The 57671-nt window shown below is 44.6% G+C and carries 47 protein-coding genes, 3 pseudogenes and 1 riboswitch (1 of these 51 cut by a window edge); of the genes and pseudogenes, 41 read left to right on the top strand and 9 right to left on the bottom strand.

Annotated features, from left to right (window positions below):
• Positions 1 to 21: 21 nt before the first annotated feature.
• The 12 genes from NQ489_RS15010 (at position 22) to larE (ending at position 15645) form a co-directional block, all read left to right on the top strand.
• The gene (locus NQ489_RS15010; protein WP_021650446.1) at positions 22 to 1275 is read left to right on the top strand and encodes an ABC transporter substrate-binding protein; all 1254 of its coding nucleotides are present in this window, start codon (positions 22 to 24) and stop codon (positions 1273 to 1275) included.
• A gap of 99 nt (positions 1276 to 1374) precedes the next feature.
• Positions 1375 to 2277 (top strand): carbohydrate ABC transporter permease, encoded by a 903-nt coding sequence (locus tag NQ489_RS15005; RefSeq protein ID WP_021650445.1) that lies wholly within the window; start codon positions 1375 to 1377, stop codon positions 2275 to 2277.
• Positions 2278 to 2292: 15 nt separating this feature from the next.
• On the top strand, positions 2293 to 3132 hold the full coding sequence (locus NQ489_RS15000; protein WP_021650444.1) for a carbohydrate ABC transporter permease: 840 nt from the start codon (positions 2293 to 2295) through the stop codon (positions 3130 to 3132).
• Positions 3133 to 3248: 116 nt separating this feature from the next.
• Positions 3249 to 5468 (top strand): alpha-galactosidase, encoded by a 2220-nt coding sequence (locus NQ489_RS14995; RefSeq protein WP_044960737.1) that lies wholly within the window; start codon positions 3249 to 3251, stop codon positions 5466 to 5468.
• Between the two features lie 149 nt (positions 5469 to 5617).
• On the top strand, positions 5618 to 6538 hold the full coding sequence (locus NQ489_RS14990; protein ID WP_021650442.1) for an AraC family transcriptional regulator: 921 nt from the start codon (positions 5618 to 5620) through the stop codon (positions 6536 to 6538).
• 423 nt (positions 6539 to 6961) lie between these two features.
• Complete coding sequence (locus tag NQ489_RS14985; protein WP_021650439.1) at positions 6962 to 8287, top strand: alpha-glucosidase/alpha-galactosidase; 1326 nt, start codon at positions 6962 to 6964, stop codon at positions 8285 to 8287.
• A gap of 225 nt (positions 8288 to 8512) precedes the next feature.
• On the top strand, positions 8513 to 9607 hold the full coding sequence (locus NQ489_RS14980; RefSeq protein WP_021650438.1) for a GntR family transcriptional regulator: 1095 nt from the start codon (positions 8513 to 8515) through the stop codon (positions 9605 to 9607).
• Positions 9608 to 9784: 177 nt separating this feature from the next.
• Positions 9785 to 11284 (top strand): L-arabinose isomerase, encoded by a 1500-nt coding sequence (gene araA, locus NQ489_RS14975; protein ID WP_021650437.1) that lies wholly within the window; start codon positions 9785 to 9787, stop codon positions 11282 to 11284.
• A gap of 18 nt (positions 11285 to 11302) precedes the next feature.
• On the top strand, positions 11303 to 12907 hold the full coding sequence (locus NQ489_RS14970; protein WP_021650436.1) for a xylulokinase: 1605 nt from the start codon (positions 11303 to 11305) through the stop codon (positions 12905 to 12907).
• Positions 12908 to 12998: 91 nt separating this feature from the next.
• Positions 12999 to 13361, top strand: coding sequence for a hypothetical protein (locus NQ489_RS14965; protein WP_021650435.1), 363 nt, complete (start codon positions 12999 to 13001; stop codon positions 13359 to 13361).
• 398 nt (positions 13362 to 13759) lie between these two features.
• On the top strand, positions 13760 to 14560 hold the full coding sequence (locus NQ489_RS14960) for an MBL fold metallo-hydrolase (RefSeq protein WP_022426660.1): 801 nt from the start codon (positions 13760 to 13762) through the stop codon (positions 14558 to 14560).
• A 257-nt stretch (positions 14561 to 14817) separates the two neighbouring features.
• Complete coding sequence (larE, locus tag NQ489_RS14955; protein WP_021650432.1) at positions 14818 to 15645, top strand: ATP-dependent sacrificial sulfur transferase LarE; 828 nt, start codon at positions 14818 to 14820, stop codon at positions 15643 to 15645.
• A gap of 145 nt (positions 15646 to 15790) precedes the next feature.
• Here the strand turns inward: larE and NQ489_RS14950 are convergent, their stop codons facing one another.
• Both NQ489_RS14950 and NQ489_RS14945 read right to left on the bottom strand, forming a co-directional pair.
• Positions 15791 to 17755, bottom strand: coding sequence for an oleate hydratase (locus NQ489_RS14950; RefSeq protein ID WP_021650431.1), 1965 nt, complete (start codon positions 17753 to 17755; stop codon positions 15791 to 15793).
• Between the two features lie 157 nt (positions 17756 to 17912).
• Positions 17913 to 18497 carry a TetR/AcrR family transcriptional regulator gene (locus NQ489_RS14945; protein WP_015526040.1) on the bottom strand — a complete coding sequence of 195 codons (585 nt, stop codon included), beginning with the start codon at positions 18495 to 18497 and terminating at the stop codon, positions 17913 to 17915.
• A 141-nt stretch (positions 18498 to 18638) separates the two neighbouring features.
• On the opposite strand from NQ489_RS14945, the gene NQ489_RS14940 reads away from it, so the two are divergent.
• From NQ489_RS14940 to NQ489_RS14905, 8 genes and pseudogenes are all read left to right on the top strand, one after another.
• A complete protein-coding gene (locus tag NQ489_RS14940) occupies positions 18639 to 19667 on the top strand; it encodes a sugar ABC transporter substrate-binding protein (RefSeq protein ID WP_021650430.1) in 1029 nt (342 codons plus the stop codon).
• Positions 19645 to 21153, top strand: coding sequence for a sensor histidine kinase (locus NQ489_RS14935; protein ID WP_021650429.1), 1509 nt, complete (start codon positions 19645 to 19647; stop codon positions 21151 to 21153). The genes NQ489_RS14940 and NQ489_RS14935 overlap by 23 nt, the downstream gene beginning before the upstream one ends.
• Positions 21131 to 22729 carry a response regulator transcription factor gene (locus tag NQ489_RS14930; protein ID WP_015526037.1) on the top strand — a complete coding sequence of 533 codons (1599 nt, stop codon included), beginning with the start codon at positions 21131 to 21133 and terminating at the stop codon, positions 22727 to 22729. Before NQ489_RS14935 ends, NQ489_RS14930 begins: the two co-directional genes overlap by 23 nt.
• Positions 22730 to 22734: 5 nt before the next feature.
• Complete coding sequence (locus tag NQ489_RS14925) at positions 22735 to 23814, top strand: sugar ABC transporter substrate-binding protein (RefSeq protein WP_021650428.1); 1080 nt, start codon at positions 22735 to 22737, stop codon at positions 23812 to 23814.
• A gap of 308 nt (positions 23815 to 24122) precedes the next feature.
• Positions 24123 to 25151: a multiple monosaccharide ABC transporter substrate-binding protein gene (gene chvE / locus NQ489_RS14920; RefSeq protein WP_227588556.1), complete on the top strand. Its 1029-nt coding sequence runs from the start codon at positions 24123 to 24125 to the stop codon at positions 25149 to 25151.
• Positions 25152 to 25236: 85 nt separating this feature from the next.
• Positions 25237 to 26775 carry a multiple monosaccharide ABC transporter ATP-binding protein gene (gene mmsA / locus NQ489_RS14915; protein WP_044960730.1) on the top strand — a complete coding sequence of 513 codons (1539 nt, stop codon included), beginning with the start codon at positions 25237 to 25239 and terminating at the stop codon, positions 26773 to 26775.
• Positions 26776 to 26779: 4 nt separating this feature from the next.
• A complete protein-coding gene (gene mmsB / locus NQ489_RS14910) occupies positions 26780 to 27955 on the top strand; it encodes a multiple monosaccharide ABC transporter permease (RefSeq protein WP_092070224.1) in 1176 nt (391 codons plus the stop codon).
• Positions 27956 to 28344: 389 nt separating this feature from the next.
• A pseudogene (locus NQ489_RS14905) lies at positions 28345 to 29673 on the top strand (IS1182 family transposase); the annotation flags it as partial.
• Between the two features lie 149 nt (positions 29674 to 29822).
• Here NQ489_RS14905 and NQ489_RS18000 read toward each other — a convergent pair.
• Positions 29823 to 30050 (bottom strand): annotated as a pseudogene (locus tag NQ489_RS18000) (IS1634 family transposase); the annotation flags it as partial.
• Between the two features lie 336 nt (positions 30051 to 30386).
• Here NQ489_RS18000 and nhaC point away from each other — a divergent pair.
• The 6 genes and pseudogenes from nhaC (at position 30387) to NQ489_RS14875 (ending at position 35202) form a co-directional block, all read left to right on the top strand.
• Complete coding sequence (nhaC, locus tag NQ489_RS14900) at positions 30387 to 31832, top strand: Na+/H+ antiporter NhaC (protein ID WP_015526033.1); 1446 nt, start codon at positions 30387 to 30389, stop codon at positions 31830 to 31832.
• 5 nt (positions 31833 to 31837) lie between these two features.
• Complete coding sequence (locus NQ489_RS14895; RefSeq protein ID WP_015526032.1) at positions 31838 to 32329, top strand: amidohydrolase family protein; 492 nt, start codon at positions 31838 to 31840, stop codon at positions 32327 to 32329.
• A 53-nt stretch (positions 32330 to 32382) separates the two neighbouring features.
• Entirely contained in the window at positions 32383 to 33543 is a 1161-nt protein-coding gene (gene iadA, locus NQ489_RS14890) for a beta-aspartyl-peptidase (protein WP_015526031.1), read from the top strand.
• 35 nt (positions 33544 to 33578) lie between these two features.
• Positions 33579 to 33779, top strand: a pseudogene (locus tag NQ489_RS14885) (sugar ABC transporter permease); the annotation flags it as partial.
• Between the two features lie 201 nt (positions 33780 to 33980).
• On the top strand, positions 33981 to 34772 hold the full coding sequence (locus NQ489_RS14880) for a ParA family protein (RefSeq protein WP_015526030.1): 792 nt from the start codon (positions 33981 to 33983) through the stop codon (positions 34770 to 34772).
• Complete coding sequence (locus NQ489_RS14875) at positions 34759 to 35202, top strand: hypothetical protein (RefSeq protein ID WP_021650455.1); 444 nt, start codon at positions 34759 to 34761, stop codon at positions 35200 to 35202. The genes NQ489_RS14880 and NQ489_RS14875 overlap by 14 nt, the downstream gene beginning before the upstream one ends.
• A 148-nt stretch (positions 35203 to 35350) precedes the next feature.
• On the opposite strand, the gene NQ489_RS14870 is transcribed toward NQ489_RS14875, so the two are convergent.
• A complete protein-coding gene (locus NQ489_RS14870) occupies positions 35351 to 37072 on the bottom strand; it encodes an ABC transporter ATP-binding protein (protein ID WP_021650454.1) in 1722 nt (573 codons plus the stop codon).
• A gap of 437 nt (positions 37073 to 37509) precedes the next feature.
• Here NQ489_RS14870 and NQ489_RS14865 point away from each other — a divergent pair, with 437 nt between their 5' ends.
• Both NQ489_RS14865 and NQ489_RS14860 read left to right on the top strand, forming a co-directional pair.
• The gene (locus tag NQ489_RS14865; RefSeq protein ID WP_021650452.1) at positions 37510 to 39762 is read left to right on the top strand and encodes a PTS transporter subunit IIABC; all 2253 of its coding nucleotides are present in this window, start codon (positions 37510 to 37512) and stop codon (positions 39760 to 39762) included.
• A 239-nt stretch (positions 39763 to 40001) separates the two neighbouring features.
• On the top strand, positions 40002 to 40829 hold the full coding sequence (locus NQ489_RS14860; protein WP_044960757.1) for a PRD domain-containing protein: 828 nt from the start codon (positions 40002 to 40004) through the stop codon (positions 40827 to 40829).
• Between the two features lie 28 nt (positions 40830 to 40857).
• Here the strand turns inward: NQ489_RS14860 and NQ489_RS14855 are convergent, their stop codons facing one another.
• The gene (locus NQ489_RS14855; protein WP_015526026.1) at positions 40858 to 41736 is read right to left on the bottom strand and encodes a LysR family transcriptional regulator; all 879 of its coding nucleotides are present in this window, start codon (positions 41734 to 41736) and stop codon (positions 40858 to 40860) included.
• 166 nt (positions 41737 to 41902) lie between these two features.
• Here NQ489_RS14855 and NQ489_RS14850 point away from each other — a divergent pair, with 166 nt between their 5' ends.
• Positions 41903 to 42550, top strand: coding sequence for a YoaK family protein (locus tag NQ489_RS14850; protein WP_044960754.1), 648 nt, complete (start codon positions 41903 to 41905; stop codon positions 42548 to 42550).
• 15 nt (positions 42551 to 42565) lie between these two features.
• Positions 42566 to 43321 (top strand): DUF4866 domain-containing protein, encoded by a 756-nt coding sequence (locus NQ489_RS14845; protein ID WP_021650449.1) that lies wholly within the window; start codon positions 42566 to 42568, stop codon positions 43319 to 43321.
• A 95-nt stretch (positions 43322 to 43416) separates the two neighbouring features.
• Here the strand turns inward: NQ489_RS14845 and NQ489_RS14840 are convergent, their stop codons facing one another.
• From NQ489_RS14840 to NQ489_RS14825, 4 genes are all read right to left on the bottom strand, one after another.
• Positions 43417 to 44715 carry a threonine/serine ThrE exporter family protein gene (locus NQ489_RS14840; protein ID WP_021650448.1) on the bottom strand — a complete coding sequence of 433 codons (1299 nt, stop codon included), beginning with the start codon at positions 44713 to 44715 and terminating at the stop codon, positions 43417 to 43419.
• 244 nt (positions 44716 to 44959) lie between these two features.
• Positions 44960 to 46120, bottom strand: a complete 1161-nt coding sequence (locus NQ489_RS14835; RefSeq protein WP_259853121.1) for a site-specific integrase — start codon at positions 46118 to 46120, stop codon at positions 44960 to 44962.
• 109 nt (positions 46121 to 46229) lie between these two features.
• The gene (locus tag NQ489_RS14830; RefSeq protein ID WP_002322216.1) at positions 46230 to 46433 is read right to left on the bottom strand and encodes an excisionase; all 204 of its coding nucleotides are present in this window, start codon (positions 46431 to 46433) and stop codon (positions 46230 to 46232) included.
• Positions 46433 to 47443: a replication initiation factor domain-containing protein gene (locus tag NQ489_RS14825; RefSeq protein WP_021652272.1), complete on the bottom strand. Its 1011-nt coding sequence runs from the start codon at positions 47441 to 47443 to the stop codon at positions 46433 to 46435. Before NQ489_RS14825 ends, NQ489_RS14830 begins: the two co-directional genes overlap by 1 nt.
• Positions 47444 to 48059: 616 nt before the next feature.
• On the opposite strand from NQ489_RS14825, the gene NQ489_RS14820 reads away from it, so the two are divergent.
• From NQ489_RS14820 to NQ489_RS14770, 11 genes are all read left to right on the top strand, one after another.
• Complete coding sequence (locus NQ489_RS14820; protein ID WP_131082433.1) at positions 48060 to 48662, top strand: helix-turn-helix domain-containing protein; 603 nt, start codon at positions 48060 to 48062, stop codon at positions 48660 to 48662.
• A 310-nt stretch (positions 48663 to 48972) separates the two neighbouring features.
• Entirely contained in the window at positions 48973 to 49452 is a 480-nt protein-coding gene (locus tag NQ489_RS14815) for an MGMT family protein (protein ID WP_002322212.1), read from the top strand.
• Positions 49453 to 49759: 307 nt separating this feature from the next.
• Positions 49760 to 50254, top strand: a complete 495-nt coding sequence (gene dfrF, locus NQ489_RS14810; protein ID WP_002322211.1) for a trimethoprim-resistant dihydrofolate reductase DfrF — start codon at positions 49760 to 49762, stop codon at positions 50252 to 50254.
• Between the two features lie 568 nt (positions 50255 to 50822).
• Entirely contained in the window at positions 50823 to 52427 is a 1605-nt protein-coding gene (pckA, locus tag NQ489_RS14805) for a phosphoenolpyruvate carboxykinase (ATP) (RefSeq protein WP_021650283.1), read from the top strand.
• 296 nt (positions 52428 to 52723) lie between these two features.
• Positions 52724 to 52904: riboswitch (NiCo riboswitch) on the top strand.
• A 200-nt stretch (positions 52905 to 53104) separates the two neighbouring features.
• Positions 53105 to 54034: a cation diffusion facilitator family transporter gene (locus tag NQ489_RS14800; protein ID WP_021650285.1), complete on the top strand. Its 930-nt coding sequence runs from the start codon at positions 53105 to 53107 to the stop codon at positions 54032 to 54034.
• Positions 54035 to 54339: 305 nt separating this feature from the next.
• Positions 54340 to 54531: a hypothetical protein gene (locus NQ489_RS14795; protein WP_021650287.1), complete on the top strand. Its 192-nt coding sequence runs from the start codon at positions 54340 to 54342 to the stop codon at positions 54529 to 54531.
• A 112-nt stretch (positions 54532 to 54643) separates the two neighbouring features.
• The gene (locus NQ489_RS14790; RefSeq protein ID WP_021650288.1) at positions 54644 to 54976 is read left to right on the top strand and encodes a rhodanese-like domain-containing protein; all 333 of its coding nucleotides are present in this window, start codon (positions 54644 to 54646) and stop codon (positions 54974 to 54976) included.
• 126 nt (positions 54977 to 55102) lie between these two features.
• Positions 55103 to 55645 (top strand): phosphodiesterase, encoded by a 543-nt coding sequence (gene yfcE / locus NQ489_RS14785; protein ID WP_022426532.1) that lies wholly within the window; start codon positions 55103 to 55105, stop codon positions 55643 to 55645.
• Complete coding sequence (locus NQ489_RS14780) at positions 55642 to 56799, top strand: THUMP domain-containing class I SAM-dependent RNA methyltransferase (RefSeq protein WP_021650290.1); 1158 nt, start codon at positions 55642 to 55644, stop codon at positions 56797 to 56799. Before yfcE ends, NQ489_RS14780 begins: the two co-directional genes overlap by 4 nt.
• Positions 56796 to 57380 carry an XTP/dITP diphosphatase gene (locus NQ489_RS14775; RefSeq protein WP_021650291.1) on the top strand — a complete coding sequence of 195 codons (585 nt, stop codon included), beginning with the start codon at positions 56796 to 56798 and terminating at the stop codon, positions 57378 to 57380. Before NQ489_RS14780 ends, NQ489_RS14775 begins: the two co-directional genes overlap by 4 nt.
• Positions 57377 to 57671: the 5' portion of a metallophosphoesterase family protein gene (locus NQ489_RS14770; RefSeq protein WP_021650292.1), read on the top strand. Its footprint extends 185 nt past the window's final position; the window shows 295 of its 480 coding nt (coding positions 1–295); its start codon is at positions 57377 to 57379; its stop codon lies beyond the right edge, outside the window. Before NQ489_RS14775 ends, NQ489_RS14770 begins: the two co-directional genes overlap by 4 nt.

Here is a 57671-nt window from a genome sequence, read left to right as displayed (position 1 = left end):
ATTTAAAAGGAGGAAGAAGTTATGAATTTCAAAAGAGTAGCAGCATTATTGTTAGCAGGTGCCATGGTAATGACAGCAGTTCCGGTATATGCCAAGGGCGACGATGTTACACTTTCCGTATCCATCTGGGACACCAACCAGGAGCCGGGAATCAAAGAAATTCTCGCAGACTTCACAGAGAAGACAGGAATCAAGACAGAGATCTCCGTTGTTAAATGGGATGAGTACTGGACAATGCTCGAGGCCGGTGCACAGGGTGGTTCCCTTCCGGACGTATTCTGGATGCACTCCAACGAGAGTCAGAGATACATGTCCAACGATATGCTTCTTGATCTGACCGATAAGATCAAAGACAGCGATCTGATCGATCCGGAGAACTATCCGGAGGATATCTGGGGACTGTATACATACGATGATAAATATTATGCAGTACCGAAGGATATAGATACAATCGCTCTCTGGTACAACAAGACATTATTTGACGAGGCAGGACTTGATTATCCGACAGCTGACTGGACATGGGATGATGTTACAGAGGCAGCTAAGAAGCTTACTAAGGATGATGGTTCCCAGTACGGTCTCGGAATGAGAAATGATAACAACCAGGCCGGATACTACAACCTGATCTATGATAACGGCGGATACATCATCAGCGATGACAAGACAAAATCCGGCTGGGATGATGAGAAGACGATCGCAGCTATGCAGACACTGGAAGGATGGATCAAGGATGGCGTGATCCCGTCTCTTGAGACAATGTCCGAGAACAACGAGGACGTACTTTTCGAGGCTGGCAAGATCGCTATGACATGCCAGGGCTCCTGGATGCTTGCAGCATTTAAAGAGAACGAGTACACAGCAGCTAACTGTGATTGTGTAGAGCTTCCTAAAAACGCTGAGACAGGCAGAAGAGCTTCCTCATATAACGGACTTGGATGGGCAGCATCTGCTTCCGGTGAGCACACAGACGAAGCTTGGCAGCTGATCGAGTACCTCGGATCCAAAGAGGCTCAGGAGAAACAGGCTGAGCTTGGTGTTACAATGAGTGCATACAAAGATACATCTGATGCATGGGCTAAATCCGCAGACTTCAACCTTCAGGCTTATCTGAACATGATGGATGACATGGAGATCCGTCCATACTCCAAATCTACTGTAACATGGGAGAACGAGGACAACGAGATCCTTAAAGGCGTATACACAGGCGACATCACAATGGAAGAGGCTTGCAAGCAGATGGCTGATCAGATGAACGAGAAGCTGGCTGAGGAGTAAGCATTAAGAAACACCGATAATTAAGTGCAGTAATGAGAGGGGCCGCCGCACTCAGGTGCAGCGGCCTCATACATAGAAGGAATAGAAGGAGTGATTCTTATGGCTAAAACTACCAAGTCACAGGCACGGACAAAGAGAGAGCGCAGTGAGTTCCTCTGGGGCTGGCTGTTTATTCTCCCAACAACAATCGGACTGATCGTATTGAACATCATTCCGATCTTCCAGACTATTTACCAGAGCTTTTTCAAGACAGGAGATTTTGGTAAAGGAAATATCTTTATCGGTTTACAGAACTACCAGAAGGTTTTTGCAGATAAAGAGATCTGGCAGGCACTGATCAACACATTCAAATATGCGATCGTGGAGGTCCCTTTTTCCATTGTCATCGCACTTGTTCTTGCAGTACTTCTTAACAGAAAGATGAAGGGCCGTTCTATTTACAGAACCATCATCTTCCTTCCGATGGTAGCAGCTCCGGCAGCGGTAGCCATGGTATGGAGATGGCTGTTCAACTCTGATTATGGTCTTATCAATAACGTTTTCCATGTTCATGTAAACTGGGTTTCTAATCCGAAAATTGCAGTATTTGCAGTTGCGATCATCGGTGTATGGTCTATCATCGGTTACAATATGGTTCTTTTCCTGTCAGGACTTCAGGAAATCCCGAGAGATTATTATGAAGCAGCATCCATTGACGGTGCAACAGGCGTGAATGCATTCTTTAACATCACGGTCCCGCTTCTTTCACCAACCATTTTCTTCGTACTTGTTACCCGTGTGATCGGATCCCTTCAGGTATTCGACCTGATCTATATGGTTATTGACAAGTCAAACCCGGCACTTACCAAGACTCAGTCACTGGTTTACCTGTTCTATAAATATGCATTTATCAATAAGAACATGGGATACGGCGCTACGATCGTAGTAGTACTTCTTATTATCACCATGATCCTGACAGTATTCCAGATGATCGGTCAGAAGAAATGGGTATTCTACAACTAAAAAGGGGGATTAACCATGGATAGTATGGAAACAAAAAAGAAATTAACCACTATTTTAATACATGTCATACTGATCATTGTGTCCATAACGATGCTTGTGCCATTTATCTGGATGATCCTGACAGCTTTTAAAACTGTAACGGAAGCAACATCTGTAGATCCTTTCACCATTTTCCCGAAAATATGGAGAAAAGACGCATTTATTTCTGTTATCAATAACATGAACTTCCTGCTTCTGTACAAGAATACACTGCTTCTGATCTTCTTCCGAGTAGTGTGTGCGGTTCTTACAGCAACTATGGCAGGCTATGCATTTGGACGACTGAACTTCAAGGGCCGTGATCTCTGCTTCAGTCTTGTACTGTTCCAGATGATGGTTCCGGTACAGATCTTCATCATCCCGCAGTACCTGATGGTCAGCAAGATGGGTATGCTGAATACGATCTTTGCCCTTGTATTCCCAGGTATTGTTACTGCATTCGGTACTTTCCTTCTGAGACAGGGATATATGGGACTGCCGAAGGATCTGGAGGAGGCTGCCAGACTTGACGGATGTAACATCGGTCAGACCTTCCTTTACATCATGGCACCACTTACAAGATCCAGTATGGTCGCACTTGGAATTTTCACAGCTGTATTCGCATTCAAAGATCTGATGTGGCCGATGATCGTTAATACAGATAAGGATATGCTGGTACTTTCTTCCGCACTTGCAAAGATGCAGGGCCAGTACGTATCCAAATTCCCGGAACTGATGGCTGCATCTCTGATCGCCTGCATTCCGATGATCGTGATCTACATGATCTTCCAGAAACAGTTTATCGAAGGTATTGCTACCAGCGGTGGAAAACTGTAATCAGAAATATTACATAAGGTAATACAAGACCGCTGACAATGTATATAACTGAGGATTTGGTTATTGAGGTTGTCAGCGGTATTTTTATCCGCAGTAAACAAAAAAAGGAGAAAATTATGCCGATCAAATTTCACGAGGGATCAAAGACATTCCACATTTATAACAAACATTTAAGCTACATCACCTGTATCATGGAAAATGGCCAGATGGAGAATCTGTACTATGGAAAAGCTATCCGCGATAAAGAGGATTTCAGTTATCTTCACGAGGAGATCATGCGTTCCCTGATGGCTGTATGCGTTCCGGAACCGGGACTTCTTTCCATGCAGTATACCAAACAGGAGTATCCTGTTTACGGAACCGGTGATTTCAGAAATCCTGCCCTTACTGTTCGTCAGGAGAACGGAAGCGAGATCGTAGATTTCAAATATGTTTCTCATGAGATTTACGGCGGCAAGAAGAAGCTTGCCGGTCTTCCGGCAACCTACACAGAGAACGAGGAAGAGGCAACATCTCTGGACATTACACTTCATGATTCTGTGATGGACACAGACCTTGTTCTTACATATTCCGTATATGAGGATTACCCGGTGGTCACCAGAAGTGCACGCCTTGTTCAGAAAGGGAATCAGAAAATCCGTCTTGAGAACGTGATGAGTGCAGCAGTGGAGTTCCCGGATATGGATTATGAGATGATCCATCTTTCCGGTGCATGGGCACGTGAGCGCTATGTAAAAACACGCAAACTTGAGATGGGTATACAGGCTGTACAGAGTCTTGCAGGAACCGGCTCCAGCTCTGAGCAGAATCCGTTTATCGCGCTGAAGCGTCCTCATACAACAGAAGATACAGGCGAGGTTTTCGGCTTCAGCTTTGTGTACAGCGGCAACTTCCTTGCACAGGTCGAGGTTTCCACCTACGAGATGACACGAGTTATGATGGGAATCAATCCACAGGGATTTTCCTGGGAGCTTTCCAGAGATGAGGAATTCCAGACTCCGGAGGTTGTTATGGTATACAGCGATAAGGGCTTAAACGGAATGAGCCAGGCTTACCACAGACTGTACCGTGACCGCCTGATGCGCGGAAAATGGAGAAATCATGCACGCCCGATCCTTCTTAATAACTGGGAGGCAACCTATTTTGATTTTGATGAGGAAAAAATCCTCAATATTGCAAAAAAAGCCAAAGAGGTTGGGGTAGAGCTTTTCGTTCTGGATGACGGATGGTTCGGAACCAGAAACGATGATTACCAGGGCCTTGGCGACTGGTTCGTAAATAAGAATAAGCTTCCAAACGGAATTTCCGGACTTTCCCGCAAGATCGAGGAGATGGGCCTGAAATTTGGCCTCTGGGTAGAGCTTGAGATGGTAAACAAGAACAGCGACTGCTACAGAGCACATCCGGACTGGCTCATCGGAGCACCGGACCGTTTTGAGTCCCACTCAAGACATCAGCACGTTCTTGATTTTTCCAGATCTGAGGTTGTGGATTTTATTTATGATTCCATCTCCAAGGTTATCGAGGAATCTTCCATTTCCTACATTAAATGGGATATGAACCGCTACATGTCCGAGCCTTTCAGCCGCGGCGCATCTGCAGCAGATCAGGGCAAGACTATGCATAAATATATCCTTGGTGTATATGAGCTGTATACAAGACTGACAGAGAGATTCCCTGACATTCTCTTTGAATCCTGCGCAAGCGGCGGAGCAAGATTTGATCCAGGAATGCTGTACTTTGCACCGCAGACATGGACCAGTGATGATACCGATGCAGCAGAGAGAGAAAAAATCCAGTACGGTACCTCCTTTGTTTATCCGATCGTCAGCATGGGATCTCATGTATCAGCAGTACCGAATCATCAGCTGCACCGTACCACACCGCTTTCCACAAGAGCAAATGTGGCATATTTCGGAACCTTTGGCTATGAGCTGGATCTGAACCTTTTAAGTGCCAAAGAGATCGAAGAGGTAAAGGCACAGGTGGAATTCATGAAGGAACATCGTGACCTGATCCAGGTGGAGGGTGATTTCTACCGTATCTTAAGCCCGTTCGAAGGAAATGATACTGCATGGATGGTTGTTTCCAGAGACAAAAAGCAGGCAGTTGCCGGATACTATGAAAGACTGAACAAGGTCAATGCTTCCTGGATGCGTCTGCGCTTCAAGGGTCTTGACGAGGATCAGCTTTACAAAGTAAAATGGGAAGATAAGTGCCTGAAAGCTTACGGAAATGAGCTGATGTATGCAGGAATCCCGGTTGATCGTGACTACTGCAATAAGACAAACGGTGATTTCCATTCTGTATTGTATACAATTGAAGCAGAGGACTGATTTCTGTAAATGATGGAATAAAAATTATCTGCAGAAAAACATCCGCCTGACCAGAAAAATAACAGGCCGCCGGATATGGCGGCCTGTTATTGGGTGGCGAAGCAGCTCACAGGCGGAAACATAATATATGACATCAGGGAGGTGACAAGTTGCTTCACACAGTTGGTTTTACAAGCTCGGACAGCTTTAAATGTCTGGAGAATTTAAAGAAAGGTGCGGTGGATCTCTGTCTTACTTATTGTGGGTGGGAAAAATGCGATCCGGGACATCGATTTGGACCAAATAAAAGGATCTCTCATGTACTTCATATCGTGGAATCCGGAAGCGGAGTTTTTGAGATGGATGGCCATCAGTATCATCTGACAGGTGGAGAAGCATTTCTGATCCCATCCAGTGTGGAGGCCTGGTATGAGGCAGACATGGACAATCCCTGGACGTACCGCTGGATAGGATTTGAGGGAATGACTGCAGAGGAAGTGATCCATGTAAGTGGCTTTAGCCGGGAAAATCCGGTACGGAGGATCCACTGCATGGAAAATGCTGCGAAGTATATTGATGCAATGGTACGGACCAACAAGCTCGTTTTTGAAAATGAGCTGAAGCGAAACGGACTTCTGATGCTTCTTTTTTCTGACCTGATCACAGATAACCGGGATGCATGTCTGAGAGAAGGCAAGCTTCTTCCATCCCACAGATATCCAAATTCCGTTTATGTGGAGCATGCAGTGGATTACATTGCAGCCAACTTTGACAAGCGGCTGAAGATCAATGAGCTGGCAGACCGCATTGGCGTCAACCGGAGCTATCTTACCAGTTCGTTTAAAAAAAGCCTCGGATGCTCGCCGCAGGAATATCTTATGAATCTTCGCATTGAGAAGGCGAAAACTCTTCTGAAAAACGGAGATATTCAGGTCAGTGAAGTAGCTGCAAGAGTAGGGTATGGAGATCCGCTGGCTTTTTCCAAGGTATTCAAGGCAAGAACAGGAAGAAGTCCGAGAGAATACAAGGAAGAAAAGAGAAGACTTGTAGTGAAGGGGAAGAAGGGCGATTATACGGAATCTGAGGCCTGATAACTGGCAGTACCTTTTGTTGCTGGCAGACCTTTGCAATAAAAAATAACAGCTCTCTGTCCGAATCAGGATATATATGATCCTGGTATCGGATGGAGAGTTTTTGCATTATGGAAAATTACTTTGCAATGTTCCGAAAACATAAAAAAGCATAAAAACGAATGGAAGTAAATTTTATAGGAAATATGTTTTATAGGAAATTTCTGAACTGTATCAGTAAACGGGCATTTATATTTCATGCAACAAAACAACAATTATTGACATCAAAGTATATATTTTAAAGATACTTTCGGCAGTATCATAAAGACATAATAAAAACAAAGCGGAGCTGCACCGCAGAAACAGCAGAAAATCAGTACTTTTATAAAAAAACAGAGGTATTTTTCACAGAAATATCCAAAAAGACAGGCAGGAGGAACGAACATGATCAAAATTACATTTATGGGAGCAGGAAGCACGGTTTTCGCAAGAAATGTACTTGGTGACTGTATGTGTACACCGGCACTTCGCGAGAGCGAGATCGCACTTTATGATATTGACGAGAAGAGGCTGGAGGATTCCAGAATTATCTTAAGTGCCATCAACCACAACGTAAACGAGGATCGTGCAGTGATCAAGACCTATCTTGGTGCAGAGAACCGTAAAGATGCACTTCGAGATGCAGATTTCGTAGTCAACGCCATTCAGGTAGGCGGATATGAGCCATGCACAGTTACAGACTTTGAGATCCCGAAGAAATACGGCATTAAACAGACTATCGCAGATACTCTGGGAATCGGCGGAATCATGCGTGCACTTCGTACCATTCCGGTTCTGGAAGAGTTTGCCCGGGATATGGAAGAAGTCTGCCCGAACACTCTGTTCCTGAACTACTCCAACCCTATGGCAATGCTTACCGGCTATATGCAGCGTTTTACAAAGATCCGTACCGTAGGCCTCTGTCACAGCGTTCAGGTCTGCTCCCAGAAGCTTCTTGAGGGAATGGGAATGGAAGACAAGATTGAGGGACGTACAGAGCTGATCGCAGGTATCAACCACATGGCATGGCTCCTTGAGATCCACGACAAAGACGGAAATGATCTGTATCCGGAGATCCGCAGAATTGCCGAGGAGAAGAATACCTCCGGTGAGAAGCATGAGGACATGGTGCGTTATGAGTATATCCGTCATCTTGGATACTATTGTACAGAGTCCAGTGAGCACAATGCAGAGTATAATCCGTTCTTCATTAAATCCAAATATCCGGAGATGATCGAGGAGTTCAATATTCCGCTTGACGAATATCCGAGAAGATGTATCAAACAGATCGAGGGCTGGGAAAAAGAGCGCGAGGATATCCTCAAGGATGGTAAGATTGGTCATGAGAGAAGTAAAGAGTATGCTTCCTACATCATGGAGGCTGTTGTTACAAACACACCGTACAAGATCGGTGGAAATGTTCTTAACAACGGTTACATCGATAACCTTCCGTCAGATGCCTGCGTAGAGGTTCCATGCTATATCGACGGAACCGGTGTACATCCGGTAAAAGTGGGCAAGCTTCCTACACAGCTGGCAGCTATGAATTTATCCAATGTCAGCCCGCAGCTCCTTGCTATTGAGGCAGCAGTGACCAAAGACCGCCAGAAAATCTATCAGGCAGCCATGATGGACCCGCACACAGGTGCAGAGCTGAACATCAAAGACATCCAGGCAATGTGTGATGAGCTGATCGAGGCACATGGGGATTATATGAAGATGTACCGCTAAGGCAGGAAATGATCGGAAGGCAGCAGAAACTTTGAAATAAATATGCAAGGCGGCATAGAAAGGCCGGAACACCAGAATGGGGAGGGTGTTCCGGCCTTTTTTATATGGAACTTTTGTTAAATAATAAAAAACAACTTGTTCGTATGTATATACAAGTTATAAAATGATTACAGATGAAACGAACAGGATAAATACAGATCAAAATACAAACGAAGGGAGGAGCTTATGGCAGAAAACGGAAAAGCAAAATATTATGCACTGATGGAAGAAATGAAAACAGACATTCTTTCCGGAAAGATCCGTCCGGGTGAGAAGCTTCCCTCTGAAAACCAGCTCAGTGTCCGCTATGGGCTGAGCAGGCATACGGTGCGAAAGGCTCTGGGGATCCTGGCAGGAGATGGATACATAGAATCCTTTCAGGGAAAAGGAACCTTCTGTGCGGATGTGCTACGTCAGATCCACGGGACCGGAAACATCGCAGTGGTGACTACCTATATCTCGGATTATATTTTTCCAAGGCTGATCCAGGGGATCGATGAGGTACTGTCCGATAACGGGTACAGTATTATTCTGAAAAATACAGGAAACAGCCGTCAGAAGGAGGCAAGATTCCTGGAAGAGCTGATCAGTAAGGGGATTGACGGACTGATCATTGAACCCAGTAAAAGCGAGCTGTTGTGCAGACATGTAAGCCTGTACGAAACACTGGACAAGTATCAGATCCCATATATTTTTATCCAGGGGCTGTATACGGAGATGCAGGAAAAACCCCATATCCTCATGGATGATGCAGGTGGCGGTTATCTTGTTACAAAGCATCTCCTGGATTCCGGCAGACGTGACATCGCAGGTTTTTTCAAGGCAGATGACCGGCAGGGGATCGAACGGCACAAAGGGTATGTTAAGGCCTTGCAGGAGCAGGGAATCGCTTATGACCCGGATAAGGTGGTCTGGTTTCATACAGAGGATCGGCGCAGAAAACCGGCACTTATGGTCCGGAACATGGTCCGACAGAACTGCCTTCCGGAGGGAATTGTATGTTACAACGACCAGATCGCTGTCCAGGTCATGGAAGAACTGGAACGTCAGGGCAAAAAGATCCCGGAAGATGTTGCGGTAACCGGCTATGATAATTCACTATATGCAAGACAGGGACAGGGCATTACCACTATCACCCATCCCCAGGAAAAACTGGGAGAGATGGCGGCAAAGCTTCTCCTGGAAAAGTTAGGCGGTGTGCCTGATGAAGAAAGTACCGTAGAACGTCTGATCCGTCCGGAACTGATCATACGGGGCAGCAGCGTGAAAGCAGGGGCATGAGCACAGATACATAACCGTTTTATCAGATCGTTTTATTAGAGAATGAAGCAATATAGCTTACAGAGAGCCTTATAACATTTCAGAAGATCGGACGCATGTTGGCAGCAGAAATGAGCTGCAGATTTTCAGGAATGTTATGCATATGATATTAATTTTATTTTAAGGAGGATCTTTCACATGAAAACAGGAAGAGATTATAAATTCTGGTTTTGCACAGGTTCACAGGATCTTTACGGAGATGAGTGTCTCCGCAAGGTAGCCGAGCATTCCAAGATCATCGTAGAGGAGCTGAATAAATCCGGCGTACTTCCGTTTGAGGTTGTATGGAAACCAACGCTGATCACAAATGAGCTGATCCGTAAAACCTTTAATGATGCCAATGCAGATGAAAATTGTGCCGGCGTGATCGCATGGATGCACACATTTTCTCCGGCAAAATCCTGGATCCTTGGTCTCAAAGAGTATCGTAAACCGCTGTGTCACCTTCATACACAGTTCAATGTGGAGATTCCCTATGACACCATTGATATGGACTTTATGAATGAGAACCAGTCCGCACATGGTGGCCGTGAGTTTGGCCATATGGTAACCCGAATGGGAATCGAGCGTAAGGTCATTGCAGGACACTGGGCAGACAAAAAGGCCCAGGAGCGTCTGGCATCCTGGATGCGTACTGCAGTTGGTATCATGGAAAGCAGCCATATCCGTGTATGCCGTGTTGCGGATAACATGAGAAACGTAGCCGTAACAGAGGGCGATAAGGTTGAGGCTCAGATGAAATTCGGATGGGAGATCGATGCTTATCCGGTTAATGAGATCGCAGAATATGTTCAGGATGTAAGCCAGGGAGATATTGATGTTCTGGTAGAAGAATATTATAATAAATACGATATGATTCTGGATGGACGTGACCCTGAGGAATTTAAGAAGCATGTAGCAGTCCAGGCAGGGATCGAGATCGGTTTTGAGCGCTTCCTCGAGGAGAAAAACTATCAGGCTATCGTAACACACTTTGGTGATCTGGGCTCCCTGAAACAGCTTCCGGGACTTGCGATCCAGCGACTGATGGAAAAAGGCTATGGCTTCGGTGGCGAGGGTGACTGGAAAACAGCAGCTATGGTTCGCCTGATGAAGATCATGGCAGCAGGAAAAAAGGACGCCAGGGGTACTTCCTTTATGGAGGACTACACTTATAACCTGGTACCGGGTAAAGAGGGAATCCTTGAGGCACATATGCTGGAGGTTTGCCCATCCGTTGCTGATGGCAAGGTCAGCATGCGTGTATGCCCGCTTTCCATGGGAGATCGTGAAGATCCTGCAAGACTGGTATTTACTTCTAAGACAGGTCCTGGAATCGCAACATCCCTGGTTGACCTTGGTGACCGTTTCCGTCTGCTGATCAATGAGGTTGAGTGTAAGAAAACAGAGAAGCCGATGCCTGCACTTCCGGTAGGTACTGCATTCTGGACACCGAAGCCGGATCTTTCCACAGCAGCAGAAGCATGGATCCTTGCCGGCGGCGCACATCACACTGCATTTACCTATGACCTTACTGCAGAGCAGATGGGTGACTGGGCAGCAGCTATGGGTATTGAAGCGGTTTATATTGATGGCGATACAACGATCCGGAATCTGCAGAATGAGCTGAGATGGAACAGCATGTATTTCAGCAAATAATATGGGAGGTTTTTTACAATGGGAGTAAATGAGGCAAAAACAGCAATTCTTGAGAATCGCACGGCTCTTGGTATTGAGTTTGGTTCCACAAGGATCAAGGCAGTTCTGGTGGACGATAAGAACCAGCCCATCGCATCCGGAGCCTATGAATGGGAGAATCAGTATGTGGATGGTATCTGGACATACAGCCTGGAGGAAATCTGGAAAGGTCTCCAGGGCAGTTACCAGGATATGGAAGAAGATGTTCAAAAAAAATATGGAGTGGAGCTTACAAGCGTAGGTGCGTTTGGTGTCAGTGCCATGATGCATGGCTATATGCCGTTTAATAAAGAGGGAGAGCTGATGGTCCCGTTCCGTACCTGGAGAAACAACATCACAGGAGAAGCCTCTGAGAAGCTGGCAGAGCTTTTCCATTACAATATCCCTCAGAGATGGAGCATCGCACACCTGTATCAGGCGATCCTTAACGGTGAGGAGCATGTAAAAGATATCGATTATATCACCACTCTGGAAGCCTATGTGCATTGGAAACTCACCGGAAAAAGAGTTCTTGGTATCGGTGATGCGGCAGGTATGTTCCCAATCGACAGTGAAACGAAGGACTATAACGAGGAGATGGTTCAGAAGTTCGATGAACTGGTTGCGCCTTATGGTTTCCCATGGAAGCTTCGCGATATTATGCCGAAAGCTCTGGTGGCAGGTCAGGATGCAGGAGTTCTTACTGAGGAAGGCGCAAAGCTTCTGGATGTAAGTGGAAAGCTGAAAGCTGGAATCCCGATGTGTCCGCCTGAGGGAGACGCAGGAACCGGTATGGTTGCCACAAACAGTGTCCGTCGGCGTACCGGAAATGTTTCTGCGGGAACATCTGTATTTGCCATGATCGTCCTGGAGAAGGCACTTTCCAAACCGTATAAAGAAATCGACATGGTTACTACTCCGGCAGGAGATCCGGTTGCCATGGCACATTCCAACAACTGTACTTCGGATCTGAACGCATGGGTAAATGTGTTTAAGGAATTTGCAGAAGCTATGGGCATGGAAGTAGATATGAACAAACTGTTCGGAACTCTTTATAACAAAGCCATGGAAGGCGACCCGGACTGTGGCGGACTTCTTTCCTACTGCTATTTCTCCGGTGAGCATATGACTGGTTTTGAAGAGGGACGCCCACTGTTTGTACGTTCTCCTGAGAGTAAATTTACACTGGCAAACTTTATGCGAAATAATCTTTACACCTGCCTCGGCGCCATGCGTGTAGGTCTGGATATCCTTCTGAATCAGGAGCATGTAAAGATCGACAAGCTTCTGGGCCATGGCGGCCTCTTTAAGACAAAGGGTGTCGGCCAGCAGATCCTTGCAGATGCGGTAAATGCACCGGTATCTGTAATGTCCACAGCAGGAGAAGGCGGAGCCTGGGGAATCGCGCTTCTGGCTTCCTATCTGATCAACAAAAAAGATGGTGAAGACCTTGCAGACTTCCTGGATGAGAATGTCTTCAAAGGAAACGAAGGCAGTACACTTGCGCCGGAAGCTGAAGGTGTGAAAGGATTCAACGCATTTATGGATCGGTATATGAAAGGTCTTGGCATTGAGCGTGCGGCTGTAGAGTCTGAGATATGGTAAAACGAAGAACGGATTGAAATAAAAATCTTCGATTTACTGGCATAATAGAAAAATCTGTTAATTTATTGTATGTGCTTAAAGAGGAATATAAATGAAGCAGATGATTTATGAAAAGAAGAAACCGACTCCAGGCCAGCTTGTACATATCATGATCGACCGTCCAATGAACAGTTATCATCCGGAACACAAAGAGCTTTTTTATCCGGTAAATTGCGGCTACATCGAAGGAATCATCGCTCCGGACGGTGAGGAACAGGACGTTTACGTTCTGGGAATCGATCACCCGGTAAAAGAATTTACAGGAAAAGTGATAGCTATCATCCACCGCCTTAATGATATGGAAGACAAATGGGTGGCAGTTCCGGAAGATATGACCATGACAGCTCAGGAGATCAAAGAACAGGTCCGGTTTCAGGAGCAGTATTTTGAGACAGAGATAGAGATGCTGGAATAACAAAAATATAAAACAGGAGCAGACATGGTACGCCATGTGACTGCTCCTGTTTTTGTACAGGATCCATATATTATATATTTTTGTTATCTGCGATGCAGATAAACTGGATGACAGAGGATGCAAGGGAGCACCGGACTGGATTCTGTGAAAGCAGGAATATATGAAGATTTGTGGATTGATTTTTCTGCTATGAAAATGAATGGATCTTATTGAAAATATTTCTTCATAATGTTATCATTGGACACGAAAAACACAGAAAAAATAAGAAAACAAAAAATTAAACGGTTGTATATGTGTCTGTAATATGACCAGAGACAGCCGGTCAGAGTGTCGGAGAGCAGAATGGTGGGTGGCTGAATGAATGTTTGATGACCAGGGCTATACAGGAGGAGAACAGAATGAAATTAACCATGCTTGGAACAGGTAACGCACTGGTAACAGAGTGCTACAATACATGTTTTGTGCTCAGCGATGAGTACGGCCATTTTCTGGTTGACGGAGGCGGCGGAAATACGGTGCTTTCCCAGCTGAAGAAGGCTGGCGTTGATCTGATGGATGTTCATGAGATCTTTGTTACACATAAGCACGTAGACCATATCATGGGGATCGTGTGGGTGATCCGCATCATTTGCCAGAACATGAAAAAAGGCACTTATCAGGGCGAGGCAAACATCTATGCTCATGATGAAGTGATCGGACTTCTGAAAGACATGGCATTTAAGCTTCTGAATAAGAAGGAGACACAGTACATCGGTGACAGACTTCATCTGATCGAGGTAAAAGACGGCGAGGAAAAAACAATTCTTAATAAGAAAGTGACCTTCTTTGATATCGGTTCAACCAAGGCGAAACAGTTCGGTTTCCAGATGATCTATGACGGTGGTAAGGTACTTACCTGCTGCGGAGACGAGCCATACAATGAATGTGAAGAGAAATACGCAAAAGGCAGCGACTGGATGTTCCACGAAGCATTCTGTCTGTATGGACAGCGTGATATCTTCAATCCATATGAGAAGCATCACTCCACAGTTAAGGATGCCAGTGAGCTGGCTGAGAACCTTGGAGTTAAGAATCTTGTCCTGTATCACACAGAGGATAAGAACATTAAGAAACGTAAAGAGCTTTACGGAGCAGAAGGCAGAGAGTATTATCACGGAAATCTGTTTGTTCCGGATGATCTTGATGTGATCGAAATGTAATAACTGTAAAAAGAAAGACTGGAAGTATGGCATATGCTGTATTTCCGGTCTTATTATGTTTGGAAACAGAGAGGATACTAATAAATTTCATAGTACATCTGTCAGGTAGAAAAATACTTGTATGGCAAAAAGGTATCGTTTACAATAAAGAATACACACATAGCATTGCAAGAGCATGTCAATAAGAACAGATCTGAAAATTACAGATTCAGATCCGGCAAAAATAAGATTTTACAAATTACGAGGTGACAGAACATATGCCAGCAACAGATAACATCACACTTGAAAAAAAATACAGAAAACTCCAGGAAATCCTCCGTTCCCTGGGAAGTGTAGCCGTAGCTTTTTCCGGTGGAGTGGACTCCACATTTTTGCTGAAAGCTGCACAGGAAACACTTGGTGACAAAGCTATGGCCATTACTGCATGTCCATGCTCCTTCACCGACAGAGAACTGAAAGAAACGCAAGATTTCTGCCAGGAAAATCACATTTGCCAGGAGATATGCAAGATCAACGAATTCGACATCCCGGGGTTCCGTCAGAATCCGCCGGACCGCTGCTATATCTGTAAAAAAGCCATCTTTACCAGACTTTGGGAAGTTGCAAAGGCGCGCCATATGAACATGATCGTGGAAGGTTCCAACATGGATGATCTGGGCGACTACCGTCCGGGAAAAAGGGCTATCCAGGAGCTTGGGGTCCGCAGTCCGCTCCAGGAAGCAGGCCTCTATAAAGAAGAGATCCGGGAGCTGTCAAAAGACATGAATCTTCCAACCTGGAACAAGCCATCTTTTGCCTGTCTTGCTTCCAGATTTGTATACGGTGAGACCATTACCGAGGAGAAGCTTCACATGGTAGATCAGGCCGAGCAGTTTCTGATGGATCTGGGATTCCATCAGTTCCGTGTTCGCATCCACGGTACCATGGCAAGGATCGAGGTTCCGGAAGAAGAGATCCTGAAAATTGCAGATAATGAAACAAGAGCAAAGATCACAGAGAAATTCCGCACATTGGGATTTTCTTACGTGACTCTGGATCTTCAGGGCTTCCGTTCCGGAAGTATGAATGAAACACTGGGAAAATAAGTATCAGAAAATAAAATAATCCCCCGGAAATACCGCGTGAGAAGTATTTCCGGGGGATTGCTGCACGAATAGAACCGGAGGCTCCGTTACTGTTTTCAAATCTTAATTTTCGGATTGAGAATATCTGTCTGGCAGGCTGTATATTTTACATATAATCCTTCAGCACATCATGATCCCGCAGTACCTTCTCAACCACAGTACCCTTCACAACATTAAGAAGTGGTTTCTTCAGTGCATTCAGCGGCCCTGGCAGCTGGATCTCCAGCGGGGATTTTCCGTCCATCAGCTTCACACTGCTGTCCAGAAGCTCACGGATATCGTAAACGCTTCCCCATACTTCCGGAACACCACGGTCTACACCGAAAAGTCCGTATACAGCCTCCATTGCAGTACGTACGGAATACTCTGTTGTGAATACGGTATCACGAGGAGTATCCGCAAACTGGCCCAGGAATGCAAAGTTTACACAGCCATCCGGGATAACATCCGGGCGGTCACCTTTGGTACGCGGCATGAAGAAGGCGGTGATGTACGGCATCATGGTCGGAACGCAGACAGCACTGTTTTCTGCCATATCGTCGATCTGATCTACCGGAACACCCAGGTGGTACAGCCACTCAGCGGTAATTTCCTTACCGGTACAATCCTTCATCGGTTTTTTGATATAATCACCGGGAACATCGGTAAACAGTCCGTAAACCCATACGCAGACTTTCTTCGGATCCTGTTCCTTGAACTGTCCCTGACGGTTGATGGTCCAGCTTAAGAGCCATTTGGAATCCTGGCAGCTTACGATACCACCGGTAACAACCTTGCCGGTACGTGGGTCACGCTGGCAGATGTTGGTGATATAAGGGATGATACGGTCATCCAGAGTGGTGACAGTAGCAGATTCCCAGTTTGTCTTGGCAATGTCTGAGCAGAATTTCTCCGGATGTCCGAATGACGGATCCTGAGCTGCGATATTTTTCCACAGGGACCAAACGCCACTGGTACGGACCTCCGCGTCGCCGTTTGGCGCGTGGTTCTGGTCGCCGTAGATCGTACCCTCTGTACAGCTTCCGTTAGTGACGAAAACATAATCATTCTCTGTAAGAAGGATACCCTGCTCCACACCTTTTACCTTGCACTCGATAGCAGTGGCGATCTTTTTGCCATCCTTGAAATTAAAGATCACGTTTGTGACCTCAGTATTAAACTGGAAGTCAACACCTGCATCCTCCAGATATTTTTTCATGGGAAGGATCAGGGATTCGTACTGGTTGTACTTGGTGAATTTCAGGGCGCTGAAATCCGGAAGGCCTGCAATGTGGTGGATAAAACGCTGGAAGTAAAGCTTCATCTCCAGAGCACTGTGCCAGTTTTCAAATGCGAACATGGTTCTCCAGTACAGCCAGAAGGTGGAATCAAACACTTCATCGTCAAATACATCTTCGATGGTTTTATCGTAAAGATCCTCATCCTTTGTCATGAACAGCTTCATGATCTCCATGCAGCCCTTCTGGCTCAGGTTGAATTTTCCGTCGGTGTGGGCATCCTGTCCACGGTTGACGGTTGCACGGCAGAGAGAATAGTTCGGGTCGTGCTTGTTCAGCCAGTAGAACTCGTCCAGAACAGAAGCACCCGGTTTTTCAAGGGAAGGAATACTGCGGAAAAGATCCCACAGGCACTCGAAATGGTTTTCCATCTCACGACCGCCACGCATGATATAGCCTCTGGACGGATCAAAGATTCCATCGCAGGCACCTCCGGCAATATCCATGGCTTCCAGGATGTGGATATGATCACCTGGCATCTGTGCGTCTCTTACCAGGAAGCATGCAGCAGCCAGGGAAGCAAGACCGCTTCCTACAATGTAGGCATGCTTGTCGTCCACACCTTCCGGTTTTTCCGGACGGGCAAAGGCTTCGTAGTTACCGTTGGAATAATAAATCCCTTTGCTGTTTTTGTCATGCTTTCCACGCTCGGTGTTGCGGTAGTTTGTAGTAGTTTCTTTCACATGGAGGTTTTCCTCTTCGTTGATCTCTCTTGTTTTTTTCATCAGCATGGCTGCGCCGGCTCCGGCTGCCGCAAGTGCTGCAAGTCCCATGAATCCTTTTTTATCTGACATATGACATCCACCTTTCGTAAATGAGATACCTGTTTGTATCGGATTAACTGTTCTTTGTTGCTGTTGAGGCTATGATAGCCCATCCGGAAAAAAGATTCTATTTACAAAATACCGAAAGTGTTCAGTTTTTTATCATTATGTCTGTTTTGATAAGTTTTTATTCTGTATGCATTTCTGCTGTTTTGTTTCTGGCGGCAAAATTGCGGATGGCGTTGTCGATGCTTCCGTACAGTGCGGTTGCGGTATCATCTGCGATTTCGCGATAATCTTCGCGCATGCCGTTTTTGATCCAGTCCAGCATGATCCCTACAAAGCTGTATTTATACAGATCTGCGATAAAAATTTTCTGTTCATCCGTGATGGGGATATCTTTTGATTTTTCTGTTACCACGCCCATAAGAAGATCGCAGGTAAGCTGGAACAGATAATTCTCGATCTGTTCCCGCCCCACGCAGCGGTATACATTTAAGATAAACGGCTTGTTTTCCATCACGGCATCAAAGATCTGCAGAAGCCCTTCATGCCAGGTGGAAGAGGTTTTTTTGCCCTGAAGGGCAATTCTGGCATCTTCCAGACAGCACCACTCCACAAGATCATAGATATCTTTGAAATGATAGTAAAAAGTCATGCGGCTGATCCCGCAGTCCGTAGTCAGGTCGTTGATGGTGATCTTATCTAAAGGCTTCTTAAGAAGCAGATGTTTCAGGGATTCTTCCAGGGCAAGCTTGGTTGCGTTTGTCATGTCTTGCGGCCTCCTTTGGCAAGGTTATAGTTATTAATATAACATGAAAGTGCACAGAAAATCCATGTTAAACAGTGACTTTTCTGTGAAATTATGATAGACTGAACCTGGAATATTTTGCGGAACAGAACGGAGTGTACTATGAAGAAAAAATCAGTTTGTATCCTGCTGATCTTTGCTGCCGTGATAGTACTTACTTATGTGACAGGAGAATCCTATTACAGAGGAATCAGTGAAAAAGCAGGGTTGGATAAACAGGAAGAGAAAATATATAAATATCAGTATGACATGATCGTGGACAGCCCCGATTCCCAGTTCTGGCAGGCAGTATATGACAGTGCGAAGAAAAAAGCAGCTCCCAATAATGTACTGATTGAGATCATGGGGCCGGACAGAGAAACATCCTATGATAAACTTGATTATATGAATATGAGTATTGCGGCCAAGGCGGATGGTATTATCCTGCAGTATAATGGAGAAGCCGGTCTGGAAGAAGCAATCAATACTGCAGTAAGAAACGGAATACCGGTGGTTACAGTCATGAGTGATGCGGTGCACAGCCGCCGCCAGAGCTTTGTGGGAGTCAGCGATTATCAGCTTGGCATGGCTTACGGGGAAATTGTTGCCAAATACGTGGATGAGAACACGAAGAAGATCCTGATCCTGCAGAAATGGGATATTGATGATATGAACGAAAGTCAGATATACACTCAGATCAGCAATGCGGTGAAGATGGCAGCTGGGTCTGAGGATATTGAGATCAAGGGAAGGAATCTTCTGTCAACAGGAACCTTTGAAACAGAGGAGGCAGTTACTGATATTTTTCAGCAGAAGCGGAATGTTCCGGATATCCTTGTGTGTATGGATGAGGAGACAACGGAGTGTGCAAGACAGGCAATTCTGGATTTCAACCTTGCAGGAAAAGTGAAGATCATTGGTTATTATACATCTGAGGATATTCTGGCGGCAGTTGAAAAAGGTGTTATTTCAGTTACCTGTGATGTGGACACGACCCAGCTGGGACAGTACAGTGTGGAGGCAGTTATCAGCTATATAGAAGATGGAAGAACCAATTCTTTCTACAACGTAGACATTAATTTTCTTGACAGAACAGCAGTGAAGAAGATGAGGAGGGAGGCAGTCACAGATGAAAAAGATCCGTTGGAGTGACTTTTCTCTTGTAAGCAAGATCATGATCGAGGTTGGCGTGCTGGCAGTTTTACTGTTCAGCATCAACATGTTGTTTTATGCGCGGATCAACAACTCCATGCAGGAGATGGATGATGTGTATGCCAGCAATGCCCAGATCACAGAGCTTGGGCAGGTTTTTGACGATGTGCAGGACAGTATGTACCAGTATCTGAAGGTAAAAAACTCTCAGGCACTGATGGATTATTATCAGAATGAGGCGAAATACAGGCAGGAGCTGGAGAAGTTAAATGAACGGAATATTGATGATTCCGTAAAACTTCTGGAGAAGAAGATACGTAAGATGTCGGAATCATATCTTTCCTGTACCGCAGGAACTGTAGCTGCCAAGAGAGGCAGGAATGTGGAGAAATATAAGCAGGAATATGATGAAAGTCTGGAGCTTTACAGTTATATCCAGAGTTCTATGGATGAGCTGAACAAGCAGCTTTTTAAAGAAAATTCCCAGACTTATGCAGCTCTCCGGGCGGTTATGAGATATCTGGAGATCAGTAATATGATGATCATGCTTCTGGTGGTGATCTGTGGAATGTTCCTTCTGATCATGGCAACAAGGGAGATGTTCCTGCCGCTGACTAATATGGCAGAAACTGCACAGCTGGTAGGTCAGGGGAATTTTAATGTAAAGATGCCCCCAGCAGATTCCAGGGATGAGCTTGGAACGGTAACAAGAGCCTTTAATACCATGGTGGATAATCTTGGTCTTTACATTGCCAGGACAAAGGCCAGCATGGAAAAAGAACAGCAGATGATAGAGAGGGAGCTTTTGATGGAAACACATCTCAAGGAGGCACAGCTTAAGTATCTCCAGTCTCAGATTAATCCGCATTTCCTTTTTAATTCCCTGAATGCAGGAGTACAGCTTGCAATGATGGAGGATGCAGAAAAAACCAGTATCTTTGTGGAAAAGATGGCAGATTTTTTTCGCTACAATGTAAAGAAGGGTGAGGAAGATGCCACACTGGAGGAAGAACTGGAGGCTGTGGACAATTACATTTATATTCTGAATGTACGGTTTGCCGGGGACATCCATTTTTCAAAAAAAGTGGAATGTGATGTGGAAAATGTACGTGTTCCCAGTATGATCCTGCAGCCGGTTGTGGAAAACGCAGTCAATCATGGAATCCGGAATATAGATTGGGAAGGACATATTGATCTCAGTGTGGAGAGATGGAACGACCATATTGAGATCAGTGTTCGGGATAACGGACTGGGCATGACCGGAGAACAGATACAAAGAGTACTGTCAAAAAAAGTCCACAGCAGTTCAGGCGAGGGTGATTCCACGGGAATCGGAATGAATAATGTGATCAGCCGTCTGGAACTGTATTATGAGCGGGACGGATTAATGGAAATATACAGTGAAGGTGAAGGAATGGGAACAGAGGTAGTGATCAATATTCCTCTGGAGAGGAGCGAAAAAAATGTACAGAATCCTGATTGCTGATGATGAGGGGATCATGCTGGAATCCCTGAAAAATATTATAAGTTCCAACTATGGAAATGAATGTGAGATCCATACAGCCAAGACAGGCCGTGTGGTTGTGGAGGAGGCGGAGAAATATCCGCCGGATATCTGCTTTATGGACATTCAGATGCCGGGCTTAAGTGGAATCCAGGCAATCCGGGAAATTCAGAAATTTAACAGATCTGTGGTCTTTGTGATCATTACAGCCTATGATAAATTTAATTATGCCAAGGAAGCGGTAAATCTTGGAGTTATGGAATTTCTTACCAAGCCGGTAAACAAAAAGGTGATTCTGGAAATATGCTCCAAAGCTATGGAAAAGGTAGATTCTACAAGACAGAAGCGAAGCGATGATCTCCGTATCCGTGAAAAGCTGGAGACAGTTGTGCCCATGATTGAGAGCGGATATATCAATAATATTCTTCTGCAGGATGATTTTCAGACATATCAGGATAATTACAGGGAGCTTCTGGATATCCGGGAAGAATATGGATATATGATCGTGGCTGAATTCGGGGATTCCACGGAAAATGGCGTTCTTACCAATGCGGTGGGGGCCAGTGTGAAGGCAAACAAATTTTATTCCACATTCCGGGAAATCGCTCAGGGATTTTTTGAATGTCTGGTAGGACCCATTATGGGAAACCGTATTGTACTGCTTGTTCCATACCGTAATTCCAGGGAGTCCTATGAGGAACGTGTGGAGGTTGTAACAAGAACCAGAAACATGGTACATAAGCTGGAAAGCAGGATCGACAGTAAATTTCGCTGTGGTATCGGCCGGGTGAAGGAGATGGGAAGCACCATGAAAGAATCCTTCAAGGAGGCCATGATCGCACTTCGGGAAAGCACCAGCCATGTTATACATATTGAGGATGTTCCGGCTGCACAGAAATATGACGGCGAATATCCAAGAGATTTGGAACGTCGCTATGAAAAGCGGGTGATGGATAAGGATGTGGCAGGAGCTTTAAGCTGTGCCGAGGAATTTATCCGGTGGATGGAGAAGCAGCCGGGAGTAGATCTGGAGGACATGCGCATCAAGATCCTGGAGCTTGTGATGGGAGTGGAAAAAAAGGCCTTTTTTGCAGGTACCGTGAAATATGCGATCAGCTGCCGCAGAAATTATATTCATGAGATCCAGGAATATACAGATATAGAAGGAATGAAAAAATGGTTCCTGGGCAAAACATCAGAAATCTGCAGTAACATGGAAAGTGCAAGGGAAAAAGAAGCGGTTTCTATTATCGAAAAAGCAAAGTCCTATATTCGGGACAATTACAAAAAAGATATTTCACTGGATGAGGTGTCACGGGAGGTGGATATCAGCCCTTATTATTTCAGCAAGCTTTTTAAGCAGGAGACCGGAGGAAATTTTATCGAGTATCTTACAGAAGTGCGGCTTCGGAATGCAAGAGAACTTCTCAAGGATTCAGGGCTTTCCATCAAGGAGATCTGTGCGGAATCCGGATACAGCGACCCCAATTATTTCAGCAGGATATTCAAGAAATACGAAGGCGTGACACCAAGTGAATTCAGAGAGAAGTTGAGGTAGACAATATGAGCGGGGGGAAAATGATTAGGAAGCTGTTGATCTTGCTGTGTCTGTTGACATTGATGCTGAATGGCTGCGCTTCCGAAAAAACAAAGCAGACAGCTGCACAGGAAAACGATACAGAGGAAGACAGTGGTGAAAAGAAAATTCAGATCGGTCTTACAGTGGATTCTTTTGTTATTGAGAGGTGGATTCGTGACAGGGATGTATTCGTGGCAACAGCAAGGGAGCTGGGAGCGGAAGTGAATGTTCAGGATGCGGGAGCAGATACAAAAGAGCAGATCAGCCAGATTGACTATTTTATCAAGAAGCATATGGACGTGATCGTGATCATTGCCAGAGACTGCAAAGCATTATCTGAGGCTGTGGAGCGTGCCCACAATGCAGGAATCAGGGTGATCTCCTATGACCGCATGGTAAATGATGCGGATACAGACATGTATATTTCCTTTGATAACCGGAAAGTCGGAGAGATCATGGCACAGTCCATGATGGAAGCGATCCCTGATGGCGGAAAGATTTTTATGATCCAGGGCTCTGCTTCAGATAACAATGTGGACATGGTAAAAGAGGGATTTGAAGACACTCTGAAAAACAGTGATCTGAAGGTAGTTTACGAAGCCAACTGTGAGGGCTGGATCGCAGAGCTGGCAGCAGATTATGTGGAGGAAGCACTGGAAGAGTATCCTGATGTAAAGGGAATCATGTGCGGAAATGATGATATTGCCAGCCAGGTGATACAGATTCTTGCGGAAAACCAGCTTGCCGGACAGGTGATCGTGGTAGGCCAGGATGGTGATCTGGCTGCATGTCAGCGTATTGTGGAAGGAACCCAGTACATGACAGCATTTAAATCTATCGAAGATCTGGCACGCCAGGCAGCTGAATATGCGGTGAAGATGGCAGAAGAGGGAAAGATTCCGTCAGATGTGACAGATACCATGAGCGATGGAAGCTATGATATCCCGGCGAAGGTGCTGGAACCGGTTGCCGTTACAAGGGATAATATTGATGAGGTGATCATTGACGGCGGTTTCCACAGACGAGATGAAGTATATCTCAATATAGATTACGATACAGAGTAATGCAGAACAGATTGCATACCGGCATATATGTGGCAGTGAAATTCTGCAAGTAATGTGGCAGTGTATCCATATGCGCAATAATACACAATTATGACAAAAATCAATAGCAGATTTTTGGTGCAAAAATGTCTTGCCTGATGCAGGGCATTTTTCTTTTGCAAAAAAATGTCTCTGTCCTTGCCAACTATGTCCAGACAGTCCTGTGTTATAGTAACATCATCAAAGGAAACGTGATTCCAAAAACAAATAATGAAACGGAGGATTTTACAATGAAAAGAAAAATGGTATCTGCACTTCTTTGCGCAACAATGGTAGCTGGTATGGTGGTAGTTCCGGCAGCAACAGCACAGGCAGCAGACAAGAAACTGATCGGTGTTACCATGCCGACCAAGGATCTCCAGAGATGGAACCAGGATGGCGATAACATGAAGAAAGAGCTGGAGGCAGCAGGATATGAGGTAGACCTTCAGTATGCATCCAATGATGTAAGCACACAGGTTTCCCAGCTTGAGAACCAGGTAGCAAACGGATGTGACCTTCTGGTTGTGGCATCCATCGATGGAAGCAGCCTTGGCGAGCCTCTGAAACAGGCCAAAGAAAAAGGAATTCCGGTTATCTCTTATGACCGTCTTCTTATGAATTCCGATGCAGTAACCTATTATGCAACATTTGATAACTACAAAGTAGGTCAGAAACAGGGCGAGTACCTGGTAGATGCACTGGATCTTGACAATCAGGACGGACCATTCAATATTGAGCTGTTCACAGGAGATCCTGGCGATAACAACTGTAACTTCTTCTTCGGTGGTGCAATGGATGTTCTCCAGAAATACATCGATGACGGTAAGCTGGTAGTAAAATCCGGTCAGACAGAGTTCGAGCAGGTTGCTACAGCTAACTGGGACAGTGCAAAAGCACAGGATAGAATGGATACTATCATCGCAGGTAACTACTCTGACGGAACAAACCTTGACGCAGTTCTCTGCTCCAACGATTCCACAGCCCTTGGTGTTGAGAATGCACTGGCAGCTTCCTACACAGGAGAATATCCGATCATTACTGGTCAGGACTGTGACACACCAAACGTTAAGAACCTTGTAGCCGGAAAACAGGCAATGTCTGTATTCAAAGATACAAGAGCTCTTGCATCTGCAGTAGTAAAAATGGTTGACTCCATCATGAAAGGTGAGGAGCCGGAAGTGAACGATACAAAATCCTATGATAACGGAACCGGTGTCATCCCGACATACCTTTGCGATCCGGTTGTTGTTACAACAGATAACTACAAAGAGATCCTGATCGACTCCGGATACTACACAGAGGATCAGATCAAATAATCAGAATTTTTAAGAAAGAAATTTATCACATGCAGGCGGGGAATATAACCGCCTGCATGAACAGTGGAAAGGGAGGGAAATTGAGTTGGCTAAGATACTTCTGGAAATGAAAAATATCACCAAAACTTTCCCAGGTGTAAAGGCACTGGATAATGTTAATCTCCAGGTCGAGGAAGGCGAGATCCACGCACTGGTAGGTGAAAACGGTGCCGGTAAATCTACATTGATGAATGTATTAAGTGGTATTTATCCGTACGGTTCGTATGAAGGAAATATTATTTATGATGGTGAGATCTGTAAGTTTAACACTATCAAAGACAGTGAACATAAAGGAATTGTAATCATCCACCAGGAACTTGCTCTGATCCCGTACATGACCATCGGGGAGAACATGTATCTGGGTAATGAAAGAGGCAAAAGCTTTTCCATTAACTGGAATGAAACTTATGGAGAAGCAGATAAATATTTGAAAATAGTAGGACTGGAGGAATCCTCCAGAACTTTGATCAAGGATATTGGTGTAGGTAAGCAGCAGTTGGTTGAGATCGCAAAGGCACTTGCAAAGAATGCAAAGCTGCTCATTCTGGATGAGCCTACCGCATCACTGAATGAAGATGACTCCAAAGCTCTTCTGGATCTTCTTCTGAAATTCAAGAAGCAGGGAATGACCTCTATCATCATTTCCCATAAATTAAATGAAATCTCCTATGTAGCAGATAAGATCACAGTTATCCGAGATGGATCTACCATTGAAACACTGGATAAAAAGAAAGACGATTTTTCTGAGCAGAGGATCATTCAGGGAATGGTTGGACGTGAGATGACAGATCGGTTCCCGAAACGTCCAAATGTAAAGATCGGCGATGTTTCCATGGAGATTAAAAACTGGAATGTTTATCATCCGCTGTATACAGAACGTAAGGTGGTAAATAACGTATCCTTTAAAGTACATAAAGGAGAGGTTGTCGGTATTTCAGGACTGATGGGAGCAGGACGTACAGAACTGGCTATGAGTATTTTTGGCAAGAGCTATGGAACTAAAATTTCTGGACAGGTGTTCATGAACGGAAAAGAAGTGAAGCTGAATACAGTTCAGGAAGCCATCGACAACAAGCTTGCTTATGTTACAGAGGATCGAAAAGGAAACGGGCTGATCCTTTCCAAGTCCATAAAGATGAACACTACGCTTGCAAACATGTCTGGTATCAGTAATGGAAAAGTGATCGATACGGATAAAGAATACGCAGTTGCTGAGGAATACAGGAAGAAACTGAAAACCAAGTGTCCGACAGTTGAGCAGAATGTCGGAAACCTGAGCGGTGGTAATCAGCAGAAGGTCCTTCTTGCAAAATGGATGTTTGCAGAGCCGGATATTCTGATCTTGGATGAACCTACAAGAGGTATTGACGTAGGAGCCAAATATGAAATCTACTGTATCATCAATGACCTGGTCGCAGCAGGAAAATCTGTGATCATGATCTCTTCTGAGCTTCCGGAAGTGCTTGGAATGTCAGACAGAATCTATATCATGAACGAGGGCAGATTCGTAGGAGAGGTAAGTGGTGAGGAAGCTACATCTGAGCTGATCATGTCCAGGATCGTGAAGTCAGGTAAAGGAGAGTAAGAAGATGGAGAAAAAGATTAGTTTTTCAGAAATATTAAAAAAATATACCATGGTCATTGTTCTGGTATTTGTTGTGATCATGTTTTCTGTGAACACAAAGGGCGTTATGCTTCTTCCGCAGAATGTAAATAACCTGGTAGCCCAGAATGCATATGTATTTATTCTTGCAACCGGTATGCTGTTCTGTATTTTAACAGGTGGTAACATCGATCTGTCAGTTGGTTCTGTTGTATGCTTTGTTGCTGCTGTCGGTGGTAAGATGATGGTTCTCAACAGTATGAACCCGTATCTCACTATGATCGTGATGCTTCTTGTGGGTATTGCCATTGGTGCATGGCAGGGATTCTGGATCGCTTATGTACGAATTCCTCCATTTATTGTTACTCTGGCAGGTATGCTTGCTTTTCGTGGCCTTTCCAACGTAGTTCTGGAAGGACAGACCCTGGCCCCGATGCCGGATGCTTATCTGGCTCTGTTCAATAACTATATTCCGGACTTCCTTGGTGGAGGTGAAGGATTTAACAGAACATGTTTCGTAGTTGGCATTATTGTCTGCATCGTCTATGTTGCACTTGTTATGAAAAACCGTGCAGACCGTGCAAAAAAAGGCTACAGTGTTGAGTCTTTCGGTGGTGTTGCAGTGAAGATGGTTCTGATCTGTGTAGTTGTTCTTGCATTCATGTTCAGACTTGCTCAGTACAAAGGTATCCCGAATTCTCTTCTCTGGGTTGCAGTGATCATCGCAATCTATACATACATTGCTTCCAAGACTACAACAGGCCGTTATTTCTACGCAGTTGGTGGTAATGAGAAGGCAACAAAGCTTTCCGGTATTGATACGAACAAAGTTTATTTCCTTGCTTACTTGAACATGGGTCTTCTGGCTGCTATCGCAGGTATGGTGACAATGGCCAGATTGAATTCTTCCAACCCGCAGGCTGGTACAAACTTTGAGATGGATGCGATCGGTGCTTGTTTTATTGGTGGTGCTTCTGCTTATGGTGGTACCGGTACAGTTCCTGGTGTTATCATTGGTGCACTTCTGATGGGTGTTCTGAATCTTGGTATGAGTATCATGGGTATTGACCAGAATATCCAGAAGGTTGTTAAAGGTATGGTTCTTCTGGCAGCGGTTATCTTCGATGTTGTCAGCAAGAGAAAATCTTTTATCGTAAAATAATAATAGTCAGCGAATCAGGACAGCAGGTTTTCGGAGTGATCCGGAACCTGCTGTTTTTGGGTGTATATACTGTTGTTTTATGTAAGGTTATTTTGTTACTGTTCACTGGTCAATGTCATTTAGTTAATTTTCAAGGTTAGATCTTATACATGAGGTCTAACCTCTTTTTTAGTTTTTCCCTAAATAGGGGTTGACACTTCAACTCAAATGTGCGGCCGCTCTCACTACTGATTGGTTTTTAGAAGTAGTGAGAGCGGCCCTTGTAGTTAAAGAAGCATCTGCACGATGCAAATACAACTACAAGGAGATTTTTTTATGCTACAAAACCAAATCAAAACCATATTTAAAAGGGCACTGAAAAAGTCTGATTCTAAAAAAGAATTGGGCTTTTTTGTGAAAATTTCGGTCGCCCGGCAAAGGAACCAGAAATGATGTTTAAACTGCTTTTCCTGAAAAAACTGTACGATCTTTCTGACGAAGCCCTGATTAGCAGCGCCCAGACGGACATGGCATATAAATTTTTCCTTGACCTGGAACCAGAAGCAAAAATGATAGATCCCAGTCTTCTCACAAAATTCAGAAAAACTCGTATTACAGAAGATATTCTGGAAGAAATGTTAAAAGAAACCATTCAACAGGCTTTGGATAAAAATCTGATCAAATCGGGAACCATTATCGTTGATTCCACCCATACAATTGCTTCTGTCTGGGCAAAATCTCCAACGCAGATTCTGCGGGATATGAGCAAACAACTTCGGAAAGAGGTTTATAAAACAGCTTTTGAATTATCAGAGCGATTTCCTGAGAAACCCTCTTTGGAAGCAGGACTGGATGAAGAAATTGCCTATACTAGGGAACTACTCCAGGTTCTGGAGGAAGGAATAAAATCCTGTGGAAATAAAAAGATACAGAAACTTTCTCATGAAATGAAAGAACTACTAGAAGATGAGCGGCTCAAAGAGATCCGATCCAAAGATGATAAAGATGCACGGTTTGGACATAAAACGGCAACCAGTACGTTCTATGGATATAAGAATCATCTTGCGATGACTGAAGAACGTCTCATTGCGGGGATCACTGTAACAGATGGAGGAGCACCAGATGGGCAGGAATTACCAAAACTGATAGAAAACGCGAAGGAAAATGGAATAAAAGTTACAGAAGTTATAGGCGATATGGCATATGTCAGTGATGACAATCTGGAAGTCTGCGGAAAAGAGATTACATTGATTGCCAGAACCAATACAGCAGTAGCTGCTGCAGCAAACGGGAACCTTGAGGAAGGTTTCTGCTTTAATAAAGATGCTGGGATGCTGCAGTGTCCTGCCGGAGAGCTTTCCACGCGTGTAGAAAAAAGAACGGCAAAAAATGGGAATACTTATTTAAGATATATATTTAGCAAAGTAACGTGTCGGAAATGTCCCCAAAGAGAAAAATGCCGTGTAGGAAGATCAAACGCTAAAACAAGAAGCTACAGTATCACGCAAGCAAGCGAGAAAAATCTTGAAAGGCTTAAATTTGAAGAAAGCGAATATTTTCAGGAGCGAATGAAGATTCGGCACAGGATAGAAGAAAAGAATGGAGAACTAAAGGAAGCTCACGGTTTGCGTAAAGCAGATTCGAGAGGTTTATTTGCTATGCATCTGCAAATGTATTTTACGGCATTTACAGCAAATGTAAAACGAATAGTAAGATTAGATGAGCTGGCTATGGAGTAAACCATAGCTTTTTATGATTTTCCTAAGTAAAGATTTGAAAATAATATAAAAGAAAAACTTCCACTTAAGAAGAAATGGAAGTTTTTCAGTGCCCTTCAAATACAAGGGGTGTGGCACTTTTATCTGCATACACGAAACATAGTAATGTTTTATCTCCGCTTACTTTTTTTCTGAATTCCTTTCATTTTCCGTTTTGTTATGAATTGATAGTCTGTTCTGAATCCACAGGTTTCGTGGAGATCGTCAGTGATTTTCTGACGTTCATATACCGGCATGAAACCCTGTTCTTCTACATCTGCAAATTTTATGTCTTTTAAAATATGGAGCAATTGTTCTGTAGTATAAGTTCCTTTCAAAGCGCGGTTTAATAACCGGATTTGTATAGGACTGAGTGATATAAAAGGACTCGGAATTTTTTGATTTTGATGTTGTTATACGCACAATAATTACCGCTTCCACTGTTATAGTACATATCACTAAATATTACTATATAATAAAAATAAAAATTTGACAAAAAAATAAGCCTGTTTCAAGGCTTTGCGGTACTTTTTTGAATTTCAATGTGTCAAACTCCCGTGTAACAAGAAAATAAAAAAATATAAAGTTTTAGTTGTTGCCCGTTATCTTTTCTGATATAATAAGTCCAAATCTTAATACTCTGCCGTGATAAAATGTGAAACTGTCACGAAGGAGGCTAAAAGGAGAAACTACAAATGAAAGAAAAGAAAGAACGGGCCAAACGTCTGCCCACTTTTGCGGAATCGATCACACCGATCGTCGCAATGCTCCTGATCCTTACCATCGGAAAAGGCGTATTCGGCTACAGCACAGAGCCGCTTCTGATCATGGTAGCTGCAATCGCAGCATTTATCGCGTTCCGTGTAGGCATTACCTGGGATGAGATGATGGATGAGATCTGCACCAAGATCGCAAAGGGCATGCCTGCCATCCTGATTCTTGTATGTGTTGGCGCTATGGTTGGTACCTGGATGGCATCCGGTACCATTCCGATGATGATTTATTACGGCGTCCAGATCGTAAACCCGAAATTCATGCTGGTTACCGCGTTCCTGATCGAGGCAGTGGTTTCGGTTGTTACCGGTACCTCCTGGGGTTCCGTTGCAACCATGGGTGTTGCCCTGATGGGAATCGCAAGCGCCCTTGGCGTATCCCTTCCGGCTACTGCAGGCGCCTGCATCGCAGGTTCCTACTTTGGTGACAAGATGTCTCCGCTGTCCGATACCACAAACCTGGCTCCGATCGCGGCAGGCAGCACACTGTATGAGCATATCGGACATATGTTCTACACCACTGTCCCAGCAACCATCGTTTCCCTGGTGGTATATGCCATTGTTGGTATGAACGCAGATGTAAGCGCAGATATTACTTCTGACACCGTTACTACTTTATTAAGCCAGCTTTCTTCCATGTACAGCTGGAACCTGCTGATCATCATTCCGGTAGTGATCGTGCTGGGCGGCTCCCTGCTTCAGAAGCCAACCATTCCGGTTATGCTTCTTTCTACTTTTGTAGCAGGCTTGGAGAGTGTCTTCATTCAGCACGTAGCGTTAGGAGATGTGTTAAAGGCAACCGTAAACGGTTTTGATGTATCCATGATCCACCGTGCAGGATTTGACACCGAGACCTGTTCCGAGGCCGTAACCAAGCTGTTAAACCGCGGCGGTATGAACGGCATTATGAGCACCACACTTCTGGTATTCTGCGCATTCTGCTTCGCAGGTATCATGAGCCGGGCTGGCTGTCTGGATGTGGTACTCCAGAAGATCTTAAGCGTGGCAAAGAGTACCGGTGCGCTGATCACCGCAACCGTTGCAGCCTGCATTACCATGGCACTGACCACCGGTAACTCTTACCTTGCCATTCTGATTCCGGGCGAGATGTTCCGTGACGCTTACAAAGAGCGCGGGCTTGCGGCAAAGAACCTGTCCAGAACCCTTGAGGATGCCGGTACCGTAGTTGTACCGCTGATCCCGTGGTCCGCAGCAGGTGCTTACATGGCTTCCACCCTTGGCGTAGAGACTTTGGATTACCTTCCATGGGCAATCCTGTGCTACACCGGCTGGATTTTTGCAATCATCTGGGGCTTTACCGGATTTGGTATTGCCAAGCTCGATGATGAGAAGAAAAAGGAGAACTAAATACGATGTCCAGAGTGCTTTTGATTAAAAACGCGAATCTGTATGATCCGGATCCAAAAGGAATCCGTGATATCCTGATCGTAGATGAAAAAGTATTTTCTGTGGCAGAACACATCGATCCACCGGAACTTTCTGCTCCGGTGGAAGTTGTTTCTGCAGATGGAAAAATGGTAATTCCTGGTTATGTGGACCAGCATGTTCATGTGATTGGCGGGGGCGGCGCAAAGCTTCTGGTTACACGGCTTTCTTCCCTGCATGAGGAAGTGCGTGATGCTGTAAAGGCAGGGGTTCCGGTGGAAAAAGCCATCCGCATCTGCGGGGAGAACCCGGCCAGAGCCAACGGATTATTCCCGAAAAAGGGCTGCATCCGTCCGGGCAGCGACGCGGATCTTGTGATCCTGGATGAGGAATTTCTGGTAGATACGGTATTTGTCCGTGGACAGAAAATGGTGGAGTATGGAAAAGCACTGGTAAAAGGCACCTTTGAGACAGACTGACAGAAGCTTTGAAATAGAAAAGCGGAAAAGAAAGAGACAGGAGAATTGACATTATGATCAAGTTACTGAAAAACGCGAATGTGTACGCACCGGAGAAACTGGGAAAGAAAGATATCCTTATTGAGGGGGAAAAAATCCTTCTGATGCAGGATACTATTGAGGGATATGAGGGACTTCCGGGAGTGGAAACCTATGATCTGGAGGGAAAGACCGTTGTTCCGGCTTACATTGACATGCACGTGCATATCACAGGCGGCGGCGGAGAGCAGGGGCCGGCATCCCGTGTACCGGAATCCCAGCTCAGTGAATTCTTCAAAAATGGTATTACCACGGTAGTCGGACTTCTGGGAACCGATGGCGTAACCCGCAGTGTGGAAAATCTGGTCGCAAAAGCTCGCGCCCTGACCGAAGAGGGCATGACCGTGTACACTCTGACCAGTTCCTATGGTTACCCGCCGACCACCCTGACCGGAAGTGTAGAGCGCGATATCATCCTGGTTCCACCGATGATCGGTGTGAAGGTAGCGGTATCGGACCACAGAAGCTCCAACCCAGGCGGAGAAGAGCTGATCGCGCTGGCTACTGCAGCGCGCAGAGCCGGCTTACTCAGCAATACCCCTGGCCTGGTAACCATGCACATGGGTGACGGAGAGGGAAGACTGGATCCGATTTTCTATGTGCTGGATCATTCCGACGTTCCAGCCAAGAACCTGCTGCCGACCCACATCTTACGCAATCCTGGACTGATTGATGCCGGCGCGGATCTGGTGCGCCGTGGCGGCTACATTGACTGCACCGCCGGCGCCGATGATGTGGAGGTCGAATCCGATGCTCTGAAGCTCTATGAGCTGTTGCACCGCGAAGATGTGAGCCTGGATCATGTAACCATGTCCAGTGACGCGTTCGGAAGCCAGCCGCGCTTCAACGAAGAGGGCGAGTGCATTGGCCTGACCTACGCGTCCCCGAAGTATCTGCACCGTACCATCCAGATCCTGGTAAGAGAGGGCATGCCGCTGGAGGATGCCTTACAGCTTCTGACCAGCACTCCGGCCGTACTCCTTGGCAAAGAAGGAATCAAGGGCTGTGTAGCGGAAGGCGCAGACGCAGACCTTCTGGTACTGGATGAGAATCTCAACATCAACAGCCTGTTTGCCCGCGGCAAGGTCGCTGTGTGGGAGCAGGAAGTGAAGATGAAGGGCAGATTCGAGCAGTAAGGAAAAACATACAGGAGAAGGACTGTGATTGACTTATTGGTGGTGCTTCTGCTTATGGTGGTACCGGTACAGTTCCTGGTGTTATCATTGGTGCACTTCTGATGGGTGTTCTGAATCTTGGCATGAGTATCATGGGTATTGACCAGAATATCCAGAAGGTTGTTAAAGGTATGGTTCTTCTGGCAGCGGTTATCTTCGATGTTGTCAGCAAGAGAAAATCTTTTATCGTAAAATAATAATAGTCAGCGAATCAGGACAGCAGGTTTTCGGAGTGATCCGGAACCTGCTGTTTTTGGGTGTATATACTGTTGTTTTATGTGAGGTTATTTTGTCGGTTTTCGTGGTTTTATGGGGGATGTGCTTGTTTTTAGGAGAACGTTATATTATAATAAGGGCAAGTGACAGAAAATACGAAATTATGTTGTCGGGAGGCTGTAATGGGAAATACAGTAACGATCTGTTTTGCAAATAATAAGGGCGGCAGCGGAAAGTCCACCAGCTGTTCCAATGTGGGAGCGGCACTGGCCGGCATGGGTAAGAAGGTACTGATGGTAGACGGTGATATGCAGCTGAATCTTTCCCTTTCTTTTTTTTCGGAGGAAGAAGTGCTTGAGATGGCAGCAGGGGAAAAGAATCTCTACTATGCTATCGGTCATCAGTCGGATCTCAGCGATTTTATCGTGCATACGAAGTATGAGAATCTGGATCTGGTTCCGTCGTCTACGCTGATGAGCTCCGTGGAATATGAGCTTTTTACAAAATGGCAGAGAGAGTTTATCCTGCGGAAATGTCTGCAGAAGGTTAAAGATTCCGGAGTGTACGATTACATTCTCATTGATGCACCGCCTACTCTTGGCGGCTGGGTGATGAATATTTTATGTGCATCCGATTATGTTCTTGTTCCGGTAGAGGCAAGTCCGTGGGGTATGTTTGGTCTTGCAAATATGTTTGATTTCCTCAATGAAGTCAGGGAGATCGCTCCGGATTTAAAGGTTTTGGGAATCGTAGTAACCAAGGCAGATGCCAGAAAGAATTATTTCAAACAGACTATGGAAACACTGAAAGAAATGGAAGGAATCTATCTTTTCGAATCTTTTATCCGTGTAGACAGCTCCATCGAATGGTCCCAGGACAGCAGTGAACCAGTTGTGGAGTTCAAAAAAAGCAGCCGCAGCGCAAAAGAGTACATAGCATTGGCAGAGGAGGTAATGAATCGTGTCAGTAGGTAAAGCAAGCATCGCAAGAGCAGTAAATGCAGAAAAAGCATCCAAAACAGAAACAAAAACAGAGGTAAAAGAGGCTGAGGTTAAAGCAGCAGAGAAGCCGTCAGAGGTAAAAGCTGAAACAGCTGAAAAAGCGGCAGAAAAAACTACAGCAAAGAAAACAGCAGCCAAAGCTCCTGCAAAGAAGACCACAGCAAAGAAAGCAGCCGCAACAAAAACAACAGCAAAGAAAACCACTACCAGAAAAACAACAGCACGTAAAACCGCAGCAAAGAAAACAGCTGCAGCAGAAACAACAGGAACTGTAGCCCAGAACGTGATCAGCGGAGGAAACGCCGACGAACTCCAGGCCAAATTCCTCACCCCAAAGAAAGATGAGCCGGACAACAACCAGCCAGTAGGAATTAAAGACGAGCTTCCGGTTTATCTGCTGTAATCTTTGATTGAATTTTTTGAAAAGATAGTAATTGACAAATAAAAAGACTGCTATATATCTATATCACTATTGATAAGGTATACAGCAGCCTTTTATTTTGCCCTATAAAAATCTCAGTGGGACAGCGAAGCGCCTCCCTCGTATCTTTCTACATATTGTAATATGCAGCATACAATCCATTCTTCTCAAGCAGTTCAGCATGAGTGCCTCTTTCGGCGATACCCTCCTCCGTGATCACAATGATCTCATCCGCATCACGGATCGTAGAAAGCCGGTGCGCGATCGTAATGGTAGTACGATTTTTTGAAAGTTCCTCCAGACTCTTCTGAATCCAACGTTCGCTTTCGTTATCCAGAGCGCTGGTGGCCTCATCCAGGATCAGGATCGGAGGATTCTTAAGGAATACACGTGCAATGGAGATCCGCTGCTTCTGTCCGCCGGAAAGGCGTGTGCCACGTTCTCCGACATAAGTGTCGTATTTATCCGGAAGCTCCATGATAAAGTCATGGATACTCGCACATTTGGCGGCTTTGATGATCTCTTCATCGGAAGCTCCGGGCTTTCCGTAGGCAATATTATCCTTGATGGTTCCATCAAAAAGATAGACATCCTGCTGTACCATACCGATCTGGCTTCGAAGGCTCTTAAGAGTCAGCCCGCGGATATCCTTTCCGTCTACAGTAATGGAACCGTCGGTCACATCATAAAATCTGGGCAGGAGAGAGCAGATCGTGGTTTTTCCGCTTCCGGAAGGTCCTACCAGGGCAATGGATTTTCCTGCCGGGATATCAATAGAGATATCGGAAAGCACAGGAGTTTCATCATCGCTGTAATGAAAAGAAACATGGTCGTAACGCACATGTCCTTTTACGTCCGTAAGCTCCGCAGCGTTGTCTGCATTCCTGATCTCGGATTCTGTTTCCATCACATCCAGGAAACGGCGGAAACCGGAAAGACCCTTCTGCATCATTTCCACAAGTTCCACCAGGATCTGGATGGGGCTGATAAAGATTCCGATATACAGGGCATACATGGCAAGATCTGCAGTCTGCATTTCACCCTGAGCGATCAGATAGCCGCCGTAAACAAGAGTTACCAGGTACATCATGCCCTGGAAGAAAAGATTGGAACTCATGAAGCTTCCCATGCAGTGATAATTATCTCTTTTGGAAACAAGGAACGCTTCGTTGCTTTTCTTAAATTTGGCACGTTCGATGTCCTCGTTTGCGAAGGACTGCACCACGCGGATTCCGGAAAGCGTATCCTGAAGACTGGCATTTACATCTCCGATCTTACGACGGTTTTCCATGAAGGTTTCCTGCATTTTTGCATTCTGGCGGAAGGAAAACACAAACATCACGATCACCAGGAGGATCAGCGGCAGTGCAAGCTTCTTGTTGATAAAGAACAGGAAGATAAAAGCACCGACGATCTTTACCAGAGAGATAAAAAGATTCTCAGGACCATGATGTGCAAACTCGGAAATGTCAAAAAGGTCACTGACCAGCTTGCTCATCATCTGACCGGAATTATTCCTGCTGTAATAGGAAAAAGACAGCTCCTGGTAATGGTCAAAAAGCTCCCGGCGCATATCACGTTCCATCTTTGCACCCATCATATGTCCCTGATAGGTTACATAATATTTGCAGAGACTTTGCACAATGTACATAACAAAAAGAGAAGCTGCAATCACAGGGAGGGCATGAAGAATCATATCCTTATCCTGTGTAAAGAGAGTTTTTGTCATAGTACGAAGAATCTGGGGATAAGCAAGATCTACCAGACTGATAACGGCTGCACAGATCAGGTCAATAAAAAAGACCGCTTTGTACGGGCCGTAGTAGTGGATGAATTTCTTGATGGTATTCATCGGAAAAGTACCTCCGTTTTTATGAAATGTATAGTGTTGTCTGGGCAAAAAACATTGCTGCCGGACATTCTATGTTCATCTTATCATAAGTAAGAATAAAGTCAAGATAAGTGAATTTCAGGTCTGTTTCGTTTCTGCATACTTTCTGAGAATAGAAGCTATATGGCTGCTGTTCACAGGTAATATTCCGCGAGGGATTGCTGGCAACGGAGCGGATAGTGATATGAGGAGATATCTTTTTGGGAAAAAATCAAATTACTCCTTGACACAGAAGAACAAAACCCGTATAGTGTACTTCAGATTTGGTGTGTAACTGATAAGCAGGCATTAACCAGTCATAAATGTTATTATTTGACGTTTATGGGGGTTGGTGTCTTTTTTTGTTGCCCACTTAAAAGACTCCCGCTCCAAAACGTCGAAAGAAAAGGAGAGAAAACATGAAAGACAAGATTTTCGGAGTTTTGCAGCGAGTGGGACGTTCCTTTATGCTTCCCATAGCAATCCTTCCTGTGGCAGGCCTGCTTCTTGGATTCGGCAGTTCCTTCACAAATGAAACAACCATTGCAACCTACGGACTTCAGAAGATTCTGGGAGACGGAACAATTTTACATGCACTCCTGATCATTATGAACAAAGTCGGAAGCGCGGTATTTGATAACCTGCCGCTGATCTTTGCAGTAGGTGTGGCCATCGGTATGGCAAAAAAAGAGAAGGAGGTAGCAGCTCTTTCTGCACTGATCGCTTACTTCGTTATGAATGTAGCCATCAATGGTATGCTGGTAGTAAATGGTAAGATCACAGCAGACGGACAGATCGCAAAAAGCGTTCTGGAAGGTACTGTAACCTCTGTCTGCGGCATTCAGTCCTTACAGATGGGTGTGTTTGGCGGTATCATCGTCGGCCTTGGTGTTGCGGCTTTGCATAACCGTTTTCATAAGATCGTGCTTCCAAACGCACTTTCCTTCTTCGGCGGTTCCAGATTTGTGCCCATCATTTCCACCATTGTATATATGTTTGTGGGAATCCTGATGTATTTCGTATGGCCGGCAGTCCAGAACGGTATTTATGCTCTGGGGGGGCTTGTAACAGGCAGCGGCTATATCGGAACTCTGATCTTCGGTATTATCAAACGTGCGCTGATCCCCTTCGGACTTCATCACGTATTTTATATGCCATTCTGGCAGACAGCCGTTGGCGGGACTATGGAGGTTGCAGGCCAGATGGTACAGGGCGGACAGAATATCTTTTTCGCCCAGCTTGCAGATTCCGCAAATGTAGCGCATTTCAGCGCAGATGCAACAAGATATTTTTCCGGAGAGTTCATTTTCATGATCTTCGGTCTTCCGGGAGCAGCTCTTGCCATGTACCGCTGTGCAAAGCCTGAGAAGAAAAAAGCAGCAGGCGGACTTCTTCTTTCCGCAGCCCTTGCATGTATGCTTACAGGAATCACAGAGCCACTGGAGTTCTCTTTCCTGTTTGTAGCTCCTGCATTGTTTGCGGTACAGGTTGTTCTTGCAGGCGCGGCTTATATGATCGCACATATGCTGAACATTGCAGTAGGACTTACCTTTTCCGGCGGTTTCCTTGATCTGTTCCTGTTCGGGATCCTTCAGGGAAATGCAAAGACAAGCTGGCTCAGGATTATCCCGGTAGGTATCATTTACTTTATTCTCTATTATGTGATCTTCACCTTCCTGATCAAAAAGTTCAACTTCAAGACTCCGGGACGTGAGGATGACGACACAGAAACAAAGCTTTATACAAAAGCAGATGTAAACGCAAGAAAAGAAGCCGGAAAAGCCGGTGAAGCAGCAGGAAGCACATCCGCAGATCCGGTAAGTGAAGCCATCACAGCCGGTCTTGGCGGAAAGAAAAACATCAGTGATGTGGACTGCTGTGCAACAAGACTCCGTATCACCGTCCATGATGCAGCAAGAGTTAACGACGACATTCTGAAAACAACAGGCTCCAGAGGAATCGTGAAAAAAGGCCAGGGCGTGCAGATCATCTACGGTCCGCAGGTAACTGTGATCAAATCCAAGCTGGAGGATTATCTGGAGACAGCGCCGAATGAATATTTTGAAGGTGCAAATGAGAAAGAAACAGACAATGCGGAAAATCAGGCTCAGTCTGATACAGAGCGTACAGCAGAAAGTACAGGTGAGGCTGCTCAGAACACAGCTCCGACATCCGAAGCCATCACGCAGCCGGAGAAAAAGGTTCTCAGAACAGTGATTGTCTACAGCCCGGTAACCGGTATCGCTGCAGACCTTTCCACAGCGCCGGATGAAGGCTTTGCGGAAGGAATGATGGGAGAGGGTGCTGTAGTCACACCGAAGGACCCGGTGATCTGTGCTCCGGAAGACGGCGAGGTAGAGTTTATTTTTGACACAAAGCATGCCATCGGATTCCAGACAGATACAGATCTTCCTATGCTCCTCCATATCGGCATTGACACGGTAAAGCTGGAAGGAAAAGGCTTTGAGATCCTGGTAGAGCAGGGACAGCATGTAAAAAAAGGCGAGCCGTTGATGAAGATTGACATCCCGTATCTTACAGAAAACGCTCCGTCCTTATGTTCTCCGATCCTTTGCACAGAGATCGAGGATAATCAGAGAGTACGCCTTCTTGCCAATGGAGAGATTAAGGCAGGAGAGCCTCTGTTCGCAGTAGAGACTGTGGAAGAATAGGAAATTTTTCAGCAATAATATAGAAGATTGGTTTTGTGAAAAGCGCGCCTAATGCCCGGGCGCGCTTTTCCTGTGGCAAAGAAAATAACTGTCTGTCAGAAGGGCTTTACACAAAAGAAAGATTCTGTTACGATAAAGAAAATCAACAGCTGCAGACAAAAATGTCGACTGAAAATCCGGGGCAGACGGTGGTGGAATGTGGAAAAGCAGCAGGATATATAAAAATGGTGGGGAAAAAGATGTACAGAGTGAGCAAGGTATTGAACAATAATGGCATCATTGCCATAAATATGGAAGAAAACCAGGAATATGTACTTCTGGGAAAAGGTGTGGGATTTGGAAAGAAGGTCAGCCAGCGTTTTGAGGCTCCGGCAGACTGTACTATTTACAGGCTGGCTCAGGAGACAGAACGTGGCTCAGCAAAAGAACTGGCAAAGAGCGTAGCACCGGAATTTCTGGAGATCGCAGATGAGATATTGAGAGAAGCTGAGAAGACCTTTGGGGATACCATAGACAGAAGGATCCTGTTTCCCCTTGCTGATCATATTTCCTTTGCAGTGGGACGTATCCGGAATCATGAGCAGATCAGCAATCCTCTGACGGATGATATCAAGGTGCTTTTTTACAGCGAATTCAAGGTGGCGGAGAGATTGAAGAAGATCCTGAAGGAGCGGATGGATATTGAGATCGACGAGCATGAGGTGGGATATGTGGCACTTCATATTCACTCAGCACTTGGAGATGAAAAGGTGTCTGTTGCCATGCAGACAGCAAGAACGGTACGGGAATGCATCGCCATGATCGAGATGGCCACAGGAAGAAAGATCGATGTGATCTCCCTGTCCTACAACCGTATGATGAACCATATCAAATATATGGTAGCCCGTGTCTCCACAGGGGAGACACTGAAGCTGGATATGAATGAATATATAGAAGAAAAATATCCGGAATCCTACAGAATCGCAGAGGATGTCTGCGAGAGTCTGGGCAAAAGCCTTGGGAAAAAGCTGGACCCTATCGAGATCGGTTATCTTGCCATGCATATTGAGCGGACAGTGGAGCAATAAATATAAATGGCTGATCCGCCTCAGGGATTTACACAATAAATTCAATAGCTTTTTTGACAGCAGTACTCATGGCAGTACTGCTGTTTGTGACTAAGCAGACCTCTCTCTGAGGGAGCGGCTCCTTAAGCTGAAGGGCAAAAATCTTCCCGTCATTGATCACTTCCCGTGCAAGGGGCTCGGGGTAAAAGCCGATTCCCAGATTGTGGACGATCATGGGAAGGACCTGGTCTGTAGTTGCTGCCTCGATGTCAGGATGAAAAGAAACACGGTTTTCCATAAAGTAATTCATATACATTTCTCTGGTGCTGGTCCCTTCCGCAAGACCTACAAAGGGCAGATCCTGAAGCTCATGGATGCTGATAGGGGCAGTGGTCAGATCCTTATATTTGCTTCCGCATACAAGGATCTCCCGGTAACGCAGGAGACTTTTTTTCTGTAAAGGTTTGCGGATGGAGATCGGAGTGGTGACAATAGCGAAATCCACCGCATAATTTTTCAGTGCCTGTACTGCCTGAGGAGTAGAATGGTTAAAGAGGCGCAGGCGAACATGGGGATATTGCTCGCGGAACAGCTCCAGCTTTTCCAGAAGGATCAGACGCAGGGCATTTTCGCTGGCGCCGATGGAAACCAGACCATGCTCCAGCTCTCCGTTCTGGCGGATTTCCTCCTCGCCGATGGACAGCTGCTCAAAAGCCAGGGCAACGTGTTCATAAAGCTGGCGGCCTTCCGGTGTAAGTGCGATTCCTTTGTTGGAGCGGAGAAAGAGCGTACATTTCAGCTCCTGCTCCAGGTTGTTCATACAGCGGGTGATATTTGGCTGGTTGTTGTGAAGAGCTCTTGCCGCCTTGGTAAAGCTCTTATACTGGGCTACATAATAAAAGATCCGGTAGTAGTCGTAAGTGATCATGTATTGTCTCCATCCTGTGATATGATTTTAATATGTTTACGATATTAATAATACTTTTTACATTTGCTTCTGAGCAAACTATAATACACCCGAGGAAAAAAATCAATGACAGGAGTGATTTAGAGTGGTTTCAGGAGGCGGAAAGCTGCAAAATGCGGACCGGCAGATGTCAGAAGCTTTTATCACAAGTGTATTTCTGGCAATGTCCGGCGGATTTCAGGATGCCTACACATACTTTACAAGAGATGAGGTGTTTTCCAACGCCCAGACAGGCAACGTGGTTCTGATGAGCCAAAATTTTATGACAGGACAGTGGGGAGACGGTTTAAGGTACCTGTTCCCTGTTTTAGCCTTTGCCATTGGTGTTGTAGCGGCGGAGCGGATCCAGAGTACCTTTAAATATGCAAAAAAACTTCACTGGAGGCAGATGATCCTGCTGATCGAGATCTTGATCCTTTTTGCGGTGGGATTTATGCCGGGAGAATTGGATATGCTGGCAACCGTACTGGTATCCTTTTCCTGCGCCATGCAGGTACAGACCTTCCGGAAGGTGGGCGGTTATTCCTATGCAAGCACTATGTGCATCGGAAATTTACGAAGCGGCACGGCGGCGTTGTCCGTGTATTGTCGTGAAAAACGTCCGGAACAGTTGAAGCAGGCTCTTTATTATTTCGGAATAATTTTCTTTTTTGCCATTGGAGCCGGTGGCGGAGGAAATCTGTCCATGAGGCTGGGGATCCCGGCAATCTGGGTATCGGATGTTTTGCTTCTGATCAGCTTTATTCTGATGTTTTCCAGTAAACATAGAGATTAGAAAGGGTGAGGAATTGTGGAAAACAGCACATTATTCCCAAGAGAGGAAAAGGCGGAGCTTTTATTTGAAAAGATCCTGAAGGATCCGGAGGCGTGCAGACGGCTGACGGAGACCTTCTATGAATCCATGGATGCGGATACAGACATAGAATGCGGATATCTTCCTCCGGAAAAATTCGCCTATGCATTGCTGGACGCATATAAAAACCGTGATCTGACAGCTCTCCTTATGGCGATCTGCCAGAACAGTATGTTTGATCTTCTGCGAAATTCTTTTCTGGCACCGTTCAGGTTCAATGCAGATGGACAGGAGAATCCGGTATTTCTCACAGATGAAAAAGGAAATTTTCTGCGGGAAAAGGGAATCCATGTAAGTGACAGGGATTACGACCGATTTCGCAGGATATACAGGGAGAAACCTGGTGTAAAGATGTATCTGGCGTATGGCTACCGGAAGCGACATGCCTATGATGAAGCTACCATGGAAGTAGAAGAGTACAAAATGGGCGAACATATCGGTGTGCTGCTGGTGTATGAGCTTCCGGACAGCGTAAGGGAAAAAGAAACGGAGGCACAGGCCTATGCGGCTGTATGGGATATCATGATGGCAATTCAGAAGAAGCTTCCAAGAGCTTTTGTGTATTATGGGCAGGATTCTGTGGAGGATGGTGGAAAACGTTATGACGGACTGGGCGTTTTTCTACCCATCCATAAATTTGCGGACCGCCTGGAAAAAATGATCGGGATCGCGGATGAGATCGTAATGAAATAGAATGTACAAAAAAGGACTGCTTTTGTATTGCTCCGGTTGTCAGAAGGATAGCTGATGACCGGAAGCTACAGAAAGCAGTCCTTTTTGTATGCCCATCAGGTGCAGTAGCGGAACATTTTGTCCGTAAGGATCCTGGCGAAAATAAGGCCCAGGGGAAGAGCAACGATGATCAGGATCGCAGCTGCAAACCAGGAGGCGGAAACATTTAGGGACATGATTCCCAGATTGTAGATTGCCCGGTAGAGATAAAGTCCGGGAACCATGATCACAATGGATGGCACGGTAATGGAAATCCTGGGATATCCCACTTTGGTTTTGATGAGGGAGGCCAGAAGTCCGGCTGTCAGTGCTCCGAAAAAAGCCGCGGCAGCAGGTGGGAAACCGGCAAGATCAACAAGCTCTAGACGTAAAGTGTTGGACAGTGCGCCGATGAAGGCGGCAGCTGCGGCTAGACGGACAGGGCTGTTGAACATGAACGAAAAGCCGAATACCCCGCAGAAGCTTGCCAGAAGCCGGAACAGGATCCTTTGAGCTGCCGAAAGCTCCAGAGGCAGGAAATCCACAGGCTTCAGATGAAGAAGCAGTGCCATCAGCCAGGCAGAGACAGCAGCCACCATTACAACAATAATGGCGTAGGCCAGTCGTTCCAGACCGGAACGCATATCCAGCTTGGCAAGGTCGATCCCGCTTGTGATAAACGGAAAGCCCGGAATGATAAACAGCATGGAACAGATGTATCCGGCCTCATGCTGGACGGAAATGTGGAACAGAAGCTCTGCCAGCTTCAGGAAGCCTGCATATACAAGACAGGCTGAGGAAACAGAAACTGCAATGCACATAAACAGAGTAAAATGATGCTTGCCAAGCTTGCAGCGGATGGCATTTCCGATGCCTGCGCCTGCAAAAGCCAGGATCATTTCCAGCGGGCCACCGCCCAGAAGAAAAGTAAATGCACCACAGGCCAGTGCAGAAGCCAGTCCCAGGGCGGCAGGGGAATAAAGCCCGTGGATCCGCTCGATCTCATCTAACTGACTGTGCAGTGCTTCACCGCTCATATGGATACCCTCCACAGGAAAATCACTGACAAAATGTTCCAGCCTGTTCAGTCTGGAAGTATTTACGCCGGTAGTAGTCAGACTAAGTGCATGGGAAAAACTGCTCTCACCGTCAAAGCAGGTGTAGCTTATAGACATTAGTCCGATATCTGCGGAGCAGGTGATACCAAGTGCTTCTGACAATGTATTCATGGAACTCCGTACCCGCCAGGCACCGGTCCCACAGGAGAGAAGCATCATGCCTGTACGGCCGATCAGGGAAGCTTTTTCGGAAAGAGAAGCCTCGGTGATGGGCTGGCTGTTCCTGGCGCTTACGTAGTTGTGCCAGGGGATTTTCATATGATTACGTTTAACCGGAATATCTGACACAGAAATCACTTCTTTCTATATATTAAAATAGTATAGTTATTATTATAAATTATATATGTCTTTTTGACTATCTTTTTATATCTTCTTAAATGTCCGCAAAGCCTTATTTTATAGGCTCTACGGGCATTTTGCTTTTGTGGTAAACCTCACATATCTAGGTCTATCTTCTTATATTTTCGCTATCAAGCGTGGTTAAAATCGTGGTAACTACTTCTTATGCGATTAGACGCTGAACCTCTGATTTTGCGGTATCTATGGACGCATGAGCGTACCAGTTCATTGTGATACTGATGTTTGAATGTCCCATGATATACTGTAAATCTTTTGGGTTCATGTTCTTGCTAGCCAGCCTTGTGCAGAATGTATGGCGTAGCGTATGCGGTGTGATATGTGGCAAGGGATTATCCTTGTGGTGCTTGTTGTATTTCTTTATCATACGAACAAATAAGGCGTTATAATCAATCGCAACTTTGGGCTTCCCTTTATGATTGACAAACAGAAAATTGCTCCGTCCGTCTATCACAAATGGTTCTGCTTTTGGGTGTTTCTTCATAACCCGTTGAAATGCCTGTATTGTTTCTCTGCTTAATGGCACTTGCCTTATTCCGCTCTTTGTTTTAGGCGTTTCAATATAATAGCCCTGTTCCTTGCTCTTTAATAACTGGTGGTCGATAATCACAACTTCATTCTTGAAATCAATATCGGCTACTGTCAGTCCGCACAGTTCCGAGATACGAAGTCCTGTTTTTAACAGTATCAGCACATCATCATAATGCTTGTGATACACATTGTCCGTCTTAATAAATGACAATAAGGCTTGTTCCTGTTCCTCTGTCAATGCGACTTTCTCTTTGGTATCATTTTCTAGGACTTCATTTAACTTGAAATCAAAAGGGTTCTTCCTTACGCAATCGTCTTGTATGGCGATATAGAATGACGCTTTTAACGAGCGTTTATGGTTGTTAATGGTATTGTAGGAAAAGCCTTTGTCTTTCATGCGTAACGCCCATTCCTTAGCGTCAGAGGGCTTGATTGTATCAATGCTCCTAGCACCTAACTTATCCTCTTTCAATAACCGCATGAGTTGTTCCCGTTGTTTCATTGTGCTTTTCTTCACGTTTGCCCTCTGTGCGTTCTGTTTGGCATAGAGTTGGCAAAGCGTCATTTTCTTGCCTGTGCTGTCGATACCGTCCTCAATATCCCGTCTTATCTGCTGTTCCAGTTCTCGAAGTGAGGGTTTTTCCCGTTTTCCCTTTGGTGTTGGGTCTGTGGGTGTCAATCTCCAAGCATACACATATTTTGTGTTTCCAAATGCGTCTACATATTTATATAAGTATTTCCCGTCTGTTCGTTGGCTCTCTCCAGTATGCAGGATACGTCCTTTACTATCCCGTCTTTTCTTTCATGGTGTCTGCTCCTTTCCTTGTTGGAAAGAGCCTTGATATGACTTGTGTTCATCATAACACATACAAGGCTCATTTGCATTAGATTGCGTCCAATTTGTCAATGACCTGTTCAAACTGTCGGCGTTTAATCTGTATGCGGTTGCCATTCATAATGAGCCAGCCAGCGTCCTTGTTTTCCTCTGCCAATCGTCTTAACTTGTTTTCTCCGATACGGAAATACTTTGACGCTTCTTCAATGGTAAGGGTGTATTTTTTCCATACAGGAATATCGTTGTTATTCATCAGATACCCCCTTTCCCATGTTTCGTGTCATACTGGATATAGGGGATAAGGTCGGTGCGGTCTATCCTCTGTAAGTGGGCGGTTAGTTTACTGGAAAGGGAATTGCTGTATCTTGCTTTATCAAGCATAGTTCCCACTTTTTCCAATCCACCTAATGCGTCATGTTCTTCTAAAAAGTAAAAACTTTTGACAGCGGAAATCACGCCACCCTCTGTGAGCCATTGCTGTGTTTCTTCAAGAGAATTATGTAGTTTCGGTACTTGCAGTTTTAAGACTTTCACAGCCCCTAAAAAGCGTTCCCAAAACCGACACGTTTTCCATCTGCTCTTATTACTTTCATTTCTGTTTGGCACGACAAAGCGTAGGTTGCTTGCCAGCAGTCCGAAAGCCAGTTCCCCAAGTTCCAGCGGTCTGTCTTTGAATGTCATGGCAAAAGCATGAGCCTTATCATCACGTAGTTGCATTTCTGTCCGTTTCCAACTGCCGACTTCATCAAGTGTCTTATTATGTTTTGAACAGACTTCCTTATCTTTATCATAAAAGCGGTAGGACAATCCTGATTTACCAGCACCGATATAAACGGTCTTTGCGGTGTCGAAATCATCAAACTTGCTTTCGTCAAAGTGGTAGCCCTCACTATTCGAGATAAATTCCTCTTTTTTGCATTTCTTCTTTATCTGCTCTATGGTAAAGAATGGCTTTTCGTTCTTATCATCAATGGCAATATCCAGTCTTGTGAAATGGAAATTATCCAGTCCGTATCTTCGCTCACAGCGTCGGAACATATCCCCAAAAGTATAATTCCTACTGTCGAGAATACGGAAAATATCATCACAACCTCTGCCAGTCATAACAAGATAACAGCCTAGCCCCTGTGGGTTGTCCTCTGTCTTTCTTGCGTCCCCCGATACATAAATATCTCCAATCTGCCAGCGTGCTTGATAGGTTTTGTATTTAACGCTTGCCGGATAGACATTGAAAAGGTCAGTCGGTAAACCTAAAATGTGCATGATGACATCTTCTGCGGTTGCAGTATCAAATACAATACTGATGTAATCAATCTTAACGGATAAATTTTTGTGTGTAGTTATAGTGCATTACTCCTTTCGTACTTCCCGTTTTTTTGCGGGGTAAAAATCGTGTTTTGTCCTTTATTTATCACAGTTTCTAGGTACTATGACATGTATGCGCAGGGCGGTGTTACATATACGCCCTTTACGAACGCCTAAAGGCGTTCCCTTTCTTCCTGTGTCTGCCCCGTTCTTAACGCTCACGAGCCTTGTAAGGCTCGTGGCTAAACGGAACAGCCCCAGTCAGAAACCTTATTTTCGGTCTGATAGTCCATGCTTATTCATGCTATCAAAGTGAAAATATATATTTTATATGCTTACTCAAGCGTGTGATTGACCCTAGCGTGCTTAATCACTCTGTCTAATACGATAATAACTCCATTAGAATTACTTGTCAAGAAGTTTTTGTTGACTTTTAGATATAGATTAAGTATGATATGCTTATAAATACCAAGAAAAGCAACGAAAGGAGCGGTTATACTAAGTTATGGAGCATTATGAAAAGAAAATCAGTTTCTTAGGAGAAAACATACAGACCATAAGAAAACACAGAGGAATGAAACAACAGGAACTTGCGGACAAAATCGGTATCAATATGCAGAGCCTTTCCAAGATTGAACGTGGCGTGAATTATCCTACCTTTGATACGTTAGAGAAGATAATGGACGTGCTGGGTGTAACGCCCAATGAATTATTGTCGGGAGAATGGAAGTATATTGACCACACCGAGCCCTATATCATGGATATTATCAAACGGGAACAAGACTTCAATGTTTCCTTAGATTACCTGTCTGAAAATGAATTTTTCGATGATGAAAAAGAATGCACATTTTACAAGGCATATAAACTCATACAGTATATCCATAACTACATTACCAATGAGGTTACGGAGTTGGAAGAACTTATGGAAATCAAGCAGTTGATACAGCGTCAAAAACTGGAACGCATGATAAAAGTGCATAAGGAAATGCGAGGGTTAGACCGATACAGAGAACAGCCCAAAGAGTATAAATACCATGACCCTTATGATGATTGGATATTTCGTCAGCTTGCGGATATAGACAACAGAAACAACATTCCCGACACTTCTCCACAAGTAGACTTCAATGAAGCAGACTATGAAGATTATCTAAAGGCGAAATGGAACAGAGGTCTTTAATTTCCTCTTGCATGGAAGATACAGCAAACAAAAAGCCCAGTAAAGAGTGCAAAGCACCACCAATGGTGGCAAGGCTCTTGACAGGGCTTTTTCTTTTCTGTTGTGGGGTAATCAAGAGGAAGAAAGAAAAAGTGTGCATTTTTGTTCCATAAATGCTAAGGGTATGCTGATTTTTATTGTGGCGGATATATGGAACTGTTATAATATGGATATGAAGAAAGCGACAAATTTGAAAGTGTTAATAATTTTCAAACAGCCTCATTGCATGGAAATAAGAAACAGACTATCCTTAAAGTAGGAGGTGGCACAAATGGCAAATGAAGATAAAAAAGATTTTAATGCTATGTTGCATGATAGTAAGGATATGCCAAAATTTCAAATTATCATAGACCAGAAAAGTATTGAGAAATATGGTGGAAACAAAATGTATTTTGCTCCCCCGATTGACTATGACAAAGTAATGAAAAAAGTTCCGTATGGTAAAGTGATTACGGTTGGAAAAATACGAGAACACTTTGCAAAATTGAGTGGTGCAGATTTTACAGAGCCGATTACAGCGGGTATATTTGTTTCTATTGTAGCGTGGGCGAGTTATCAGCGTTCCGAAGATGAAACACCCTATTGGAGAACATTAAAAGCAAACGGAGAATTAAATGCTAAATATCCAAATGGTATTGAAGCACAGAAAGAAAAATTAGAAGCAGAGGGACATACCATTATTCAAAAGGGGCGTAAAAATATACGATACTATGTAAAGGACTATGAAAATTCTCTTTTTGATTTGAAATAGGCAAATTCTATTTCACAATTTCATATCTCTATACACAAAGCAGTTAGTCTTAGGATTGACTGCTTTTTTCATACCTAAATTTCAGATTGGAGTGATGAAATGGTGTTTGTTAGAGCTGTTCACTAAGATTATCGGTGCATAAAATTTTATTGTGGTGCAGATATGAAAATGATATAATGTGGATATGAAGAAACGGACAAACTAGAATTTGTCGAGCTGGTTAGTTCGAGATAATTTTGAGTTTGTTAAGATGTGGTGCACTTGATGGAATCACAGGTACGACATCATATTATGGAGGATGAAATAGATGATAGGTTTGATTGTTGCGAGGTCAAAGAATAATGTTATAGGCAAGAATGGTAATATACCATGGAAAATAAAGGGAGAACAAAAGCAATTTAGAGAGTTAACAACGGGTAATGTGGTTATTATGGGGCGAAAGTCTTATGAAGAAATCGGTCATCCGTTGCCTAATAGAATGAATATTGTTGTTTCCACCACAACAGAGTATCAAGGAGATAATTTAGTTTCAGTTAAATCATTAGAAGATGCATTATTATTGGCTAAAGGACGAGATGTATACATATCTGGTGGATATGGACTATTTAAGGAAGCTTTGCAAATAGTAGATAAAATGTATATCACAGAAGTAGATTTAAATATTGAAGATGGAGATACATTCTTTCCAGAATTTGATATCAATGATTTTGAAGTTTTGATAGGGGAAACACTTGGTGAGGAAGTGAAATATACGAGAACATTTTATGTAAGGAAAAATGAATTGAGTAGATTTTGGATTTAGGGTGTTTTCATAAATATATTGCTTTTTATGCATATATAAATTGTTGTAAGACAAATCCCAGTTTGACAATTTCATATCCATACACACAAAGCAGTTAGTCTTAGGATTGACTGCTTTTTAAAAAGACACCATTTAGGTGTAATGATGTCTTTTGGGTGTTATTTTATAGGTCATATCAAGGCTCATTCAATCGTGGTAAATTCGTGGTAAAATGAGTTTTTTCTATACTTCAAAATACTTGAAAGTATAGTGTTTATGCGGATAATCGAAAATTAGATATAAAATTTAAAAATAAATATATATAATAACTATAATCAGATATATTGTAGCCATTATTCTGAAAAAGTCAAGTATAGATGGAGTAAAATCTGACAGTACCAAAACGTCACTGTTAAAGATTTATCATTTTTTTGCGGAAAATGAATTTTTTTGGTTGCTTTTACGTACAATTTATGTATAATTGTGGATAGGGATGTTGGAATGACCAATTCCTATGGCAGGATGACAAAAACCTGCAGCAGTAGGTGGCTATCATAATTACTATTAAAGAAGAGAGGTAAATGTTAAGATGGCAAAAATCGATTTAACAAAGTATGGTATTACCGGAACAACTGAGATCGTGTACAATCCTTCCTACGAGACATTATTTGAGGAAGAGACCAAACCGGAGCTTGAAGGATTTGAGAAGGGTCAGGTCAGTGAGCTTGGTGCTGTCAATGTAATGACAGGTATCTACACAGGACGTTCCCCTAAAGACAAATATATCGTTATGGATGAGAACTCCAAGGACACAGTTTGGTGGACATCCGATGAGTACAAGAACGATAACCATCCGGCAACTCAGGAAGCATGGAATGCAGTTAAAGATCTTGCCAAGAAGGAGCTTTCCAACAAGAAACTTTTCGTAGTAGATGCATTCTGCGGAGCTAACAAAGACACACGTATGGCTATCCGTTTCATCGTTGAGGTTGCATGGCAGGCACACTTCGTAACAAACATGTTCATTCAGCCGACAGCTGAGGAGCTTGAGAACTTTGAGCCGGATTTCGTTGTTTACAACGCATCCAAGGCTAAAGTTGAGAACTACAAAGAATTAGGACTTAACTCTGAGACAGCTGTAATGTTCAACATTACAAGCCGTGAGCAGGTTATCGTTAATACATGGTACGGCGGAGAGATGAAGAAAGGTATGTTCTCCATGATGAACTACTATCTGCCGCTTAAGGGCATCGCTTCCATGCACTGCTCTGCAAACACAGACCTTAACGGAGAGAACACAGCAATCTTCTTCGGTCTTTCCGGAACAGGTAAGACAACACTTTCCACAGATCCTAAGCGTCTTCTGATCGGTGATGACGAGCATGGCTGGGATGACAACGGAGTATTCAACTTCGAGGGTGGATGCTACGCTAAGGTTATCAACCTTGACAAAGAGTCTGAGCCGGATATCTACAATGCGATCAAGAGAAACGCTCTTCTTGAGAACGTAACACTTGATGCTGAGGGCAAGATCGACTTCGCTGACAAGAGCGTAACAGAGAACACACGTGTTTCTTATCCGATCGACCACATCGAGAACATTGTTCGCCCTGTATCTTCTGCACCGGCAGCGAAAGAGGTTATCTTCCTGTCCGCAGATGCATTCGGCGTACTTCCTCCAGTATCTATCCTGACACCGGAGCAGACACAGTACTACTTCCTTTCCGGATTCACAGCTAAACTTGCTGGTACAGAGCGTGGAATCACAGAGCCTACTCCTACATTCTCCGCATGCTTCGGACAGGCATTCCTTGAGCTTCATCCGACAAAATATGCTGAGGAGCTCGTTAAGAGAATGGAGAAGAGCGGTGCGAAAGCATACCTCGTTAACACAGGATGGAATGGAACTGGAAAACGTATCTCCATCAAAGATACTCGTGGTATCATCGATGCTATCCTTGACGGATCTATCCTTAAAGCTCCGACAAAGAAGATCCCATTCTTCAACTTCGAGGTTCCGACAGAGCTTCCGGGCGTAGATCCTGCAATCCTTGACCCACGTGACACATATGCAGATGCTGCAGAGTGGGAGACAAAGGCTAAAGATCTTGCTGCAAGATTCGTTAAGAACTTTGCTAAATATGAAGGAAATGCAGCTGGTAAAGCACTCGTTGCAGCCGGCCCGCAGGCATAATCAGTCATTCCAACTGAATACAGATCGTAGACTTAACCGGGAGCGGATTTATCCGCTCCCGGTTTTTTGACAAACAACTGAGGATCTATTATTTGATATAGAACTGTGCAGTGCGAAGCATGTTTCCGGACATGGAATAAACAGAAAGTTGAAGATATCTACCTGTAAAATAAAAAACTTTGGCTTGACTAACAGAGGGCACATGGTGTATCCTTTCTGAGAAGTTAAGCGGGAGACCCGTAAGACTGTAAAAATTCTCTTTGCACTGCATTACATTCGAACAGGATGCGAGATCAACAGTACAAACTGAGCAGGCGATGCTTTTCGGAATCGAAAATATTTATCGAAGGCATGGGGCCGGGCCGCAGGAAGCGGCAGCGGATATGGATTTAAACGTAATTGCAAAGAACCTGCATTCACGGAATATGAGGTGAAGCAGAATGTGACTTTGCTTTCAGACATATCTGCGGGACAGTGTATGTTTCGCAGGTATGTCTTTTTTACTGCAAAATATGGATGGAACAGAAGGTAGAAGCTGGGATATCCCTATACAGAAAAGAAAGAACACCGGCGGAAAATCGCACTGCAGCGAGTAGTGAAGGAACCGCCGGTTTTTTCACGGAAAATGTTGTGCCATAAGAAGAACCTGATCATATATTTAAAAGGAGATTCTGTTTATGGAACACACAGAAAACAAAACAATTATACATGATACAGAAAAAACAGCTTCATGGGAACAGCAGACAGCAATGAAGGTATCCGGGATCAGTATTCTGGTAAATCTTTTATTATCTGTATTTAAACTGATCGCAGGTATTGTGGCACATTCAGGAGCGATGATCTCGGATGCCATTCATTCTGCATCAGATGTGGGAAGCACCTTCATCGTAATTATCGGTGTCCGTCTTTCTACAAAGAAATCAGACAAAGAGCACCAGTACGGACATGAAAGAATGGAGTGTGTTTCTTCCATTGTCCTTGCAGGAATGCTGCTTGTCACTGGTCTCGGGATCGGAATTACCGGTGCCCGTGATATCGTAAAAAGCACATCCGGTGGAACCATTGCCATTCCGGGAACACTTGCACTGATTGCAGCAGTGGTATCCATTGTGGTAAAAGAGTGGATGTTCTGGTATACAAGAGGTGCAGCAAAGAAGATCAATTCAGGAGCCCTGATGGCAGATGCATGGCACCATCGTTCAGATGCACTTTCCTCTATCGGAGCGTTTGTCGGCATCTTCGGTGCAAGACTGGGATACCCGATCCTGGACCCGATCGCCAGTATCGTGATCTGTGTTATGATCGCCAAGGCATCGATCGACATTTTCAGGGATGCCATTGACAAGATGGTAGATCATTCCTGTGATGCAAAAACTGAGGAATCCATGAAGAGAGAGATCCTCAAGGTACCGGGCGTCAGAAGAGTAGACCTTCTTAAAACCCGTCTTTTCGGATCCAAGATGTATGTGGATATCGAGATCGCAGCAGATGGAAATATTTCCCTTTTTGATGCACATGATATTGCGGAAAATGTACATCATACGATCGAGAATAAATTCAAAGATGTAAAGCACTGTATGGTGCATGTAAATCCGATCAACGGATAAAAAAACAAGCTGCCGGAGCAACTGTGATCGTCATCCGGCGGCTTGTTTTTGTATAGAGAAACACCCGGTAGGGGAGCTACCGGGTGTTTCGAGGGGAGTATAAATAATTAAATAAGGGGTTATGTAAAAAAAATTTTTGAAGGGTAAATTCTTTTTACAAGAATGATTATAATATAAACTGGAAAAAAAAGCAATATGATTTTGGCGAATAATCTCCAAACTTTTTGGGATACTATTTCCTGTAATAAAAAGCGGCAGAAAGCTTCGGAAAGCCGTAAAATCAACTTCATCAGGAGGTAATTCAAATGGCGAAAAATTACGAAACAGACAGAAATGAGTCTAATTATGCAGGAAAAAATCACGGGGAAAGTGCTTCCAGAAACTGCGGAAAAAACAGCTCTAAGAACAGTTCGGGAAATTCTTCCAGGAACAGTTCCAAAAGCAGCTACGGAAACAAAATTTCCGATGAATATGATTCTGAGAAGGACAGATATTAAAGGATAAGAAAAGCGGGAAAAGTCAGAGATGGCTTTTCCCGCTTAAATACATATAAGGGAACATTCACCCGGAAGCTTCCATATAATATACCAAAAAGAGGAGATTTTTTCCATGTTTCAGATCGAAACTATCTCTGCAAAAATGCTGGATTATTATGTGGAGCGCAGCGACGCTGTTATCATAGATCTCCGGGATCCTGCCGCCTACAGAAGGGGACATGTCCGGAACGCGGTAAATATTCCATACAGAGAGCTGGAGGAATATCTTGAGAAAAAACAGGATCAGAAATATCTTTTTCCCAAAGATAAGCTGCTGATATTTTACTGCGACCGCGGCGGCGCCAGCATGCAGGCTGCCCGGAGCCTGGCAAGACAGGGCTGTCGTACCAGGTCCGTGATCGGTGGATTTGCAGCCTACAGAGGGAGAAATCTTGTGCGCGGATAAAAAAAGCGGATGATATCAAAATAGATTGCGAATGCATATCTGTAACAAATCTTGTATTTTAAAGGAAATCATGATAATGTAAAGAACAGAGATAAAAACCAATACAAATTACAAGGAGAAAAGCTTATGAAATATATGTTTGCGTCCGATGTACATGGTTCGGCATATTACTGCCGGAAAATGCTGGAAGCATATGACAAGGAGAAGGCGGAGAGACTGGTGCTTCTGGGAGATCTGCTTTATCACGGACCAAGAAATGACCTTCCGAAGGAATACGCACCAAAGGAAGTCATCCGCCTTTTAAATGAGAGAAAAAACCAGATCTATGCAGTACGCGGAAACTGTGAGGCAGAGGTGGATCAGATGGTCCTGGACTTCCCGGTTATGGCAGATTACTGTATCCTTGCCATCGAAGGAAAAACGATGTACGCCACACACGGTCATATCTATAATAAGGATAATCTTCCGCCGATGATGGACGGAGACATTCTGATCCACGGCCATACACATGTGCTGAAGGCAGAAAATATGGGGAATTATATCCTTCTGAACCCAGGTTCCGTATCCATTCCAAAGGAAGGTAACCCGCCGACCTATGCGATCCTTGAGAACGGAATTTTTACCATTAAAGATTTTGAAGGAAATACAGTACGGGAGATCACTTTATGAATCTGTGGGAATTAACGGCGCCCTGTCATTTTGGAACAGAGGCGGTGCTGAAGCGTGAAATACTGGATCTTGGCTATGAAGTGACCAGGGTGGAAGACGGAAGAGTAACCTTTGAGGCTGATGCCCAGGGTGTGGCAGACGCCAATCTGTTCCTTCGTACCACAGAACGTGTGCTTCTGAAAGTAGGCGAAGTAAAGGCCGAGACTTTTGATGAGCTTTTTGAAAAGACCAAGGCTCTCCCATGGGAGAATTACATACCGAAAAATGGTAAATTCTGGGTAGCCAAGGCAAATTCCATCAAAAGTAAGCTTTTTAGTCCATCTGATATCCAGTCCATTATGAAAAAAGCCATTGTAGAGCGTCTCAAAGGCATCTACGGGATTTCCTGGTTTCCGGAAGACGGTCCGGAATTTCCTATCCGTGTGGCCTTTATGAAAGACGTAGCGCTGATCGGAATCGACACTTCAGGAGTATCCCTCCATAAGAGAGGGTATCGCCAGATGACTGTCAAGGCACCTATCACCGAGACGCTTGCCAGCGCTCTTTTGATGCTCACCCCCTGGAAAAAGGATCGTATTCTTGTCGATCCGTTCTGCGGAAGCGGCACCTTTCCTATTGAGGCGGCAATGATGGCAGCGGATATGGCGCCGGGGCTGAACCGTCATTTTCTGGCCGAGAGCTGGGAGCATCTGATCCCGAAGGAATGCTGGGAGGATGCAAGAGAAGAAGCCAGAGAACGTGTAAATCTTGATATTGAAACCGATATCCAGGGCTTTGATATCGATGCAGCTGCCATCAAGGCAGCACGCGCCAACGCAAAAATGGCAGGAGTGGACAGACTGATCCATTTCCAGCAGCGCCCGGTCAGTGAACTCCGCCATTCCAAACCCTTTGGTTTTATTGTGACAAATCCGCCATATGGTGAGCGAATCGAAGAAAAATCCAATCTCCCTGCACTGTACCGTGAGATCGGTGAAAGCTATAAGGGGCTGGATCGCTGGTCCATGTATCTGATCACTGCCTATGACAAGGCAGAGAATGACATCGGCCGAAAGGCAGATAAAAACCGTAAGATCTATAACGGAATGATGAAAACCTATTATTACCAGTTTCTTGGACCACGTCCGCCGAAGAAAGGAAGTATTAAAGAATGAAAAAGATCATTTTTGCTACCGGAAATGAGGATAAAATGAAGGAGATCCGAAGGATACTTGCGGATCCTTCTCTGGAGATCCTTTCCCTGAAGGATGCCGGGATCCATGCGGATATTGATGAAAATGGAAAAAGCTTTGAAGAAAATGCCGTGATCAAGGCAGAAGCAATCAGTAAAATGACTGGCGAGATCGTTCTGGCAGATGATTCCGGTCTGGAGATCGACTATCTGAACAAAGAGCCGGGAATCTATTCCGCACGCTATATGGGTGAGGATACTTCTTATCATATTAAAAACGCAAACCTGATCCAGCGTCTGGAAGGTGTACCTGATGAGAAACGTACTGCACGTTTTGTATGTGCTATTGCGGCAGCTTTCCCGGATGGCAGAAGAAAGACAGTCCGTGCTGCCATGGAAGGCCGCATCGGCTACGAGGAAAAAGGGGAGAATGGCTTTGGCTATGACCCGATCTTTTATCTTCCGGAATATGGCTGTACTTCCGCAGAGCTTTCCATGGAAGAAAAGAACAGGATCAGCCATCGTGGAAAAGCTCTTTGCCTTATAAAGGAAGAGCTTGTATGAAGGTGCTGATCGTAAGCGATACTCACGGAAGAGATGAAAACCTGGAGATCGCGATAAATCGGGAGGCTCCTTTTGACATGCTGGTACATTGCGGAGATGTGGAAGGCAGAGAATTTTATATCGAAGCCCTTGCAGAATGTCCCTGCAGTATTGTGTCCGGAAATAATGATTTTTTCTCGGATCTTCCGAGAGAAGATGTGATCGAGGTCGAGGGAAATAAGATCCTGGTAACTCACGGTCATTACTACGGTGTATCCATGGCCTTTGATCAGCTGGCAGAAGCTGCCCGCT

The organism is Blautia sp. KLE_1732_HM_1032 (genome assembly GCF_025147905.1).
In the GTDB taxonomy this organism is placed as follows: Bacteria; Bacillota; Clostridia; order Lachnospirales; family Lachnospiraceae; genus Blautia_A; species Blautia_A fusiformis.
The sequence above is the reverse complement of the archived record's forward strand: the minus strand, read 5'-3'. Positions and strand labels throughout refer to the sequence as shown.

Bases quoted from the DNA above. Each gene is read 5' to 3' on its own strand.
- NQ489_RS14940 (WP_021650430.1), top strand. From the start codon at position 18,639: ATGAAGAAAAAATCAGTTTGTATCCTGCTGATCTTTGCTGCCGTGATA.
- NQ489_RS14780 (WP_021650290.1), top strand. From the start codon at position 55,642: ATGAATCTGTGGGAATTAACGGCGCCCTGTCATTTTGGAACAGAGGCG.
- araA (WP_021650437.1), top strand. From the start codon at position 9,785: ATGAAAACAGGAAGAGATTATAAATTCTGGTTTTGCACAGGTTCACAG.
- NQ489_RS14880 (WP_015526030.1), top strand. From the start codon at position 33,981: ATGGGAAATACAGTAACGATCTGTTTTGCAAATAATAAGGGCGGCAGC.
- NQ489_RS14850 (WP_044960754.1), top strand. From the start codon at position 41,903: ATGTCAGAAGCTTTTATCACAAGTGTATTTCTGGCAATGTCCGGCGGA.
- NQ489_RS14960 (WP_022426660.1), top strand. From the start codon at position 13,760: ATGAAATTAACCATGCTTGGAACAGGTAACGCACTGGTAACAGAGTGC.
- NQ489_RS14870 (WP_021650454.1), bottom strand. From the start codon at position 37,072: ATGAATACCATCAAGAAATTCATCCACTACTACGGCCCGTACAAAGCG.
- NQ489_RS14965 (WP_021650435.1), top strand. From the start codon at position 12,999: ATGAAGCAGATGATTTATGAAAAGAAGAAACCGACTCCAGGCCAGCTT.
- chvE (WP_227588556.1), top strand. From the start codon at position 24,123: ATGGTAGCTGGTATGGTGGTAGTTCCGGCAGCAACAGCACAGGCAGCA.
- NQ489_RS14800 (WP_021650285.1), top strand. From the start codon at position 53,105: ATGGAACACACAGAAAACAAAACAATTATACATGATACAGAAAAAACA.
- NQ489_RS14865 (WP_021650452.1), top strand. From the start codon at position 37,510: ATGAAAGACAAGATTTTCGGAGTTTTGCAGCGAGTGGGACGTTCCTTT.
- NQ489_RS14895 (WP_015526032.1), top strand. From the start codon at position 31,838: ATGTCCAGAGTGCTTTTGATTAAAAACGCGAATCTGTATGATCCGGAT.
- NQ489_RS14775 (WP_021650291.1), top strand. From the start codon at position 56,796: ATGAAAAAGATCATTTTTGCTACCGGAAATGAGGATAAAATGAAGGAG.
- NQ489_RS14950 (WP_021650431.1), bottom strand. From the start codon at position 17,755: ATGTCAGATAAAAAAGGATTCATGGGACTTGCAGCACTTGCGGCAGCC.
- NQ489_RS15000 (WP_021650444.1), top strand. From the start codon at position 2,293: ATGGATAGTATGGAAACAAAAAAGAAATTAACCACTATTTTAATACAT.
- NQ489_RS14935 (WP_021650429.1), top strand. From the start codon at position 19,645: ATGAAAAAGATCCGTTGGAGTGACTTTTCTCTTGTAAGCAAGATCATG.
- NQ489_RS14840 (WP_021650448.1), bottom strand. From the start codon at position 44,715: ATGAAAATCCCCTGGCACAACTACGTAAGCGCCAGGAACAGCCAGCCC.
- NQ489_RS14925 (WP_021650428.1), top strand. From the start codon at position 22,735: ATGAGCGGGGGGAAAATGATTAGGAAGCTGTTGATCTTGCTGTGTCTG.
- NQ489_RS14995 (WP_044960737.1), top strand. From the start codon at position 3,249: ATGCCGATCAAATTTCACGAGGGATCAAAGACATTCCACATTTATAAC.
- NQ489_RS14985 (WP_021650439.1), top strand. From the start codon at position 6,962: ATGATCAAAATTACATTTATGGGAGCAGGAAGCACGGTTTTCGCAAGA.
- NQ489_RS14790 (WP_021650288.1), top strand. From the start codon at position 54,644: ATGTTTCAGATCGAAACTATCTCTGCAAAAATGCTGGATTATTATGTG.
- NQ489_RS14970 (WP_021650436.1), top strand. From the start codon at position 11,303: ATGGGAGTAAATGAGGCAAAAACAGCAATTCTTGAGAATCGCACGGCT.
- NQ489_RS14830 (WP_002322216.1), bottom strand. From the start codon at position 46,433: ATGAATAACAACGATATTCCTGTATGGAAAAAATACACCCTTACCATT.
- NQ489_RS14930 (WP_015526037.1), top strand. From the start codon at position 21,131: ATGTACAGAATCCTGATTGCTGATGATGAGGGGATCATGCTGGAATCC.
- NQ489_RS14855 (WP_015526026.1), bottom strand. From the start codon at position 41,736: ATGATCACTTACGACTACTACCGGATCTTTTATTATGTAGCCCAGTAT.
- NQ489_RS15005 (WP_021650445.1), top strand. From the start codon at position 1,375: ATGGCTAAAACTACCAAGTCACAGGCACGGACAAAGAGAGAGCGCAGT.
- NQ489_RS14825 (WP_021652272.1), bottom strand. From the start codon at position 47,443: ATGCACATTTTAGGTTTACCGACTGACCTTTTCAATGTCTATCCGGCA.
- NQ489_RS14860 (WP_044960757.1), top strand. From the start codon at position 40,002: ATGTACAGAGTGAGCAAGGTATTGAACAATAATGGCATCATTGCCATA.
- NQ489_RS14815 (WP_002322212.1), top strand. From the start codon at position 48,973: ATGGCAAATGAAGATAAAAAAGATTTTAATGCTATGTTGCATGATAGT.
- NQ489_RS14980 (WP_021650438.1), top strand. From the start codon at position 8,513: ATGGCAGAAAACGGAAAAGCAAAATATTATGCACTGATGGAAGAAATG.
- mmsB (WP_092070224.1), top strand. From the start codon at position 26,780: ATGGAGAAAAAGATTAGTTTTTCAGAAATATTAAAAAAATATACCATG.
- pckA (WP_021650283.1), top strand. From the start codon at position 50,823: ATGGCAAAAATCGATTTAACAAAGTATGGTATTACCGGAACAACTGAG.
- nhaC (WP_015526033.1), top strand. From the start codon at position 30,387: ATGAAAGAAAAGAAAGAACGGGCCAAACGTCTGCCCACTTTTGCGGAA.
- iadA (WP_015526031.1), top strand. From the start codon at position 32,383: ATGATCAAGTTACTGAAAAACGCGAATGTGTACGCACCGGAGAAACTG.
- NQ489_RS14795 (WP_021650287.1), top strand. From the start codon at position 54,340: ATGGCGAAAAATTACGAAACAGACAGAAATGAGTCTAATTATGCAGGA.
- NQ489_RS14945 (WP_015526040.1), bottom strand. From the start codon at position 18,497: ATGACAAACGCAACCAAGCTTGCCCTGGAAGAATCCCTGAAACATCTG.
- larE (WP_021650432.1), top strand. From the start codon at position 14,818: ATGCCAGCAACAGATAACATCACACTTGAAAAAAAATACAGAAAACTC.
- NQ489_RS14820 (WP_131082433.1), top strand. From the start codon at position 48,060: ATGAAACAACAGGAACTTGCGGACAAAATCGGTATCAATATGCAGAGC.
- yfcE (WP_022426532.1), top strand. From the start codon at position 55,103: ATGAAATATATGTTTGCGTCCGATGTACATGGTTCGGCATATTACTGC.
- dfrF (WP_002322211.1), top strand. From the start codon at position 49,760: ATGATAGGTTTGATTGTTGCGAGGTCAAAGAATAATGTTATAGGCAAG.
- NQ489_RS15010 (WP_021650446.1), top strand. From the start codon at position 22: ATGAATTTCAAAAGAGTAGCAGCATTATTGTTAGCAGGTGCCATGGTA.